The organism is Methylobacterium sp. Leaf100 (assembly GCF_001422845.1).
Taxonomy (GTDB): domain Bacteria; phylum Pseudomonadota; class Alphaproteobacteria; order Rhizobiales; family Beijerinckiaceae; genus Methylobacterium.
The window spans coordinates 57,672-115,342 of sequence record NZ_LMMW01000034.1; the positions used below are offsets into that span (position 1 = coordinate 57,672).

Sequence of the window (57,671 nt, forward strand, 5' to 3'; positions counted from 1 at the left end):
GCATGTGGGGCACCCCGCCCCTGGTGGACTTCCTGGAGCGGCTGGCTGCCAAGGCGCCGCGGGTCGGCTGGCCCGGCCTCCTCGTCGGCGACATGTCGCAGCCGCGCGGCGGCCCGATGCTGACCGGCCACGCCTCGCACCAGCTCGGTCTCGATGCCGACATCTGGCTGACCCCGATGCCGGACCACCGTATGAGCCGGCGCGAGCGCGAAGAGACCTCCGCCACCAACGTCGTCCGGGCCGACCGCCTCGACATCGACCCAGGGGTGTGGGCGCCCGAGCACCTAAAGCTCATCCGCCTCACGGCGCAGCAGCCCGAGGTGGCGCGCCTGTTCGTCAATCCGGCGATCAAGAAGGCCCTGTGCCGCGAGGCCGGCGGCGACCGTTCCTGGCTGTCCAAGGTGCGGCCCATGTACGGGCACAACTACCACTACCACATCCGCCTCGCCTGCCCGGCGGGGCAGGACCAGTGCGGCGACCAGGCCCCACCGCCCGGCGGCGACGGCTGCGGCGAGGAGCTCGCCTACTGGTTCAGCGACGCGGTGCTGAACCCGCCGAAATCGACGAAGCCCGGTAAGCCCCGGCCGCCGATGACCATGGCGGCGCTGCCGGCGGCGTGCCGGGCTGTGCTCAAGGCACGCTGAGGCCTCGGTGTGGCCGTCGAAACGGCGCGCCACCTTCCCAAAGTCACGCCCCGGTCCAGTTAAGGCGCCATGCTCAACGATCGTCGCCTCGCGCAGCGCGCCCTGCGCCGCCCCGACCATCCCAGTCCGATGGTCGATCGGCCCGGCTTGCGTAAGATCCTGAGCTGGAATCTCCTGCGGCGCACGGGGGCCAACGTCGCCGTGCTCGCCACCCTGATCGAGCGCGAGAAACCCGACCTCGTGCTCATGCAGGAGGCTACGAAGGAGATCGCCGGGCTGAAGGACCGGCTGGGGGGGGATTATGCTTGGGCACCCCTGCCGGGCCGAATCCATGGACCGGCTCTTTGGAGCCCGACGCCGTTCCTCGCTCCACCGATCATCGTCGAACTGCCGTCGGGGGCGATGTTCGACCGGGTCTGCCAGATCCTCGACCTCGGCGGGTTCGGCGTCGCCAATGTGCACCTCTCCCACGGACAGATGCTGAACCGGCGTCAGTTGCGCCGGATCGCCGAGAACCTACCGGATTGCGCGGCGGTGATCGGCGACTACAACCTCGTCGGCCCGCCCATGCTGGCCGGGTTCCGGGATGTCGGGCCGCGCCTTCCGACCCATGCGATGGCTCGACTGGTTCCCTTGCGACTCGACCGCTGCCTCGTGCGTGGGCTCACCTGCCACGCCTCGGCGGTCCTGCCGCGCGGCCCCTCGGACCACCGCCCCATCATCGTCCACCTGTCGCCCACCCCCCTGCAGGCGCGGCGGCCGGACCGCGACGCCGCACGGAGCTCGTTCGATCGGTTCGCGATGCGGATCTCGGCGTCCCTCAGGGGCCGCGCGCGCCGGCCCTAGCCAGGCTGGATCACAGGTACGGCAGGGCCAACCGGACGCCCGCATCCCGCAGCCGCACGGGCAAGGCGCGCGCAGCCAGATTCTCGCGCGTCAGGCGGACCTCCATCTTGGCGCGCATGATGGCGTCGAGGGCCTCCGCGAGATCGGGATCGTACAGCTCGACGTTCACCTCGAAGTTGAGGCGAAAGCTGCGCATGTCCCAGTTGGCCGAGCCGATGAAGCACCACGTCCCGTCCACGACGAGGAGCTTCGAATGGTCGAAGGGCGGTGCGTCGAGCCAGATCCGGACCCCGCTGCGCAAGAGCGGATCGACATGCGCCCGCGTCGCCCAATCCACGAAGCGGTGGTCGCTGACCTTCGGGATGACGATGTCGACGCGGATGCCCCGGTTGGCCGCGAGGCAGAGGGCGCTGGTCAGGATCTCGTTCGGTAGGAAGTAGGGTGTCGAGAGGCGGATGCTGCGTGTGGCGCAGGCCACGGCCTGGAGGATCACGAGCTCGATCTTGCGCAGGTCCGCGTCCGGTCCCGAGGTGACGACCCGCGCCGGGATGGTACCGGCCGGTGCGAGGCGTGGGAACCATGCCTCGCCGGTCAGGTCCTCGCCCGCCACGAAGATCCAGTCGCTGGCGAACGCCGCCGCCAGCTGGTCGACCACCGGCCCTTCGAGACGGAAATGCGTGTCGCGGATCGGATGGGGCGGGGCCTGCGAAACCCGGTTGCCGTCGGCGATGTTGAGGCCGCCGGTGAAGGCGGTCCGGCCATCGAGGATGAGGAGCTTCTTGTGGGTCCGCATGTTGAGGAACGGCATGCGCCAGGGCAGGGCCGAGTGCATGAATCGGCCCGCCGGCACGCCGGCCCGTTGCAGGCGCCGGGTGATGCCGGGTGGAAAGTAGCCGCCGCCGATGCCGTCGATGATCACCCGAACGGCGATGCCGCGTCCATGCGCCTCGATGAGGGCGTCGCAGAAGGCCCGGCCCGTCGCGTCGTCGCGGAAGATGTAGCTCGAGAGCGCCACCGAGGCCCGAGCCGCTGCGATCTCCGCCAGCATGACCGGATAGGCGGCGTCGCCGTTGCGCAGCACGGTGACGGAATTGCCAGGCCGCAGGGGCAGGCGGGTGATCAGCCGCACGGCGTGATCGAGGGGCCGGAAGGCTTGGGGCAGAGGCGGCGGTGTCGGATCGTCGTCGGACGAGACGGCGGACCCGGCGGCTTGTGTGGGCCGGATGCGCAGCTTGTGCGCCCGGCGGGTCACCCGGTTGACGCCGAACAGGACGTAGAGCCCGGCCCCGAACATCGGTGAGAGCCAGGCGAGGCCGATCCAGCCGATGGCGCCCCCGACCTCGCGCTTGCGCAGCAGCACATGCATGGTCACGACGACGGACAGGCCGAGCCCGAGGACGGCGAAGACTTCGGACCGGATCGACAGCATGTCGCCGATCCATCTCAGTAGGGCCTGTTCCAACGCCGTTCCTCATCCCACGATCGGAGGTGGGATACGAGAAACGTCCGGCCGCTCCAAACGCCCCGTCAGGGCCGGGCGAGATCGGCGAGCAGGCTCGATGCCACCGTCGCCTTGGACACCGTGAGGCCCGAGGCCGCGATGGCTTCGACGGCGCTGCGGATGCGGGTGAGGGCGGGGCCACGCGCGGCGCTCCAGGCCTCGACGGCCTCCGGCCCCGTTCCGACATCGGCCACCACCTCGGCCGTGAGGCGGCGGTGGGCGGTGGAGAGTCCGGAGATCGCCCGCTCCAGGGCGACCCGGTCGAAGGTGTCGTCCACGGGGACCTTCCGCGCGGCGGCCACGAGATCGTCGAGGCTGAAATGCCGGGCGAGGGCGAAATGCGTCGCCGCGATGCCGGCCACCGGCTGCCCGCCATCCTCCGCCACCCGGACGATGTCCGGGCCGGCGGCCATCGCTGCCAGGGAGGCGAGGCGTCGGGCGGCCTCGGGAGGTAGGCCGTGTCCGACGAGTTCCGCCTGCCGGGCGTCGAGGGCGCCCTTCGCCTCCGGGCCGAGAATCTCGGGAAGCGCGGCCATCACGGCGGCGATGCCTTCACGGTAGCGTGCCACCAGGGGGGCGACGCTGCCCGAGAGGTCGAGGTTGCGGATGAACCAGACGATGCGGCCCGTCAGCAGATCCTGCACATCGGCGTAGAGGTCGAGTTGGGCCTGTCCCGGCACGGCGCCGGCGAGACCGTCGATGGCGAGATTCAGCTCCATCAGGCCGAAGGCGTCGCGGGTCACCGCGTAGGCCTTGGCGATGGTGGCCGCGTCGGCCCCGGTCTCGTCGATGAGGCGGGTGACGAGGGAGGGACCGCCCCGGTTGACGATGATGTTCGACAGCGCCGTGGCGATGATCTCGCGGCGCAGGCGGTGGCCCTTCACCGCGTCGGGGAACTGCCGGCGCAGGGCTTGCGGGAAGTAGCGCTGCAATTCGCGGTCGAAATACGGGTCGTTCGGCACCGGGCTCGCCAGGATCGCGTCGTAGAGCGACAGCTTGGCGTAGGCCAGAATCACGGCGTATTCCGGCCGCGTCAGACCCTCGCCCCGGCGCATGCGCTCGGCGATGGCGGCATCGTCGGGCAGGAACTCCACGGCCCGGTCGAGGCGACCTTCGGCCTCCAGGGACTGGAGGGTGCGAACCGCGAAGCCGGTCTCGCCGACGCCGCGGCGCAGGGCAAGCGACAAGGCCAGGGTCTGGAGCTCGTTGTTGCGTAGGACCAGGGCCGCGACCTCGTCGGTCATGCCGACGAGGAGCGCGTTGCGGGCGGCCGCGTCGAGGCGTCCGTCGCGCTCCGGCATCATCAGGGCGATCTTGATGTTCACCTCGACGTCGGAGGTGTTCACCCCGGCCGAATTGTCGATGGCGTCGGTGTTGAGGCGGATTCCGGCCCGCGCCGCCTCGATCCGCCCGCGCTGGGTCAGGCCGAGATTGGCGCCCTCGCCGACGACCCTGACACGCAGGACCGAACCGGTGATGCGCACGGCGTCGTTGGCCCGGTCGCCGGCCTCCTCGTCGGTCTCGGAGCCGGCGCGGACATAGGTGCCGATGCCGCCGAACCACAGGAGGTCGACGGGGGCCTTGAGGATCGCCTGCATCACCTCGGCCGGCGTCGCCTCGGCGCGTTCGAACCCCAGCACGGCCTGGATCTCGGGCGAGAGGGGGATCGTCTTCAGGCTGCGGGAAAACACGCCGCCGCCGGTCGAGATCAGCCCGGTGTCGTAGTCGCGCCAGCTCGAACGCCCGAGGTCGAACAGACGCTGGCGCTCGGCGAAGCTCGCGGCCGGATCGGGCGCGGGGTCGAGGAAGATGTCGCGGTGGTCGAAGGCCGCGACGAGCCGGAGGCTCCGCGACAGCAGCATGCCATTGCCGAACACGTCGCCCGACATGTCACCGACGCCCACGACGGTGACCGGGTCGGCCTGGACGTCGACATCCATCTCGCGGAAGTGGCGCTTGACCGCTTCCCAGGCGCCCCGCGCGGTGATGCCCATGCGCTTGTGGTCGTAACCCTGGCTGCCGCCCGAGGCGAAGGCGTCGCCGAGCCAGTGGCCGCGCTCCAGGGAGAGGGCGTTGGCGATGTCCGAGAAGGTGGCGGTGCCCTTGTCGGCCGCCACCACGAGGTAGGCGTCGTCGGAATCGTGGCGCACCGTGTCGGCCGGCGGCCGGATCGCATCGTCGACGATGTTGTCGGTGAGCTCCAGCAGGGTGCGGATGAAGACGCGGTAGCTCTCTGTGCCTTCCGCGAGCCAGGCTTCGCGGTCGGAGGCCGGCGGCAGGCGCTTGGGGAAGAAGCCGCCCTTGGCGCCCACCGGCACGATGACGGCGTTCTTGACCTGCTGGGCCTTCACCAAGCCCAGGATCTCGGTCCGAAAATCCTCCGGCCGGTCGGACCAGCGCAGGCCGCCGCGGGCCACGTAGCCGTAGCGCAGGTGCACGCCCTCCAGGCGCGGCGCGTAGACGAAGATCTCGAAGAACGGGCGTGGCAGGGGCATGCCGTTCACCTTGGCGCAGTCGAACTTGAACGCGATGGTTTCGCGCATCCCGCCGTCGTCGTGGCGTTGGAAGAAGTTCGTCCGTACGGCGGCTTCGACCAGATTGACGAAGCGGCGCAGGATTCGGTCTTCGTCCAGACTGGTGACCTCGCCCAGCGCCGTCTCGATCTCCGCCCGGATGGCGGCTTCGCGTGCCGTGCGGTCCTTCCCGGCCTCCTCTTGTCCCGCCGGATCGAACCGGGCGTGGAACAGGGCGACGATCCGGCCGGCGATGGCCGGATGCAGGCTGAGGGTCGCGGCGAGGTAATCCTGCCCGTAGCGGATTCGCAGCTGGCGCAGGTAGCGCCCGAGGCCGCGCAGGAGGGCGACATCGCGCCAGCCGAGGTCGCCCTCCAGCACGAGGCGGTTGTAGCCGTCTGAGTCTGCTTCGCCCGCCGCGATGGCGAGGAGTGCGGCTTCCAGGGGGGCTTCCAGCCGGTCCCGGTCGATGGGCGCCCCGGTGGCCCGCTCCAGCAGCATGTCGTGGAGCCAGACCTGCGCGGCGTCCGGCCCGTCCCCGGTGCGGACGCGGTAGGTGCGCTCGTTGATCACCCGGAAGCCGAGATTCTCCAGAGCCGGCACCCGGTCGGACAGGGAGAGCGATGCCCCCCGCGAAAACACCTTGAGGCGGATCTGGTGAGCCGGGTCGGTGTCGCGCCGGCCGATATCGACGGCGCGCGGGCGCGCTTCGCTCAGGGCTTCGAGGATGGCGATGTCGGCGATGGCGACGGCGGGCGCGAAGTTTTCGCGATACGCGGCCGAGAACGCGTCTGTGTAGCGGGCGGCCAGCGCCCGGGCCTGCCGGCCGGGCATCGCCTCCGCGAGGGCGAGACGCAGGTCGTCGCTCCAGGTTCGCACCAGGGCGCCGATCCCCGCCTCCAGGGTGGCGGGGTCGCGCTCGGCCGCGCCGTCCTCGGGCAGGCCGATGATGTAGTGGGTCCGGGCGAGCGGGCCTTCGGGGAAGTCCGGATAGGCCGCCGAGAGCCGGCCGCCGTATTTCCTGGCGAGGTAGGCGCCGACGCGCAGGCGGACCTGTGAATCGTAGCGGTCCTTCGGCACGTAGACGAGGAGCGAGACGAAGCGGCCGAAGCGGTCGGGCCGGGACAGGACGCGGATGCGCGGCCCTTCCGCGAGGCTGCCGATGGCGAGTGTGAAGCGGTGGAGGCGATCGACGGTGATCTGGAACAGGTCGTCGCGGGGATAGGTCTCCAGCACGTTGAGCAGGCTGCGTCCGGCGTGGCTCGTCGGGTCGAGGCCGGCCTTCGCGACCACGGCGGCGACCTTTTCGCGGAGGTAGGGGACCTCGCGTGCCAGGGCGGTGTAGGCGGCGGCCGTGAACAGGCCGACGAGGCGGACTTCGCCGGACAAGGTCCCGTCCGGGGAAAACAGCTTGACCCCGACATAGTCGAGATGGGCGGCGCGGTGGACCCGCGACTTCACGCTCGCCTTGGTGACGAGGAGCGCCTGCGGTTCTTCGAGGAAGGCGCGGATCTCGGGCGTGTCGTCGGCGAGCGTCCGTCCGCGCCGCAGGACCTCGACGGCGGGGTCGCGCAGGACGCCCCGGTTGGCCTCCGGCACCACCGCATGGGTGCCGCCGGTGAGGTCGTACTCGCGCAGGCCCAGCAGCGTGAAGTGGCCATCGCGCAGCCATTCGAGGAAGGCGTGCGCCTCCCGGACTTCAGCCTCCGGCAGGGATGTCCGTCCCGTCGCGTAATCCTGTGCCAGGGCAGCGAGGCGCGCCAGCATGGCGTCTCCATCGTCCGTCGCGCGGGCGACATCGCGGAACACGGCCGTGAGGCCGGCCTCGAGGCGGTCGCGGGCCTCGCCGGCATCGAGACGGTCGAGGTGGAGATGGATGAAGCTCTCGCGCGTGAAGGCCGCGTGGGCGTCCGCCGTGGTCTCGCCGACCACCCGCACGAGGTCGCCGTCCGCGTCGCGCTCCACGCCGAGGATCGGGTGGGCGACGAGGTGCGGTGTCAGCCCCTGTTCGGTCAACTCGGCGAGCGTCGAGTCGAGGAGGAACGGCCGGTTGTCGTTGACCACTTCGACGACGGTGAGTTCACGTGGCCGGCCGTCCCGGTCGACGGTCAGATCGGACAGGCGCAGGTCCGACGGGGCGCCGGCCCTGCGCGGCGCGGCCAGATGCTGACGGGCGGCCAGCGCCAGATCGGCCAGGGCGTCCGGTGTATAGGGCGCCAGATCCTCCGGCGAGGTGCGCCCGAACAGGTCGCGCACGAAGCCGCCCGGACCGTCGCGGCGATCGACGATATCCGCCGCCGCGTTGAGAAGGTCGTCGCGGATCGAGCGCGCCTGGGCACTGGCCAGGGCCGTGGCTGCTTCGCTGCCCATGATCGTCGATCCTTTCACGCGCTCGAACCATCCTCGCACCTCCGCGTGACAGGCGGACGGGCGTCGAGTTGCGGTCAACCGGGCCGATCTTGGCCGGAGGCGGCGGATCATGCGCAGGGTCGGCAGCCGGTATCAATCGGTCCCGGTGGGCGCCCGCATGACGTTGGGGCTACGGTGTCAGTCCCCCTGCCGGGGCCGGGGGCGGACGGGCCGGCTGACGAAGCGCGATCCCGCGACGAGGAAGCGCCAGGGCGTCTCGACGGCGCGGGTGAGGCCGATGCGGCCGCAGGCCACCACCGTGCCGTCCGGCGCGCCGAAGGCGAGGTGGAACGGCGCACGGTCCAGTGGAACGCCGTCCTGCGCGTCCGTCACGCCGAGCGCCTGGCACAAACGGCCCGGTCCGGCGCAGAGCCGGCGCGGATCGTCGAGGCCGCGCCGTGCCGCCATGGTCGCCGGATCGTACCGCGGCTCGAGGGCGCGCAGGAGCACGGCGCTGCCCGGTTCGCAGACGAGGTTGAGGCACCAGTGCAGGCCGTAGGAGCGGTAGACGTAGGCGTGACCGGCGGGGCCGAACATGCTGGCGTTGCGCCGCGTCGGGCCGGTGAAGCTGTGCGAGGCCGGGTCGGTCCGGTCGTAGGCCTCGGTCTCCACGATGGGCCCGCCGACCCCGTCGACCCGCAACACGCAGCCGACGAGGTCGCGCGCGACCTGCACCGCCGGCCGCGCGAAGAAGGCCGCCGGCAGCGCCGCTGCGGTCACGGGAGCTTCGCGCCCTTGGCCGCTTCGCGGGCGCGGGCGAAGGCCTCGGGGCCGAGATGGAGGGCGACGCGGATCGCTTCCTCGACGAAGGCCGGCGCCGTGAGGCCGGCGGCCTTGGCGGCGCGGGAGACGTCGAGGCCGAGCGCCAGATCGACGGGAATCGGCGTGGTGCGGGGCGGGGCCGCCATGGCGGCGGCCAGCGCCGCCGTCCCGGTGAGGCGGGCCGGGGCGGGCGGGCTCGGGAGCGGCGCGGCCGAAGCCGAGGCCGGAAGCGTGGTCGTGGTCGTCCCGGCGGCCGATCCTGCAGGGGCCGCCAGGGCCTGCCGGCGTCCTTGCGCGGCGAGGCGGTCGGCCCGCTCGTTGCCGGCCTCGCCGGTGTGGCCGCGCACCCAGGTCCAGCGCACGTCGCGCCGGGCCGCCAGGGTGTCGAGGGTCTGCATGAGATCGACGTTCTTGACCGGGCCTGTGCTCGTGCGCCAGCCCTTGGCCTTCCAGCCCTTCATCCATTCCGTCACCGACTTGATGACGTACTGGCTGTCGCAGCGCATCTCGAGGGCGGCCCCCTCGGGGAAGTGTGAGAGCGCGCTGATGGCAGCCGTCAATTCCATGCGGTTGTTGGTGGTGGAACGCTCGCCGCCGCACAGCTCGATGGTGCTGGTCTCGGCCTGGATCACCACGCCCCAGCCGCCGGGGCCGGGATTGGGGTCGCATCCGCCGTCGGCGTAGACGATGGTTCGCATGGGGGCTCGATCCGTTGGGCGGATGGGATTGGGGCGCCGCCCATAGCACGGGCCGCCCCCGCTCCGGCACCCCCGCCGGGCGGTTCGCTCAGCGCGGATTCTGCCAGGTGGTGGCGGGCTGGGTGGTGGTGGGCTGGCGCGGAGCCGTCACCGATCCCGTGGTCGCCGCGGCCGGAATCGGCCGGCGGGCCTCCTCGCCGCGCTCGGCGACGTTCACGGGCCGGGCCTGCGCCGCCTGGCGCCGTGTGCGCACGGCCTTGGCCCGGCGGACGCGGCGGGGCCGAGCCCGCTCGGAATTGGAGCCGACGACGCCGCCCACCACCGCGCCGACCACGGCCCCGATGGGACCGCCGACCACGGCACCCGCGACGGCGCCCGTGCCGACGCCGACTACGGTGTTGCTCGCCGCCTGCACGGTCGCCGGCACCGCCAGCAGGCCGAGGAGCATCCCGCCCAAAACACGTTTCTTCATTGCTCGGACCTCTCCGACGGGGGCTGCCAGCGTCCGCCCCGGGGGGCGAGGCGGCGCGAAGAGGGCGCGTCGCCGGACGTGTCCCGATGTGGGACATCGGGTTCGAAAGGCTCGTGTGGCGCCTCACCGTGACCAAATCGGGGCCGGGTTCGGATGGGCGTCACGCCCGTATCCCTCCCGAAGCGTCGCCGGGTCGCTCAGTCGCCCATGCGCTGGAAGCTACAGGTGCCCAGGCCGGTATCGCGATAGCCCGCCGGGCAGTCCCGGACGCAGGCGCCGGCCGCGAACTTGAGCGGCGGCTCGCACAGATGGGCGAAGCCGTCGTTCCGCCGCGCAGCCGGCGCCGAGTCCCAGGGCGCGCCCTGCACGGGCGTGCCGGCCGGCAACGCCGCCGCCAGTGTCAGGAGGGAAGCGAGGGCGAGGCGACAGGTCAGCGGGCGCTCCCTCCGGTCGGGCAACCGGCCGCGGTGCGTGGGCCGGAGCCCTCCGACCTCGCCCGGCCCATGGTGCCTCAGGCGGCGCAGTCGAGGAAGCCGGCGCGGATCGCCTCCGGGTCGAGCTTTCGCCCGATGAACACCACCCGCGACACGCGGGCCTCGCCGTCCTTCCACGGACCCTGCAGGTCGCCGTCGAGGATCTGGTGGACGCCCTGGAACACGAAGCGCTGCGGCTCCTCCGGGAACGCGACGATGCCCTTGCAGCGCAGGATGTCCGGCCCCTGCACCTGGGTCAGGGTCGAGATCCACGGCATGAACTTTTCGGGGTCCACCGGGCCGTCGATGCGGGCGGAGACCGACTGCATCTCGTCGTCGTGGTGGTGATGGTGGCCCTCCTCGAGGAAGTCGGGCTCGATGTCGAGGATGCGCGACAGGTCGAAGGCGTTGCGGTCGAGCACCTCGCCGAGGGGCACGTCGCAGCGGCTGGTGCGGTGGACTTTCGCGTAGGGGTTGATCGACCGGATCAGGCCCTCGACGCGGTCGAGGTCGGCCGGCTCCACGAGGTCGGCCTTGTTCAACAGGATCACGTCCGCGAAGGCGATCTGGTTCTTGGCCTCGGGGGCGTCCTTGAGCCGGTCGGCGAGCCATTTGGCGTCCGCCACCGTCACCACGGCGTCGAGGCGGGCGGCGCCGCCGACATCCTCGTCGATGAAGAAGGTCTGGGCGACGGGGGCTGGGTCGGCGAGGCCCGTGGTCTCGACGATGATCGCGTCGAACTTGCCGCGCCGCTTCACCAGGCCGTCCATGATGCGGATGAGGTCGCCGCGCACGGTGCAGCAGACGCAGCCGTTGTTCATCTCGAACACTTCCTCGTCGGCGCCGATGACGAGGTCGTTGTCGATGCCGATCTCGCCGAACTCGTTGACGATCACCGCGTAGCGCTTGCCGTGGTTCTCCGTGAGGATGCGGTTGAGGAGCGTGGTCTTGCCGGCCCCGAGATAGCCCGTGAGCACGGTCACGGGGATTTTTTGGGCGCCGGCGTTCGGGCTGTCGGAGTTCGGACTTTCGGACATGGCGGCTCTTTTCGGGTTTCCGGGGACGGCTTTGGCCGGGTGTCGGGCTGTTATATTGTATCATCGCCTTGCGATGGAAGGCCGTCCCGGCTCGGCCGGCGCATTACTCCAGCCTTCGCTTCCTCGCTGCAGGCTGGTGGATCCATACATCGGCGAGAGCGCCGATCGCTCCGAGCGAGGTACGGGCTCCTCCTTCTCCCTTGTGGAGCGGGGGCGATGGGGTTCCGCCCGCCTCCGCAGGGAGACAGGCACACGCGGTCGCTCCCCACCGGCGAGGAGGGCCGCGTCGCGTTAGAATCCAGGAATGCGATCGTCTGCGAGGAGGTGAGGGAGTGCGCGAGGGTGGTATCCCGCCGTGCGAGGTCCATAGCCTGGAGAAGGGACTGGAGGTGGAGCCCGCACTGTCGACGCGCCGTGTGGCGACGTTCGTCGCGGACATCCGAGGCTTGCTACTCCGCTGCCGAGGCCGCATGCGACCCGTGTCAGGCATGCTGAAGTTCGCTAGCATTCCTTCGAAGCCGACATTTGCCGGTCGCTGTTCGACGTTGGCTCGGAGCGGCGAGGGGACCGAAGCACCATGCCCATTCGTGCCGGGAAAGACGCTTTGATTGGGGTCGGGCTCGCGTTCACCGCGGGGTTCGTGGACGCTGCCGCCTTCATCGCCCTGACCGGCCTCTTCACGGCGCATGTGACAGGCAACTTCGTTCTGATCGGTGCGGAATTGGTCTCCACCTCGACGGGCGTCCTCGCCAAGCTGCTCGCCCTACCGATGTTCATCCTCGCCGTGGCTGTGACGCGCCTGATCGCCTTGGCCCTGGAGAGAAGAGGATCGCCGCCGCTGCGCCCCTTGCTGGCGCTCGAAGCCACCGTCCTGATCGCCTTCACGATCGCGGGCGTGGCCATGTCGCCGCTCGGCTCACCGGATGGCGCGAAGGCGATCGGCGTTGGCATGCTCGGTGTTGCCGCGATGGGCATTCAGAACGGTATCGGGCGTCTCGTGATCGGCCACTTGGCGACGACGACGGTGATGACCGTGAACGTCACGCAGGCCGTGATCGACCGCCTGTGCGGGGCGAAGCTCGATGACCAGGTCAGCACCCGCCTGCGGCGTACGCTGTCCGCCGTGGCGGCCTTCGCGGCGGGCGCACTGGCGGGGGCCTTCGGGATCGCCGCCTTGTCCTTCTGGTGCGTGCTCGTGCCGGCCTTCGTCCTCATCGGGCTGCTGATGGTTCCCGACCGAAAATCAGGGTCGTGAGCAGCTGTTTTGGGGCCGGACGTGTCGAACGGCCTTCGGTATGGCGCCCATCCGGGCATTTCAGATGACGTTCCATGCACCGCGGATGGCGGGTCGGCCGCGCGACCGGGGGGCTGGAAAAACCCTTCCCCACCCAGTGACGACCTCGAGGTTTCCACACAGCCCGGATTGGGAAGTACTGGTTCGGCAGACCCATAGGGGTGCATCGGCACGCGGCGAACGTTCGTCTCGGCCATTCGAGCACGGCGATCGCGTGCCGCCCCTTCCCGGAGAGAACGTATGTTCACGCACGTCATGATTGGCAGCAACGATCTGGAGCAGGCCCGTCGCTTCTACGACGCCACATTCGCCGCGCTGGGAGGCAAGCCCGGCGAGATGGATGCCAGGGGCAGGCTGATCTACGCCCATGAGGGGGGTCGACTGATGATCACGAAACCCATCGACGGCAAGCCGGCGACCGCGGCCAATGGCGGGACGATCGGTCTCGCCGCAGCGAGCCGCGAGCATGTTCTCGCGTGGCACCGGGCCGGCACCGAGCATGGCGGTGCCGCGATCGAGAGCCCGCCCGCAGAGCGCCCGAACGGGGCGTTCGTCGCTTACCTTCGCGATCCGGACGGAAACAAGCTCACTGCACGGACCCGGCGGGTGACGTGACGGAAACCGCGATCATCCTTGCCCGTTTCGGCCTAGGGGCGAGGGGCGGGGGCTGACGTTGCGCCTCCGACAAGGGTCGGCAGTCGGTGCGGCGACCTCGGCTGCTGCTTCCCTCCCCTCTCGCTCGGGCCCGGACAGTCACGACCCCACCCGTCTCGAACGCTTCGAGCGCGTGCCATCCGTCAGGTTCGCGCCACTCGACCGGCACGGGGCGGCCGCAAGGCGTCGCACAGGGCGCCGAGGGTTTCCCGGAATCCCGTCGTGCCGGCGAGCACGCGTTCCAGGAGAAGCGCCCCCTCCAGGGTCGCCACCACCAGCCGGGCCGATGAGGCGGGGATCACGTCCGCCCGCACGCCGCCGTCGCGGAGCCCGTCGGCGAGGACAGCCTCCAGCCAAGCGATGTGCTTGTCGAAGAACCGGGTGACGGCGATGCGGACGGGCTCCGGCAGGGTGTCGCGCTCCACCGCCAGCACGGCGCACAGGCAGCCGAGGTCGTCTTCGACGCCCCCGAGATAGAGCCGGCCATAGGCCTCGATCCGCGCGACCCCGTCGGTCGTCTGGGCCAGGATCGCCGCGAGGGCCGTATCGTAGCGGGCGTCGTAGGCCCCCACCAGGGCGAGGGCGAGATCGGCCTTCGTCGGGAAATGGTGGTGGATGCTCGCTTTGCGGATACCCACCACCGCGGCCAGGTCGGCGTAGCTGAAGCCAGAATACCCCCGGCCCCGGATCAGGGGCTCGGCCTGGAGCAGCAGTTCCGCACGCGTGTCTCTCATGGACGGGGCAAATCTCCTGGGCGAGCCGAATTTCCTGAGCGAGCCAAGTTCCAGCGCGGCTCGAATTCCAGCGCGGCAATGGGACGAGGAATAATTCCGGTTTCGGGGGTGCGTGAGGAACGTATCCGCAGGCAGGAAAGGAAAGGTCGCGAAAATGTGCCATTGACGGCAGAATAAATCTACCTACTAAATGGTAGTCAAGAAAACAAGCGGAGGACGTCTCGTATGCCGGCCCAGGATGGCCTCGTGGATCCGCGCTCCGTTGCGCGAAGCCTTCGGTCGAACCGGCGCCAGGCCCTGCGCGGCGGGCTGGCCCTGTTCGGCGGCCTGTGCCTGTGCTGCCTGCCGACCCTCGGGCGCTCGGCGGAGGGGTTCGCCCTGGACGAGGTCGGTCCCGGCATCTTCATCCGGCGCGGGCCCGACGCCGAGGCCTCGCCCGACAACGACGACGCCATCGCCAATATCGGTTTCATCGTCGGCGAGACCTCCGTGCTGGTCACCGAATCCGGCGGGAGTCTCGCCGACGGGCAGTGGCTGCGCGGGCAGATCAGGGCCCGCACGGACAAGCCCATCAGCCACGTCGTGCTCACCCACGTCCATCCCGACCACTGCTTCGGGGCCGAGGCGTTCGCGGCGGACAAGCCGGTCTTCATCGGCCATCATGCCCTGCGCGCGGCCCTGGATGCGCGCGGCGACTATTACCGCACCCGCCTCGTCGAGATTCTGGGGCCCGAGAAGGCCGGGCGAGTGGTGTATCCGACCCTCGAAGTCGCGGATCGCGCCGAGATCGATCTCGGCGGGCGCCGGCTCACCTTCCACGCCCACGGGGTGGCGCACACCAATTGCGACCTCTCCATGCGGGATTCGGCCTCCGGCATCCTGTTTCCCGCCGACCTCCTGTTCGTCACCCGCATTCCGTCCCTCGACGGCAGCCTCGTCGGCTGGCTGAAGGAGGCGGAGGTGCTCAAAGCCATGGGGGCGACGAAGGCGGTGCCGGGTCACGGCCCGACCCTGGTGGAGTTCGCGCCCGCCCTGGCCGACCTGACCCGCTACCTCGCCACCCTGCGCGACGAGACCCGCAAGGCGCTGGCCGGCGACATGCCCATCGAGAAGGCGGTGGCCACCATCGGCCGGTCGGAGGCCGACAAGTGGGCGCTGTTCGACCTCTACAACGGCCGCAACGTGACCCAGGCCTTCAAGGAACTCGAATGGGAGTGATCCCGCCCCATGTTACCCTCAAGAGGAGACACGCCATGAAGCCGTTCACCGCCGCCCTCGCCCTGTCGCTCGCCGCGTCGCTCCCGGCCGCCGCCCTGTTGACCGGTCCCGTTCTCGCCGCCGGCGCCTCGGACACGGACGCCGAGCGTCAAGCGCGCTGGAACGAGATCCGCACCTCGATCTTCGGCGACAAGGCCGTGCAGCACACCGACACCCTGGTGAAAGTCGACGCCCCGGTCCGGGCGTTGGACGCCGCCCTGGTGCCCATCACCCTGACCATGCCGGAGAAGGACAAGGTCGCGGGCGTGTCCCTGGTGATCGACGACAACCCGTCGCCCTACGCGGCCAACATCACCTTCGGCCCCGCCGCCGATCCGGGCGAGATCAAGCTCCGGGTGCGGGTGAACAACTACACCAACGTCCACGCCGTGGTGCGGACCAAGGATGGCGGGCTGTTCGAGACGACGAAGTTCGTCAAAGCCTCCGGCGGCTGCTCGGCCCCCATGGGGATGAGCGACGAGGAGGCGATGAAGGGCATGGGCGACATGCGGATGAGGTTCGCCGAAGGGGCTCCCGGGGCCAAATCAACGGAGGCGACGCTGATGATCCGCCATCCGAACTTTTCCGGCATGCAGATGAACCAGGTGACCCGCGACTACACTCCGGCGCGCTACATCCAGAAGGTCGTGGTCTCGCAGGGCGGGCGCAACATCCTGACCCTGGACGGCGACATCTCCATCGCGTCGAACCCGGTGATCAACTTCGCGTTCCTGCCCGAGGGCCAAGCGCCCGTGACGGTGGTCGCCTCCGACAACCAGGACGGTCGCTGGGAGCACAGCTTCCCCGTGCCGGCCCCGAGCAACTGAGCGGGAGGTCCGGCATGATGTTCCTTCCTCGCCTCGCCGCCGCTGCCTTCCTCGCCCTCGGGACCATGGCGGCGGCCCCGGCCGATTCGCCCGTCGACGTGCCCGAGCCCGAGGGCTTCCACACCGGGCCGCAGCAGGGCTACACGCCGCCGACCCTGAAGGGCGCGGTGGTGCTCGACATCGACGGCCTCGACCGGGTGGTGGCCGAGGCCAAGCCCGTGCTGATCGACGTGGCCCTGGCGGACCGGCGCCCCGCCGGCATGGCCGCCGACAAGCCGTGGCTCCCGGCCCATCGCAGCATCCCCGGCGCCGTATGGATGCCCAGCGCCGGGGCCGCCCCCCTCGACCCCGCGCACGAAGCCCTGTTTCTCGCCCGCGTCGCGGAACTGACTGGCGGCGACAAGGCAAAGGCCATCGTCACCTTCTGCCGCCCCGATTGCTGGGGCAGCTGGAACGCCGGCAAGCGCCTCGTCCAGGCCGGCTACACCGGCGTGCACTGGTTCCCCACGGGGATCGAGGGCTGGCAGGAGACGCACGAGACGACCGTGGTGAGGGAGGACCCGGCCTGGGCGGCGCGGGGCCGCGGCGAGGCCCAGCGCTAGGGCCTCGGCCCGTTCGACGGTGGGGGATCGTTCAGGCCGCTCGTGCGATGCCGCCGGCTGGCGTATGCTGCGCGCCAGGCACACGGGAGACCGGATTTGTACAAGGTCAAGGCGAACGATCACCTCGGACGGAGCGCGACCTTCGCGTGCGGCACCGCCGATCAGGCCCTCGAGAAGACCTGGGAACTGGCCCGGCGCGGCTTCAAGGACATCCTCGTCATCGATCCCAAGGGACAGGAATCGAGCGCCAGCGCCTTCGAGCGGACCATGGACCTCGATTGAGGGCCCACCGTCTCGAAGCGGTCCAGGGCTTCCGGACGTGGGTCATGGCTTCGAACGGACGGATTTCAAGCCGGGACCCTGTTCGCAGTTGACACCGGCCGGGTTGTGGCGGAAGAAAGGCGCGCACACGGCGCCCCAAGTCTAGGGAGGGAACGCCCACCGAAGAGTGCGGGACGGCGACGCCATCGCCCGTCACCGCAGCGGGTGAGGCTCAGTGTTGTCCAAGTAACTTACATCACAAAGACCTTTCAAACTCTGCGCTTCGTTCGCGCGGGAGCGCGCGTTTCGTGCCGCGCGGGTGTATGACTCGTTCCACCTGTGCCCGCTTCCTTCTGGCGGGTGCCCTGCACCCGCGAGGGGTGCCCTGCGCCCGCCCTGCGGGGGCCGTGAGCCCGGTGGAGTCCGATGTCCCAAGTTGTCCAGTCGCGCCGCATCCGTGCCGTCGATCTCGCCAAGCGCAAGGCGGCGGGCGTCAAGATCATCGCGCTCACGGCCTATCACGCCCACACCGCCGGCATCCTCGATCCGCATTGCGACTTCATCCTGGTCGGCGATTCCCTCGGCATGGTGATGCACGGCATGGAATCGACCCTGCCGGTGACCCTGGAGATGATGATCGTCCAGGCCCAGGCCGTGATCCGGGGGACGTCGCGCGCCCTCGTGGTGGTGGACATGCCGTTCGGCTCCTACGAGGCGAGCCGCGAGCAGGCCTTCCTCAACGCCGCCCGCGTGCTGAAGGAGACGGGCGCCGGCGCCATCAAGATGGAAGGCGGCGCCAAGTTCGCCGACACGGTGGCCTTCCTGGTCGAGCGCGGCATTCCGGTCATGGGCCATATCGGCCTCACCCCCCAATCGGTGAACACCATGGGGGGCTTCAGGGTGCAGGGTCGCGAGGCCGACGGCGAGCAGCGCCTCCTGGCGGATGCCCGGGCCATCAGCGAGGCCGGCGCCTTCGCCATCGTTCTCGAAGGCATCGTCGAGCCCGTGGCCCGCGCCATCGCCACGGCGCCCGGCATCACGGCGGCCACCATCGGCATCGGCGCCAGCACGGCCTGCGACGGTCAGATACTGGTGCTGGAGGACATGCTGGGCCTGAGCGACCGCGTCCCGAAATTCGTCAAGCAGTTCGGCTCCCTGCGCGCCCAGATCGAGGGCGCCGTGGAGGCCTATGCCGAGGAGGTCCGCGCCGGACGCTTCCCCGCCGACGAGCACACCTACCCGCCAGCGTGACTGTACCCGCTTGCATGCCTCCGCCCGCGTGTCCCCGGTGCGACACCGCACGGGATCACCCCCGGGCGGACGCCGCGCGCTTACCATTCATCAACCGTTCGGTGTCCAGATTTCACCCTGACGCCCGATGCTTGAGAATCACGAAGGACACGACGTCATGAAGCGGACCCTCCTCGGCGTGGCCATGGCCGGCACGCTCCTCGTCACGATGACGCCCGGGGCGCAGGCCCGCGACGGCATCGGCCCCGGCGGCGCCGCGGCCCTCGGCGTGCTCGGCGGTCTCGCCATCGGGGGCGCCATCGCCTCCTCGCAGAACAACGGCTACTACCCCGGCCGCCCGGTCTACCGCGAGCCGCGCCCGGTCTATGTCGAGGAAGAGGTCTGCCACACGGAACGCCGTGGCTACATCGACGCCTACGGCGACGAGCACATCCGCCGCGTCCGCGTCTGCGAATGATTTTTGCGGGGCGGCGGGACCGGGGGTGAGCCCGGTCCACGCCCAGAACGGCTCATGCGACAGCCGGGAAGGTGGGCTCGGGATTGCCCGGTGGGGCACTCGAGCCCACCTTCGCGGCTGTGCTCGTTCGAGGGGGACGTGCGACGCCCCTTACCAGCGGTAGCCTAGGCTCGCGGTGATGCGCCGCTGGGTGCCGTAGAAGCAGGCGTTCGCGCTGGAGCATGACGAGACGAAGCGCTTATCGCCGGCATTCTGGAGGTTGACCGCCGCACGCCAGCCGTCGCGCTCGTAATGCACCACCGCGTCGAAAGTGACGTATTCGGGTACCGTGAGGGTGTTGGCGACATCGGCGTAGGAGCGCCCGACATAGTTCACGCCGCCGCCGAAGCCGAAGCCTTTCCAGTCGCCGACCGGGATCGTGTAGTCGGCCCAGAGCGAGGCGAAATTCTCCGGGATGCCCACCGGGACTCGGCCGAGGTCGAGATTCGTCCCCTCGATCGTCCGTAGGCCGTAGATCGTGTAGGACGCGATGAGGTTGACCCCCTCGGCGAGGTTCGCCGTCGCCGAGGCCTCGAAGCCGCGCGAGCGCACCGCGCCGATTTGCAGATTGGTGAACACGTTGGCCGGGTTCGGCGTCAGCACGTTGGAGCGCACCAAGTCGAACGCCGCCACGGTGAAGAAGGTATTCCAGCCGACCGGCTGCAGCTTGGCGCCGACCTCGATCTGCTCGCCCCGGTCTGCCTTGAACGGCCGGTTGTTCGCATCGACGCCCGCCGTCGGGTTGAACGAGGTTCCGTAGGTCACGTAGGGCGCGAGCCCGTTGTCGAAGTTGTAGATGAGCCCGAGGCGCCCGGTGAAGGCGGTCTCGTCCCGCACCGTGGAGTTCGCCAGCACCAGCCGGTCCTGCACGACGTTGCTGACGAAATCCTGGCGGCCGCCGACGAGGAAGGTCAGGCGGTCGGTGAGCGCGACCTGATCCTGGAGGTAGAGGCCGGTCTGCTGGAGCTGCTGATTGACCACGCGGTAGGGGGTCGGCGTGGAGCTGAACTGGAAGTAGCGCGGCGACAGGATGTTGAGCGACGGCACCGGGAATTCCGGTGGGAACGGCGTCGATCCCTGATTGTCCGACAGGCTATAGCGTTTGTAGTCGACGCCCATCAGCACGGTGTGGCCGAAGAACCCGTCGCTGAAGCGCGCCTGCGCCTGGTTGTCGACGGTGAACAGGCCGGCGCGCGGCGTGGTCAGGAAGCCGTAGCGGGCGAGCTCGGTCTCGCTGGCATTGGCGTAGCCGTTGCCGACGTAGCGGGAATCGCGCACCTCCGTGAACGAGAAGCGGAAGTTCTGGCGCACGGTCCAGACGTCGTCGACATGGTGCTCGAACTCGTAGCCGAGATTGGCCTGGTTGCGGGTGTAGCTGTCCACCAACGGATCGCTGGCGTTGAGGGTGCGGGCGATGCGCAGGCCGGACGCGTTGGGGCGCACCGTGCCGGAATACGGCAGGAACTGGCCTGCGCCGCCGGTCTCGTCGCGCTGGAAGCTCGTCAGCACCGTGAAGGTGGTGGCCCCGTCCGGCTTATAAGTGAAGCTCGGCGCGATGTAGTAGCGATCCTCGGGCGCGAACCGGACCTGGGCGTCGCTGTTCTGCAGCTTGCCCGTCAGGCGGTAGAACCAGTGGCCGGAACTGTCGGCCGGGCCGCCGACGTCGAAGGCGGCGTAGCGCTGGTTGAACGAGCCGCCGCCGAGTTCGACGTAGCGGAACGGCTCCGTCGTGGGGCGCTTCGACACGATGTTGACGAGGCCGCCGACGGGCGAGCCGCCGAACAGGGTCGCGGCCGGTCCGCGCAGGACCTCGATGCGCTCGGCACCGAACGGATCGATGCGGTAATTCGCGAACGCGGTCTGGAACAGCTGCAACCCATCGCGGAACAGGCCGGTCTCCGTGGCCGAGAAGCCGCGAATGAGGAACCAGTCGAGGCGCGTGTCGGGACCGAACTGGTTGGCGTAGATGCCCGGCGTGTAGCGCACGGCCTCCGAGATCGTCTGCGAGCGCTGCGCCTCGATCTGTTGCGCGCCGATGACGCTGATGGATTGCGGCGTGCGGATGAGGGGCGTGTCGGTCTTCGTCGCCGTGGCACTGCGGCTGGCGACGTAGCCGGGCACGGGGCCCCGCGCGGTCTCGGGCTGGCTCCGCCCGGGCGCGCCGCCGCCACCGGGGCCGGCGCCGCTGCCCTCGACGCTCAGGGTCTCGAGGGTGACGGCGCTCTGTTGGGCCTCGGCCACGCCAGCGAGGGCGAGGAGCGAGACACCCGCGAGGGCAAGGCGGGCGATGGCGGAGGCCGCAGGGACAAAGGCTATAGGGGCAGGTGTCACGAGGGCGGACATGGCGAACTCTCCGTCGCGCAGGCACGCGTCATCGCGTGCGCCTGAGGGCGCGCGGGAGGGCACAGCGTGTTGTTTAGAATTATGATAAACTGTTGTTTTTCAACGGCTTATCGAGCACCGCTAAGCCCCGGCCCGCCGCCATGCAAGACCTCCCCCATCGTCTTTCGACAACCGTGGCGGTGGGATCACAGGCAATCGCCCGGCTGACGCAACCGTTGGGTATTCAACCGCGCTGACGCGTCTCTCCAAGGCGTTCGAGGAAGCCGATGGCGAGGCGACCGCGCTCGGCTGCGCATTCGCTCCCGCGACGCAGCAGAACCCGGCGATCCTTGCGCATCAAGTCTTCGGCCACGGGCACGAGCAGGGCTGGGGCATCCGCATGGAGGTCGACCGCCAGTCCCTGGGGACCGCCGCTGAGCCGCGCGATCCCGAGGGCGCAGCAGCCGACCCGCAGCCGGGCGAGGGTGAAGAGATCGTCCACCGCCGCGGGCAGGGGCCCGAACCGGTCCTCGACCTCGCCGCGCAGGGCCTCCACTTCCTCCAGGGACCGCAGGCGCAACAGCCGGGTGTAGAGGCTCAGGCGCAGCTCGGGTTCCGGTACGTAGTCGGCCGGCACGCTGCCGGTGAGTCCGAGGCGGATCTCGGGCGTCCAATCCTCGGCGGTTTCGCCCTTGGCGGCCCGCAGGGCGAGCTGGAGCAGATGCTGGTAGAGGCCGAGTCCGATGAGCTTCACGTGCCCAGCCTGGTTCTCGCCGACGAGGTCGCCGGCCCCGCGCAGATCGAGGTCGCGGGCGCTGATGGCGAAGCCCGCTCCCAGGCGGTCGAGGGCCTCCAGGGTGCGCAGGCGCTTCTCCGTCGCCGGGGTCAGGGGCTTCTCGGGCCGGCTCAGAAGGTAGGCCACCCCGCGCCGCTGCCCGCGCCCGACCCGGCCGCGGAGCTGATGGAGCTGGGCCAGCCCGAAGCGTTCGGCCTCCCACACCAGCATCGTGTTGGCGCGCGGAACGTCGAGGCCGCTCTCGATGATGCTGGTGGCGAGCAGCACGTCGCCTTCGCCGTCGGCGAAACGGACCATGACGTCGTCCATCTCAGCGGCCTTGAGGTCGCCGTGGGCGACCAGGGTCTCGAGTTCGGGCACCAGGGCGGCGAGACGCTTGGCCATGGGGGCAATGTCCTCGACGCGCGGGCACACGACGAAGCTCTGGCCGCCGCGCCGGTGCTCGCGCATCAGCGCGGCCCGCACGGCGCCGTCGTCGAACGGCATAAGCACGGTGCGGATGGGCTGGCGCACGCTCGGCGGGGTCGCGATGACGCTCAGCGATTGCAGGCCGACGAGGGCCGATTGCAGGGTGCGGGGGATCGGGGTCGCCGTGAGGGTCATCACGTGGCCGTCGCCGGCCGCCTGGCGGAGGCTCTGCTTGAGCTTGGCCCCGAAGCGCTGCTCCTCGTCGATGACCATGAGGCCGAGATCGGCGAAGGCGACGCCCTTGGCGGCCAGACCCTGCGTGCCGACGACGAGGCGGATGGCGCCGGAGGCGAGCCCCGCCTTCACCCGCTTGGCCTCCGTCGGGGAGACGAGCCGCGACAGATGGGCGACCTCGATGCCGAACCGACTGAAGCGGCGCTGGAAGGTCTGGACGTGCTGGCGCACCAACACGGTCGTGGGGGCCACGACGGCGACCTGCTTGCCGGAAAACAGAGCGGCCGCCACGGCGCGCAGGGCCACCTCGGTCTTGCCGAAGCCGACATCGCCGCAAACGAGCCGGTCCATGGGGCGGCCCGAGGCGAGGTCGGCGAGCGCGCTCTCGACGGCGCTGGCCTGATCGGCCGTGAGGTTGAAGCCGAAGCCGGCGGCGAAGCGCTCCATCTCGCGCTCGGGTGGGGCCAGCACCGGAGCCATGACGGCGCTGCGCGCCTCGGCATCCTTCAGCATCTGGCGCGCGGCCTTGGCGAGGGTCGCCTCGGTTTCCAGGCGCCGGCGCCTCCACGAGCCGCCGTCGAGGCGGTCGAGGGTCACGGCGTCGGGCTCGGAGCCATAGCGCCAGATGCGGTCGGCCTGGCTCACCGGCACCATCAGGACGGTGTCGCCCGCGAACCGCAGGCGCAGGGCGTCCTCCGTGCCCTCGCCCGTGCCGACGGATTCCAGACCCTCGAACACGCACAGGCCATTGTCCCGGTCGACGGCCACGTCGCCCACCCGCAGATCGACCTCGCCCATGGGGAGGATCGCGGCCTGCCCGCCGCTGGCCGCGGCCACCCGGCTGCCGAAGAGATCGGCCGCCGCGATCACGGCGATGCCCTGGTCGGGCACGCGGAACCCGGCCTCGATGGGGGCGGCCAGGACGAGCAGGTCGCCGGCCGGGGCGTCACTCACATCGGACCAGCTCGCCGCCTTGCGAGCCTTGCGGGACAGCGCCTTCTCGGCGGCACGCACGAGGCGGGGCAGGGCCTCGGCCGGGCCCGTGAGCAGCACCCGCTCCCCCGCCGCGACGTGGCCGCGCAACGCTTCGGCGAAGGCCGGGCCGGGCCGGACCTTCGTGACGAAGGTCGGCAGGGCGATGGACTCGGCATCCGCCGCGGAGGCGGTCGCGACGGGGCGCGCACTCTGGAGGGCGGTCCATTCATCGGGGGTGAGATAGAGGTCGTAGGGCAGGGGGGCGGCGCGGCCCGCACCCTCGCGCCCTTCCGCGATCTGCTCGAAGAACGCGGCGGCGCGGTCCTGCGCTCCGGCCTCGATCACCAGGCGGGCGCCGGGCACGTAATCGAGGGGCGTGACGAGGTGCGGGTACAGGCGGGGCAGCCCATGCTCCTGGCCGGTGAACGGGCGCAGGGCCGTGCCGGTGTCGCGGGGCAGGACGATCTCGGTGGCCGGATCGATGACCAGGACAGCCGCATCCGCGAGCGACCGTTGCGACACGGGATCGTAGGAGCGGATGGCGGTGACGCGGGCGTCGTCGTGCTCGATCCGGCACGGGCGCTCGGCGGCGGCCGGAAACACGTCGACGGTGCGTCCCCGCACGGCCACCTCGCCGGGCTCGTCGACCCGGTCGTCGAGGATGTAGCCGAGGCGCTGGAGGTCCGTCGTCAAGGCTTGCGGATCGAGGCGGTCGCCGACGCGGATCTCCAGATGGGCGTCGGCCCAGGTCTCCGGCGGCGGCACCCGTTGGATCAGCGCCGGCGCGGTGGTGAGCACGATGTCGGGCAGGTTCGTCGCGTCGGTGAGCCAGCGTAGGACGCCCGTGCGGGCCCCCATGGTGCCGCGGGAGGGCGAGGCGCGGTCGAATGGCAGGCAATCCCATTCGGGGTAGATCGCGACGCTGCGCTCGGGCGCCAGCGCGCGCAGAATGTCGGCCAGCGCGCCTAGGCGATGGCGTTCCCGGGCGATGTGCACGAGGGGACGGGCATCGGCCTCGCGGTCGAGGAGCGATACCGCCAGGGCGCCCGTGGGGACGAGGGGGGCGACGTCGGAATCATGGTGGGCGGGGGCCGTCTTGGTCCTGCGCTTAGCCATCGAGGATGCGTCCGCCCTGTTCTTTTTGCCTTGGGCTGGAGAAACGCGCCGGTCCGCGCCGGGCTCCCGATCGAATCGGGTTGTCCCCTGTTTGCCGCAGGCCGGGGACGGGCCCGCGCGATGGTGCCGCAGGGCCTTTGAACTCGGGAACGGTTCGGCTTTAAGCTCCTCTCCGATCCGGCCCCGCGGCCGGCGCGGAGAGATGAGCACGATGACGCCGAACACCGTGGCGACGACCCCGTTCCTCGACCAGAAGCCGGGCACCTCCGGCCTGCGCAAGAAGGTCGTGGTGTTCCGTCAGCCCCGCTACGTCGAGAACTTCGTCCAGGCGATCTTCGACGCCATCCCCGAGCGCGCCGGTGCCACCCTGGTGATCGGCGGCGACGGCCGCTTCTTCAATCGCGAGGTGGTGCAGACCGCCCTGAAGATGGCGGCGGCCAACGGCTTTAGCCGGGTGCTCGTGGGGCAGGGCGGCCTGCTCTCGACGCCCGCCGCCTCCTGCGTCATCCGGAAATACGGCGCCATTGGCGGCCTCGTCCTGTCGGCGAGCCACAATCCCGGCGGGCCGGACGGCGATTTCGGCATCAAGTTCAACACCGCCAACGGCGGGCCGGCGCCGGAGGACGTCACGGCGGCGATCTTCGCCCGGACCCTCACGATCGACACGTACCGCATCGTCGAGGTGCCGGACCTCGACCTCGACGCCGTCGGCGAGGCCCGCATCGGCGACATGGTCGTGTCCATCCTCGATCCCGTGGCCGACTACGCCGAGCTCATGCGGACGCTGGTTGATTTCGATGCAATCCGCGCCCTGTTCGCCGGCGGCTTCCGCATGCGCTTCGACGCCATGAGCGCGGTGACGGGCCCCTACGCCCACGCCATCCTCGAAGGCGAACTCGGCGCGTCGCCCGGCACCGTGGTCAACGGCACGCCGCAGCCGGATTTCGGCGGGCATCATCCCGATCCGAACCCGGTGCATTGCGACGACCTCTACGACCTCATGCTCGGCCCCGATGCGCCGGATTTCGGCGCGGCCTCAGACGGCGACGGCGACCGCAACATGATCGTGGCGCAGGGCCTGTTCGTGACCCCGAGCGACAGCCTCGCGATCCTGGCCGCCCACGCCCACCGGGCGCCGGGCTACGCATCGGGCCTTGCCGGCGTCGCCCGCTCCATGCCGACGAGCCGGGCCGTGGACCGGGTGGCAGCGTCGCTCGGCATCCCCGCCTACGAGACGCCGACCGGCTGGAAGTTCTTCGGCACCCTGCTGGATGCCGGCCGCATCACCCTATGCGGCGAGGAGAGCGCCGGCACCGGCTCCGACCACGTACGGGAGAAGGACGGGCTCTGGGCGGTGCTCCTGTGGCTCAACGTACTCGCCGCCACGGGCCGGCCGGCCCACGAACTCGTGCACGCGCACTGGGCCCGCTTCGGGCGGGACTACTACACCCGACACGATTATGAGGAGATCGACGCAGAGGCCGCCAAGACCCTGATGGAGGGTTTGCGGGGCAAGCTCAGTACCCTGCCGGGGCAAACGTTCGGTGACCTGACCGTCGCGACGGCGGACGACTTCCGCTACGTCGATCCCGTCGACGGCTCGGTAACGGCCCAGCAGGGCGTGCGCATCGGTTTCGCCGAGGACGCGCGCGTGGTCTACCGCCTGTCGGGCACCGGCACTGCGGGGGCGACCCTTCGGGTCTATGTCGAGCGATTCGAGGCCGCCCCCGACCGTCTCGACCGCCCCGTTGCCGAGGTGCTGGCCTCGGCGGTGGCCGCCGCCGGGGCCATCGCGGACATCGCCCGGCTCACCGGCCGGGACGCCCCCAGCGTCGTGACCTGATCGTGTCCTCGGGCATGGCATGCCAGCCGTGCCCGAAGGCCCCTATCCCGAGCCGATGGGTGGCGTACGGGAGGGCGCAGGCAGGGACGGGGCAGACGCGGGTGACGGATCAGGAAGCGGCGCGCCGGCGCGTCGGCATCGCGCTGATGTGCGGGACCCTGGCGTTCTTCGCCTGCCTCGACGCATCGGCGAAAAGCCTCGCCCGCCTCGGCGTCGATCCCCTGCTCACCACCTTCATGCGCTACGCCGTCAGCGTCGTGGCGATCTCCCTCGTCATCAACCCCGTGACCTCGCCGGGGGTGATGCGCACCAGCCGGCTCCGGCTGCAGATCCTGCGCTCGCTGCTGTTGTTCGGCTCCACCGCCCTGAATTTCCTGGCCCTGCGCCATCTGCAACTCGCCGAGACCCTGTCGATCCAGTTCGCCGCGCCCCTGGCGGTGGCCCTGCTCGCCGGGCCGGTGCTGGGGGAATGGACCTCGCCCCGGCGCCTCGTCGCCATCGGCATCGGCTTTCTCGGCGTGCTCGTCATCGTTCGGCCGGGTGTCGGGCCGGTGCAGCCGGCGGTGCTGCTGAGCCTCGGCAACATGCTGTGCTACGCCCTCTACATCCTCACCACCCGCAAGCTCGCCGCCCACGATTCGACGGCGACCACCATGGTGTATTCGGGGCTCGCCGGCCTCGCCCTGATGACGCCACTGCTGCCGTGGATCTGGACCGCACCGGCGACGTGGCTCGCCTGGGCGCTCCTCGTCGGGGTCGGCCTGTTCGGCACCCTCGGGCACTGGCTCCTCGTGCTGGCCCATGCGCGGGCACCGGCCAACGTGCTGGCGCCCTTCATCTACACCCAGCTCCTGTGGTCGGTGATCCTCGGCTACCTCGTCTTCGGCGACGTGCCGAACCGATGGACGCTCGTTGGTGCGTCCATCGTCGTGGGCTCCGGGCTCTATCTGCTCATGCAGGACCGCCGCAGGACGCAGCCTCAGCGGTGATGGCGGTGGTGCCGGCGCGACTTCAGCCGCGTGCGGTAGGCGCGCCGGCCAGGATCGATGCCGAGTGCCCCGTTCACGGTGCCGACGGCGCCGCCGACCGCACCGCCGACGATGCCGCCCACGGGTCCGGCGACCCGGTCGCCCTCGGCCGCACCGCGGCGGACGCCGCCCGGAAGTCCCTGGGCCTCGGCGGCGCCGGAGACGGCAAAGGCGGACAGGACGAGGGTGGCGGCGAGCAGGGCTTGTCTCATGGCGGGTCTCTCCGTTGATGCGATCGCCTTTCGGCGGGTGTTGTCAACGGCCGAGCTTGGAAAAGGTCCCCGGCACGATCCCCCGCGAAAGCTCGCTGGTCTCGCGCATCTGGCGCTGCTAGAAGCCGGCGCATGTGCGCTGAGGCCGATCCGCGCGGCCCGGACTCCGTGCGAGTCTCCGGCCGCCTGCGAATTACAGGCCCGGCCTCCGTCTGAGGGCCGCCGCGGCGCGCGCCTCGGCGGAGGCCGGGAGGGCTATCGATCGCCCCTTCCGCCACCGGTCCCCACGGACCGCCCCGCTTGAAGCGCCCAGACCGACAGAGACCCATGAGCGATCCCACAGAGTCCGCCGGCGCCCCCGTCCGCGACTATTCCAAGACCCTGTTCCTGCCGCAGACCGACTTTCCCATGCGGGCCGGCCTGCCCGTGCGCGAGCCCGTATTGCTGGAGCGCTGGGCGGCGACGGACCTCTACGGGCAGATCCGGGCCCAGGCCGCCGGCCGGCCGAAATTCGTGCTGCACGACGGCCCCCCCTACGCCAACGGCAACATCCACATCGGCACGGCCCTCAACAAGATCCTCAAGGATTGCATCGTCCGGGCGCAGGGCGCGCTGGGCTTCGACGCCAACTACGTGCCGGGCTGGGACTGCCACGGCCTGCCCATCGAGTGGAAGATCGAGGAAGCCTACCGCGCCAAGGGCCGGAACAAGGACGACGTGCCCGTCCTGGAGTTCCGCCAAGAATGCCGCGCCTTCGCGGGGCAGTGGCTCGACACCCAGCGCGGCGAGTTCAAGCGCCTCGGCGTCACCGGCGACTGGGACCATCCCTACGCCACCATGACGTTCCCGGCCGAAGCCACCATCGCCCGCGAACTGATGACCTTCGCCACCACCGGCCAGCTCTATCGCGGCTCGAAGCCGGTGATGTGGTCCGTGGTCGAGAAGACGGCTTTGGCCGAGGCCGAGGTCGAGTACGAGGATGTGGTCAGCGACACCATTTTCGCGGCGTTCCGGCCCATTGCCGGGGCGGCGGAGGATCTCGCCTCGGCCCGCGTGGTGATCTGGACCACCACGCCCTGGACCATGCCGGGCAACCGCGCCGTGGCCTACTCGAAGCGCGTCGCCTACGGCCTCTACCGCGTCACCGCGGCGGCGGCCGAGAACTGGGCCAAGGTCGGCGATACCTATCTCCTGGCCGACACCCTCGCGGGTTCGGTGCTCGCCGCCGCGCGCGTCGAGAGCTTCGAGCGCCTCCGCGACGTGACCCCGGCGGAGCTTGCCGGCCTCACCCTGGCGCATCCCCTCGCCGGCCATATCCCCGGCTACGAGTTCGCCGTCCCGCTCCTCGACGGCGATCATGTCACCGACGAGGCCGGCACCGGCTTCGTCCACACGGCGCCGGGCCATGGCCGCGAGGACTTCGAGGTCTGGATGGCCAATGGCCGTGCGCTCGCCGAGCGCGGCATCGACACCCGCATCCCCTACACCGTGGATGCCGACGGGTCCCTCACCGGGGACGCGCCCGGTTTCACGGGAAAACTCGTTCTTAACCACAAGGGCGAAAAGGGCGACGCCAACAAGGCGGTCATCGCGGCTCTGACGGAGGCCGGCGCCCTGGTGGCGCGCGGCACCCTCAAGCACAGCTATCCGCATTCCTGGCGCTCGAAGAAGCCGGTCATCTTCCGCAACACGCCGCAATGGTTCATCGCCATGGACCGGCCGGTGGAGTCGCTGGGCAACCGCACCCTGCGCGAGACGGCCCTCCAGGCCATCGACGACACCCAGTGGGTGCCGCCACAAGGAAAGAACCGCATCAACGGCATGGTCGGCAACCGCCCCGATTGGGTGGTGTCGCGCCAGCGCGCCTGGGGCGTGCCCATCACGGTGTTCGTGAAGAAGGGCACCCATGAGGTCCTGCGCGACGAGCGCGTGAACGCCCGCATCGTCGCGGCCTTCGAGGCGGAAGGCGCGGATGCCTGGTTCACCGATGCGGACGGCGCCCGCTTCCTCGCGCCCGACCACGATCCGGCGAACTACGAAAAAGTCACGGACGTTCTCGACGTGTGGTTCGATTCCGGCTCGACCCACGCCTTCGTGCTCGACGATCCCGAGCAGTTTCCGGGCTTGGCCGGCGTGGTGCGCAAGCGCGACGGCGGCGCCGACACGGTGATGTATCTCGAAGGCTCCGATCAGCATCGCGGCTGGTTCCAGTCCTCCCTGCTCGAATCCTCGGGCACGCGCGGCCGTGCGCCCTACGACATCGTTCTCACCCACGGGTTCGTCCTCGACCCCAAGGGGTTGAAGATGTCGAAGTCGAAGGGCAACGTCGTCGCGCCCCAGAACATCATCAAGGATTCCGGCGCCGACATCCTGCGCCTGTGGGTGGCGGCGTCCGACTATACGGACGATCTCCGCATCGGCCCCGAGATCATCAAGACCTTCGCCGAGACCTACCGCAAGCTGCGCAACTCGCTTCGCTGGATGCTCGGCTCCCTCGCCCATTTCGAGCCCGGCCCCGAGATCCCGCACGCCGAGCTGCCCGAACTCGAGCGTCTGATCCGGCACCGCCTGTCGGAACTCGACGGCGAGATCCGCGAGGCCTACGCGAGCTTCGACCTCAAGCGCGTCGTGGCCCTGCTCAACGGCTTCATGACCGGCGACCTCTCGGCGTTCTACTTCGACGTGCGGAAGGACGCGCTCTACTGCGACCCGATCTCGTCGCCCGTCCGGCGCGCCGCCCTGCAGGTCATCGACGAGACGCTCCGGCGCTGCACCATCTGGCTCAGCCCCGTCCTCGCCTTCACGGCGGAGGAGGCGTGGCTCGACCGGTATCCCTCGGAGGCCGGCTCCGTGCATCTTCAGACCCTGCCGGAAACACCGTCCGCGTGGCGCGACGAAGCCCTGGCCGCGCGCTGGCACAAGGTGCGCCGCGTGCGCCGGGTCGTCACCGGCGCCCTGGAGATCGAGCGCGCCGCCAAGCGCATCGGGGCGAGCCTGGAAGCCGCGCCGACGGTGTACGTGGCCGACGCGGACCTGCTGGCCGCCCTCGACGGGGTCGATTTTGCGCAGGTGTGCATCACCTCCGACATCCGCATCGCGTCGGGCGAGGGCCCGTCCGACGCCTTCCGCCTCGACGACGTGCGCGGCGTCGCCGTGGTCCCGGCCCTGGCGGAGGGGCGCAAATGCGCCCGGTCCTGGCGGGTCGCCCCGGATGTCGGCACCGATGCGGCCTATCCCGACGTGACGCCGCGCGACGCCCAGGCCCTGCGCGAATGGGATGCCGCCCACGGCACCGCCGCGTGAGGCCACGACGATCATCGACCCTCACGTCCCCACAACGGGGGCGAACGCCGCGGCGGAGCCGATCATGACCCCGTTCCGCCTCGGCCTCCTCGGGCTCCTCGTCACCCTGGGCCTCGATCAGGCGTCGAAGCTCTGGCTCTATCTCGGCACCGATCTGGTGCTGACGCAGCCCTGGCGGGTGGCGCCGTTCGCCGAGTTCCTCGTGGTGTGGAACCGGGGCGTGTCCTACGGGCTGTTCCAGCAGGACGGCGGGATCGGCCGCTGGCTCCTCGTCGCCGTCTCGGTCGTGGCGGCTGCGGGTCTCGTGGTGTGGATGTCCCGGACCCAGACCCGGCTGCTGGCCCTGTCCCTCGGCCTCGTCGCCGGGGGCGCCATCGGCAACGCCATCGACCGTGCCATGTACGGGGCGGTGTTCGACTTCGTACACCTGCACTGGCGCACCTGGTCCTGGTACGTCTTCAACGTGGCCGACGCGGCCATCGTCGCGGGCGTCGTCGGCCTCGTCCTCGACAGCCTGCTGCCGGACCTGCGCGGCGAGGCCCCCAGCAACACCAAAGCCTCCGACAAGACCACGATCGCCAACGAGACCACGCCCCCCAACGGGACCACCACGCCGCACCCTTAAGGCCGACGTTCCACCACCCGGCAACATCTCCGACCGTGTGATGTGTAAACCACATCGGGGATCGTTGGGGGATGGTCAAGGGCCCGAGACTGGCGCCCTGCGGTCAAGGCGCCATACGATCGCCCGAAACCGGGATCAGGCGTTCGAGGCCGGATCAGGATCGCTCCTTGAACGCGACCATTCGAGCCCGGACACGGGGCGCGAAGACCGGGCAGGCATCGGGGGCGGCATGATCGGACAGCGCGGGTTCCTCTACTCCGTGACGGGCATCCTGGTAGGCGTCAGCGCGAGCGTCAGCGGCGCGCAGGCGCAGCAGGGCGTGTTCATGCGGGATGCGCTCAGCAACATCGGCCTGATCGAGCCCGAGAAGCCGGCCATCACCTATCGCGAGCGCGCACCCCTGGTGATGCCGCCGAAGCTCGACGGCAAGGCCCTGCCGCAGCCGCGCAAGGCGGAAGCCTCGCCGCAATGGCCCAAGGACCCCGAGATCGCCCAGCGCGAGCGTGAGCGCGTCGAGGCGCGCAAGCCCATCGTGCGCGGTGCGCAGGGGCGCACGGACGACAACAACATGACCCTGTCCATCGACGAGATGCGCGGTGGACGCCGCGCCGACGCGCAGGTGCGGACGGAGACGGGCCGGCCCGAGGGCGAGAATGCCGACCGCAACTCGTTCTGGTCGAACCCCTTCGGCCTGCGGTCCGACGCGGTGGCCGAGCCGTCCCTGGCGGAGCCGGACCGCGACGTGCTGACCGATCCGCCCACTGGCTACCGCAAGCCCCCCCGCAAGGTCGCCAAGACGAACGGCGACCCCATCAACAATCCCTCGCGCGAGCGTGAGGAATCCGATCCGGGTGCCTATATCCGTAGCCGGAACTGATTTCCGCGCCGGCGACGGGCCGGTCCACGGGCGTGGCCCGGCTGTTGCGGCGGGTGCCAGAGCCCGGTGTGACGCTCAACGAGACGGACGGTCCCGTGCGGACCGAACGCTGAAGGAAAGCTCTTCGATGCATCTGTTCCGGAAGGACGTGCCCCTCCTCGGTCCCACCCGCCGCCATGCCAGCGCGGGCCGGGCCGAAGCCGCCCCGTTCGGGCGCTCGGAGGCCGGCGGTCCCGATGTCGGCGCCTTCACCCTCGACAACGGCCTCGACGTCGTCGTGGTGCCCGATCACCGCGCCCCCGTGGTCACCCACATGGTGTGGTACCGCAACGGCTCGGCCGATGATCCGTTGGGCCAGTCCGGCATCGCCCACTTCCTCGAACACCTGATGTTCAAGGGCACCGAGCGGCACCCCGTGGGTGCGTTCTCGAAAGCAGTCTCCGGCCTCGGCGGCCAGGAGAACGCCTTCACCAGCTACGACTACACCGCCTATTTCCAGCGCGTGGCCCGCGATCACCTCGAGACCATGATGGCGTTCGAGGCCGACCGCATGACCGGCCTCGTCCTCGACGACGCCGTAGTCGCGCCGGAGCGCGACGTGGTGTTGGAGGAGCGCCGCATGCGGGTCGAGACCGACCCCTCCGCCCAGCTCTCCGAGGCCATGGCCGCCTCCCTGTTCGTGCACCACCCCTACGGCACGCCGATCATCGGCTGGATGCACGAGATCGAGGACCTGAACCGCACCCACGCGCTCGATTACTACAAGCGCTTCTACACCCCCGAGAACGCCATCCTGGTGGTGGCCGGCGACGTGACGTCCGACGACGTCCGCCGCATGGCCGACAAGACCTATGGCCGCGTCACGCCCCAGGGCGCCCGGCCCGTGCGGGTGCGGGCCCGGGAGCCCGAGCCAAAGGCGCTCCGCCGCCTCGCCGTGGCCGATCCGAAGGTCGAGCAGCCGACCCTGCAGCGGCTCTACCTCACGCCTTCCTGCATCACCGCGAAGGACGGCGAGTGCCACGCCCTCGAACTGCTCGCCGAGGTGATGGGCGGCGGCTCGACGTCCTACCTCTACCGCAAGCTCGTCATGGAGCTCGGCGTCGCCGTGAATGCCGGCGCCTGGTACATGGGCTCGGCCATCGACGACACCCGCTTCTCCGTCTACGCCATCCCCGCCGAGGGGATCAGCCTTGAGAAGCTCGAGGAGGAGGTCGACCGCGTCCTGCGGCGCGCGCCGTCCGAGGCCCTCACCCCCGAGGCCATCGAGCGGGCCAAGACCCGCCTCGTGGCCGAGACGGTCTATTCGTCGGACAGCCAGTCGTCGCTCGCTCGCATCTACGGCTCGGCGCTCGCCATCGGCGAGACCATCGAGGAGGTGCGCCGCTGGCCGTCCGACATCGAGGGCGTGACCCAGGCCCGCCTCGCGGCCGTGGCCGAGCGCTACCTCGTCCCGCAGCGTTCCGTCACCGGCTATCTCACCAAGTCCCGCGATACCGAGTCCCGCGACGCCGACGCCTGAACAAGGCGTCCCGCCCGGATTTCAGGGCCGTGGCGCGACGCGCGCGCCGGGCCCGACCCAGCACAACGAGGTTTCCATGACCATGGCTCCCCAACTGGTCGACACCGCCATCCGCTCGGCCAACTCGCCGACGCAGGCCGTGCCCGTCGCCACCGCCGCCGGCATCGAGGCCTGGCACGTCGAATCCCAGGTGGTGCCGCTCATCGCCATCGCCTTCACCTTCGAGGGCGGCGCGGCCCAGGACCCGGAGGGCAAGGCCGGCGTCGCCCAGATGCTGGCCCGCCTCCTCGACGAGGGCGCCGGGGACCTCGTCTCCGATGCGTTCCAGGAGCGCCTCGCGGCGCGTGCCATCGAGCTGTCGTTCCATGCTGGGGCCGATGCGCTGGGCGGCTCCCTCAAGATGCTGGTCAAGCACGCCGACGAGGCCATCGACCTCCTGGCCCTGGCGCTGGCGAAGCCCCGCCTCGACCCCGACGCCATCGAGCGCGTGCGGGCCCAGACCCTCGCCGGCCTGCGCTACCAGCAGAACGACCCCGGCGTGATGGCCTCGCGCCGCTTCTTCGCCGAGGCTTATCGCGGCCATCCCTACGCCCGGCCGTCCTCCGGCACGGCCGAGAGCATCGCCGCCATTACCCGCGACGACCTCGTGGCCATGCACCGCAAGCTCGTCGGCCGCGGCGCCGTGAAGGTCGCGGCAGTGGGCGCCATCGACGCCGCGCGCCTCGCCGATGCCCTGGAGCGTGCCTTCGGCCGTCTCGATCTCGCCGAGCCCCTCACGGCGGTGCCGCAGACCGAGGTGCAGAACCTCGGCCAGCGCCACGTCGTCGATATCGACGTGCCGCAATCGGTCCTGCGCTTCGGCATGGGCGGCGTACCGTGGCGCGACCCCGACTTCATCCCGGCCTACGTGCTGAACCATATCCTCGGCGGCGGCTCCTTCACCTCCCGCCTGTTCCAGGAAGTGCGCGAGAAGCGCGGCCTCGCCTATTCGGTGGGCACCTCCCTCGTCAGCCACCGCGCTTCCGCCATGACCTGGGGCTACACCGCCACCAAGAACGAGCGCGTGGCCGAGGCCCTGTCGGTGATCGGCGACGAGATCGGCCGGCTCATCGCCGAGGGGCCGTCCGACGAGGAATTGCAGAAGGCCAAGGACTACCTCACCGGCTCCTACGCGCTGGGCTTCGACACCTCGACGAAGATCGCCCACCAGCTCGCCCAGATCGCCTTCGAGGGCTTGGGCATGGACTATATCGCCCGCCGCAACGACCTCGTCGCCAACGTGACCCAGGCGGACATCCGCCGCGCCGGCGCACGCACCTTCGCCGACGGAAAGATGCTGGTCGTGGCCGCCGGCCGGCCTACAGACTTCTAGGATGGCGCCGGAGGCATGGCGGTTGCTACACTGCGCTCGCCTGCCACTGCTCCCCGGATCCGCGATGCTCTTTGCCCTGCCGACGCTCTTCGCCCGCGCGGCGATCCTACCCCTGGCCCTGGTGATCGCCACACCCGCCCTGGCTCATCCGGGGCACGAGGCGACGACCCTGCAGCAGGGCTTCCTCCATCCCCTCGGCGGCCTCGACCATGTCCTCGCCATGGTGGCCGTAGGGCTCATCGCGGCGCGGATCGGCGGGCGGGCATGCCTCCTCGTGCCGGCGGCGTTCCTCGCCATGATGGCGGTCGGCGGCGCGGCCGGTGCCGCCGGCCTGAGCCTTCCCTACGTGGAGACCGGCATCGCCCTCTCGGTCGTCGTCCTTGGGGCGGTCCTGGCCCTGGGCGCCGTGCCGCCCGTCGCTGGCGCCATGGCGCTGGTTGGGACGTTCGCGGTGTTTCACGGTTTCGCGCACGGGGCCGAGATGCCCGGCGCCGCCTCGGGGCTGGCCTACGGCCTCGGCTTCCTCATCGCCACCGCGCTTCTCCATGCCGCCGGGCTCGGCCTTGGCTTTACGGTCACGCACCATAAGACTCGCCCGGCGCTTCGGGTTGCCGGGGCAGGCCTTGCCGCCGCTGGCCTGGGTCTCCTCGTCGGGGCGTTCTGAGGGCGCTACACCACGGAATCACGGCCAGGGAATCCGCTTCGGCGCGCCCCCTGAACGGGTCTTGCCGGGCGCCGCCGCCAGCCTCCCGCGGAACAGCAGGCTTCCCGGCGATATGGGAGCGAGCCGGTGGTCGCGCCTGTGCGGGGTCGTAGATGTGAGATGCTGTGCCTGTGCGGGTTCTGCCTGTGCGAAGTCGTGCCGTTCCGTGGGTTCGCGCCGGATCCCGCGGGATCCGCCGCCAGCACAGGCGTGGCGCGGATTACAGGGGATGGGATCGCCCACCCGCCGAGATAAGGGGATCGCCGTCCAGGCCACCCCGCGGCTTTGTCATTCGCGGCGGCCGTCCCCATCTGATCCCCAACTCTCCTCGCGCCACAGGCCGGACCCGCCCGATGCAACTCACCGGAATCCACCACCTCACCGCCGTCACGGCGCGGGCCGCCGACAACGCGGCGTTCTACACCCGGACGCTGGGCCTGCGGCTGGTGAAGAAGACGGTGAACCAGGACGACGTCTCGGCCTACCACCTGTTCTACGCCGACGGCCTCGCGTCGCCCGGCACGGACCTGACCTTCTTCGATTGGCCGGCGGCGCCCGAGCGGCGCGGCACCAACAGCATCACCCGCACGGGCCTGCGCGTGGCAGGGACGGCATCGGTCGAATGGTGGCGTGCGCACCTCGCCCGGCAGGGCGTCGCCCATGCGGTGCCGGTGGAGCGCGACGGGCGCCTTAGCCTCGATTTCGAGGACGCGGAGGGGCAGCGCTTCCTGCTCGTCGACGATGGCGGCGAGGGCCCGGCCCACCCCTGGGAGCACAGCCCCGTGCCGGCCGAGCACCAGATCCGCGGCCTCGGCCCGATCCGCCTCACCGTGGCACAGGGCGAGCGCACGGAAGCGGTGCTGGCCGACGTTCTGGGGATGAGTCACGACCGCACCTACGAACTGCCGGAGGGCGCCGTCCGTGTCTGGCGCATGGGGGAGGGGGGACCGGCCGCCGAACTCCATCTCCTGTCGCAGCCGGACCTGCCGCCCGCGCGCCAGGGGGCGGGCAGCGTCCACCACGTCGCCTTCCGAATCCCGGATGCGGATTACGCAGCCTGGGCCGACCGCCTGAAGGTGAAGCGCATGCCGACGAGCGGCCCCATCGACCGGTTCTATTTCCAGAGCCTGTATTTCCGCGAGCCCAACGGCATCCTGTTCGAGATCGCCACGGACGGCCCCGGCTTCACCGCCGACGAGCCCCTGGAGACCCTGGGGCAGCATCTGGCACTGCCGCCCTTCCTCGAAGGGCGCCGCGCCGAGATCGAGGCGGGGCTGAAGCCGCTCTGACCCGGCACCCGGGCGCATCCGGAGCCTTTGGATTAATTCAGAGCGATTCCAAACGGTTGCAGCCAAACTGTCCGCACTCGGGTGGTGCGGGGCACCTGCGCGCCCGGACCGTCTTGACGCGGGCGCCGCAGGTGCGAGAAGACCCCGCAAAGCTTCGAGATTCGAGACGGACCCGGCGATGAGTAAGTTCAACGAGGAGCGCGTGCTCTCCGTCCACCACTGGACGGACACCCTGTTCTCCTTCCGCACCACCCGTGATCCCGCCTTCCGCTTCCGCAACGGCGAGTTCGTGATGATGGGCCTCGAGGTCGAGGGCCGTCCGCTGCTGCGCGCCTACAGCGTCGTGTCGGCCAATTACGAGGAGGAGCTGGAGTTCTTCTCCATCAAGGTGCCGAACGGCCCGCTCACCTCGAAGCTGCAGCACCTCAAGGTCGGCGACCCGATCATCGTCGGCAAGAAGCCCACCGGCACCCTGGTGCTCGACAACCTGATGCCGGGCAAGAATCTCTACCTGCTCGGCACCGGCACCGGGCTCGCCCCGTTCATGTCGATCATCAAGGACCCGGAGACCTACGAGCGCTTCGAGAAGGTCGTCCTCGTTCACGGCTGTCGGCAGGTCCAGGAACTCGCCTACGGCGAGACCATCACGCAGGATCTGCCGAACCACGAGTTCCTCGGCGAGGTGATCAGCGCCGGTCTGATCTACTATCCGACGGTGACGCGCGAGCCTTTCCGCAACCGCGGCCGCATCACCGACCTGATGACCTCCGGCAAGCTGTTCGAGGATATCGGCCTGCCGCCGATGTCGGTGGAGAACGACCGCTTCATGCTCTGCGGCTCGCCCGACATGATCCGCGACACCCGCCAGCTCCTCACCGATGGGGGCTACGAGGAGGGCAATCACGGCGAGGCCGGCCACTACGTCATCGAGAAGGCGTTCGTGGAGAAGTGAGCGGCCGCGCCGTCTTCGTCGCCGGCGCCGGGACCGAGATCGGCAAGACCTACGTCACCGCGGCCCTGACCCGGTGCCTGCGGGCGCAGGGGCACGGAATCCGCACCCTCAAGCCCGTGGCGAGCGGGGTGCCGCCCGTCGATGATCCGGCGTTTCGGCAAAGCGACACGGCGATCCTCCTGGAGGCGCAGGGGCTCGGCCTCACGCCCGGCAGCGTCGCCGCCTGCTCGCCCTGGCGCTTCACCGCGCCCCTCGCCCCCGATCTCGCCGCCGCGCGCGAAGGCCGGACCCTGGCCCTGGCCGATCTCGTCGCCTGGTGCCGGACCGAGATGAGCGCGGCGCCGCCGGGCACGACACTGCTGATCGAGGGCGTCGGCGGCCTCATGAGTCCGGTGACGGACGACCACACCGGCCTCGACTGGCTCAAGGCCCTGTCCGTGCCCGCCCTCCTCGTCTCCGGCTCCTATCTCGGCGCCATCAGTCATGCGCTGACGGCCGCCGAGACCCTGCGCGGCCATGGGGTGGCCTTGCGCGGGGTCGTCGTGTGCGAGAGTCCGGACGCCCCGACGGGTCTGGAGACGGTGGCGTCGGCCATCCGCCGGCACGTCGCCGTTCCGGTCCACGGGATCGCGCGCGGTGGCATCTGTTCCGACGATCTCGCCGCGCTGATCCGGACGGACGCGTAAGAGGCTCAGCCGGACCTGCGTGACACGTCCGGATGCTCGCTCTCATCCCTGGACGCAGGCCCTCGATCCTCCTACCTCGGCGGAGAAGAGGCGTCGCCGAGGCGCCCTGCCGGAGATCCGAACTTGTCCCAAGATCAGACCCGGTCGCGAGATCGGACCCGGACGGGGCAGGCGGGGCTCGCGCGCCCGGCCGCGCTCGTCGGCGCCCTCGGCATCGTCTACGGCGATATCGGCACGAGCCCGCTCTACGCCTTCAAGGAGGCGGTGCGGGCGGCGAGCGCCGGCGCCCCGCCGACCCCCATCGCCGTCACGGGCGCGGTGTCGCTGATCCTGTGGGCGCTGATCCTCATCGTCTCCATCAAGTACGCGGTGTTGATCCTGCGGGCCGACAACCGGGGCGAGGGCGGCATCGTCGCCATGCTGGCGCTCCTCGGGGCGCGCCACGCGAAACCGGGCTCGTGGGCCGGCGTGCTCCTCGTCGTCGGCCTCGTCGGCGCGGCGCTTCTGTATGGCGATGGGGCGATCACGCCGGCCATCTCGGTGCTGAGCGCCGTCGAGGGCCTGAAGGTCGATGCGCCCGGCCTGTCGCGCTTCGTCGTCCCCATCACCCTGGCGATCCTGGTCGGGCTGTTCCTCGTCCAGAGCAAGGGGGTGGCCTTCATCGGACGCATCTTCGGGCCCGTCATGCTGGTCTGGTTCCTCGTCCTCGCGCTGATGGGGGTCGGCGGCATCGTGCACGCGCCGCAGATCCTCGGCGCGGTGAACCCCCTGCGCGCCGTCGATTTCCTGCTGCATGCCGGCTGGCACGTCAGCTTCGCCATGCTGGGCGCGGCGTTCCTGGCGGTGACCGGCGGCGAGGCGATGTACGCCGATCTCGGGCATTTCGGCGCCGGCCCCATCCGGGTCTCGTGGTTCGGCCTCGTGCTGCCGGCCCTCGTCATCCACTATTTCGGGCAGGGCGCGCTCCTGCTCGCCGAGCCCGACGCCCTCGAGAACCCGTTCTACCGGCTTGCCCCCGACTGGGCGCATTATCCGCTCATCGGGCTCGCGACGCTCGCCACCGTCATCGCCTCGCAGGCGATCATCTCGGGCGCGTTCTCACTGACCCAGCAATCGATCCAGCTCGGATTCCTGCCGCCCATGCGGGTGGTGCACACCGCCCGGCACGAGCGCGGGCAGATCTACGTGCCGGTGGTGAACTGGCTGCTCGCAGCCGCCACCATCAGCGCCGTGCTGATCTTCGGCTCGTCCGATGCCCTGGCGGGGGCCTACGGCATCGCCGTGTCCTCGCTCATGGCCATCACCACCCTGCTGGCCGCCCTCGTGGCGTTGAAGTGGGGCTACAACCCCGTGGCGGTCTTCGCCGTCAACGGGTTCTTCCTCGCCATCGATCTCGTGTTCCTCAGCGCCAACAGCGTGAAGCTGTTCGAGGGCGGCTGGTTTCCGCTCCTACTGGCCGGCCTCGTCGCGTTCCTGATGCTGACCTGGCGCAAGGGCACCCAACTGGTGGAGGCGGCGCGGGTCCATCTGCGCCAGCCCGAGGCCGAGTTCCTTGAGCAGCTGCGCCGCGATCCCCCGCTCATCCTGCCGGGCCGCGCCGCCTTCCTGTCCTCGGCGACGAGCGGCATCCCGCTCCACATGTCCCGCTTCGTCGAGCGGTCCCACGCCCTGCACAAGCGCATCCTCATCGTCACCGCCCTCTACGAGGAGGCGCCGGTGGTGCCACGCGACGGGCGGGCCCAGGTCTCGGCAGTGACGCCGGACATCACCCGGCTGACCCTGCGGTACGGCTTCATGGAGGATGCGTCGATCCCCGAGGGGCTGGCCTGCGCCGTCGAGGCCGGCAAGCTGCCGGCCGAATGGGTGGAGGATCTCACGATCTTCATCGGCCACGAGACCATCATCCCGAAGAGCGACCATCGCGGCATGGCCGATTGGCGCGAGGGCCTGTTCGCGTTCCTCCTGCGCAACGCCGAGCGCACGGGCGCGCATTTCTGCGTGCCGACCCGCCAGCTCGTAGAAGTCGGGACCGAGATCGAGATCTGATGCGGCGCCCGGTCGAGGGGCGATGAGAATCGAAGCTGCGCGCCCGGGATTTGCGCCGAAGCAGGGGTACCGCCGCGGCGGGCACGGGTTCGTGCCCTTGCGAGGCGCCGCCAAGGGCCGCAAGAAGAAGCCTGAACGCCCCATCTCAAGTCCGGACCCGTGATCGTATGCCCGAACTCGCCCCCAAGGCCCTGGCGATCCGCCTGCGCCAGCAGGCGATCCTGTCCGATTTCGGCGTCGAGGCCCTGCGGGCCACGGAGTTGCTGCCCCTGCTCCAGCGGGCCACGGAACTCTGCGCCGAAGGCATGGAGGCCCAGTTCTGCAAGGCGCTGGAATACAAGCCGTATCAGGATTGCCTCCTCGTCTGCGCCGGCGTCGGCTGGGCGGCGGATGCCGTCGGCACGGCCATCATCGGGGCGGACCTCGCCTCGCCGGCCGGCTACGCCCTCAAGACCGGCCGGCCGGTGATCTCGAATCACCTCCAGGACGAGACGCGGTTCCGTACGCCGAAGCTCATGGCCGACCACGGCATCCGCCGGGCCATCAACGTGCTCATCGCCAACCGCGACGGCAATTACGGCGTCCTGGAAGTCGACGACACCCGCGAGGGCCAGTTCGAGGAGGCGGACATCGCCTTCATGCAGGGCTTCGCCAACCTCGTCGGCGGCGCCATCGAGCGCCAGCGCGCCGAGGCCCGGCTCAAGGCCGCCGTGGAGCGTCAGGAACTCCTGTCCCGGGAGATGAGCCACCGGGTGAAGAACAGCCTCGCGGTGGTGGCGGGCTTCCTCGGGCTCCAGGCGCGGGGCTCCGACAACGAGGACGTGAAGGCGGCGCTCGCCGACGCCCGCACCCGGGTCGAGGCGGTGGCCCAGGTTCACGACCAGCTCTGGCGCCAGCCGAGCCTGGAGGCCATCGACGTCGCGGGGTTCCTCGAGGCGCTCTGCGCCCGCCTGCAGGAGAGCGCACCGCACCACACCCTGGTCTGCCGGGCGCAGACGGTGAACATCCCGGCGGACCTCGCGATCCCGCTCGGCCTGTTCGTCAACGAGCTCGTGACCAACGCCATCAAGTACGCCTACCCGGAGGGTGCCGGCGAGATCCGCATCACGGTCCGCGACGTCGGCGCGGACGACGGTGCTGCGGGCGGCCTCCACCTCTCCGTCTGCGACGACGGCGTCGGCCTGCCGGATGGGTTCGACCCGACGGCGCCGCGCCGCGCCAGCCTCGGCATGCGGATCGTCAACAGCCTCGCGCGCCAACTCGGCGGCCCCCTCGAAATCGCCACCGATCGCCCGGGCGCGCATTTCTCCCTACGGATCGCTCCCACCATGGCCGACTGACGGCCCGGCGAGTCGCCTTCGCCGCCTGGTTCCGGGCGGCGAAGGTCAGGTCTCGGTTCAGGTCCGATCAGTCCTCCGACGCCGCCGAGGCCGCCGTCAGGGCCGTCATGTTGACGATGCCCCGCACGGTGGTGGTAGGCGTGAGGATGTGCACGGGTTTCGCCGCGCCGAGCAGGATCGGGCCGATGGAGACGCCCTGGCCGGACACAACCTTGAGGGCGTTGAAGGTGATGTTGGCGGCCCCGAGATTGGGCATGATCAGCAGGTTGGCCTCGGCGCTCAAGGTGGTCTCCGGCTTGAGCCGGGTGAGGATCGTCCGGCTCAGGGCCGCGTCGGCCGGCATCTCTCCGTCGATCTCGAGGTCGGGCGCGCGGGCGCGGATGAGCGCGAGGGCGTCCCGCATCTTGCGGGCTTCCGCGTCGTCGGCGCTGCCGAAGCTCGAATGCGACACCAGGGCGACGCGCGGGGTCTGGCCGAAGCGGCGCATCTCGGCCGCCGCCAGCACCGTCATCCCGGCGATTTCCTCCGCGCTCGGATCGGCGTGAATGTAGGGATCGCAGATGAAGACCGTGTGGCGCGGCAGCTGCAGCAGGCCCATGGCGGCCAGGTGTTCGGCACCCGCTGCCCGGCCGATCACCTCGGAGACCTGGGTCAGGTGTCCCGCATAGGGGCCGAGGGTGCCGCAGAGCAGGCCATCCACCCGGCCCTCGCGGAGCATAGTCGCGGCGGCGCGGGTGGCGTTCCCCTCCGCTCCCACCACCTCGACGGTCTCGCCGACCTTGAGGCGCAGGCTCAGGGACTTGATCCGGGCCGCGATGACATCGGAGCGGCCGACGAGCACAGGGAACGCCAGGCGCTCGTCGACCACCACCTGCGCGGCGCGCAGCACCCGGTCGTCCTCGCCCTCGGCGAAGGCGACCCGCTTGAGGCCGGATTCGGAGGCCGCCGCGAAGACCGGCTGCATCACCGTGCCGGAGGTGTAGACGAAGCGCTGGAGCGAGCGGCGGTAGGCGTCGAGATCGGCGATGGGCCGGGCAGCGACGCCGCTGTCCATGGCGGCCTTGGCGACGGCGGGCGCCACGGAGGTGATGAGGCGCGGATCGAACGGGCGCGGGATGAGGTAGTCCGGGCCGAAGCTCAGGTCCTGCGCGCCGTAGGCGGCGCTGACCACGTCGGAGGATTCGGCGTGGACGAGGTCCGCGATGGCGCGCACGGCGGCGAGCTTCATCGCCTCGTTGATCTCGGTGGCGCCGACATCGAGGGCGCCGCGGAAGATGAACGGGAAGCACAGGACGTTGTTGACCTGGTTCGGGTAGTCCGAGCGGCCCGTGGCCATGAGGCAGTCCGGCCGCACGGAGCGGGCGAGATCGGGCAGGATCTCCGGATCGGGGTTGGCGAGCGCCAGGATGATGGGCCTCTCCGCCATGCCGGCGACCATCTCGGGCTTCAGCACGCCGCCCTGCGACACGCCGAGGAAGATGTCCGCCCCCACGATGGCGTCACCCAGGGTGCGGGCCTGGGTGTCCCGCGCGTAGGCCGCCTTCTGCTCGTCGAGGGCGCCGAGGCGGTCCGTGGAGATCACCCCGCGGCTGTCGCAGACGAGGATGTTCTCACGGGCCAGTCCGAGGCCGACGAGGATGTTGAGGCAGGCGATGGCCGCCGCACCGGCGCCCGAACAGACGAGGCGGACTTGCTCGATGGGTTTGCCCACCACCTGCAGGGCGTTGAGCAGGGCGGCGGCCGCCACGATGGCGGTGCCGTGCTGGTCGTCGTGGAACACCGGGATCTTCATCCGCTCGCGCAGGCGGGTCTCGATGGTGAAGCACTCGGGGGCCTTGATGTCCTCGAGGTTGATGCCGCCGAAGGTCGGCTCCAGCTTGGCGATGATCTCGATGAGCTTCTCGGGATCGGTCTCGTCGATCTCGATGTCGAACACGTCGATGCCGGCGAACTTCTTGAACAGGCAGCCCTTGCCCTCCATCACGGGCTTGCCGGCGAGCGCACCGATGTTGCCCAGGCCCAGCACGGCGGTGCCGTTGGTGATCACGGCGACGAGGTTGCCGCGCGAGGTCAGGCTGTAGGCCTCCTCCGGGTCGTGCTTGATCGCCATGCAGGCGGCCGCGACGCCGGGCGAGTAGGCGAGCGCGAGGTCGCGCTGGGTCGACATGTCCTTGGTCGGCTGGACCGAGATCTTACCGGGCGTGGGAAAGCGGTGGTAGTCGAGGGCGGCGCGCTCCAGGGCGGCCTCGGTGCCCGCATCGGCATTGGCGACGGCGCCGGGCGCCCGCAGGTCTGCTTCGTTGCTCATGATCTCGTACGGTCCACGCGTCGGTTGCTGATGGGGGACGCGAGGGGGCCGGTCGCGGGCCGCACCCCCTGTCCGTGCTCGGCACGGCCGTCCCCGTCCCCCGTGCCGCATGGCACGGAGGCTGGGTCGTCCTGTCGGCGCGGCCCCCAAATGGGTCGCCGCGCCGGTTCGATAAGGTCAGTGGGCCTTCTTGGGCCCGTCCTTCCTGGGCATGTAGAGGTCGGTGATGGTGCCCTCGAAGGCTTCGGCCGCCAGCCCGATCGTCTCCGACAGGGTCGGGTGCGGGTGGATGGTCAGGCCGATATCCTCGGCATCCGCCCCCATCTCGATGGCGAGGGCCGCCTCCGCGATGAGGTCGCCGGCCGACGGGCCGACGATGCCGCAGCCGAGGATGCGGTCGGTCTCGGGGTCGAACAGCACCTTGGTCAGGCCCTCTTCGCGGCCGAGCGCCAAGGAGCGCCCGGAGGCCGCCCACGGGAACACGCCCTTGCCGACCTTGATGCCCTTCGCCTTGGCCTCGTTCTCGGTCATGCCGACCCAGGCCACCTCCGGGTCGGTGTAGGCCACCGAGGGGATCACCTTGGCGTCGAAGACGCTGCTCTTGCCCGCCGCCACCTCGGCCGCGACCTTGCCCTCGTGCGTCGCCTTGTGGGCTAGCATCGGCTGGCCGACCACGTCGCCGATGGCGAAGATGTGGGGCACGTTGGTGCGCATCTGCTTGTCGACGGCGATGAAGCCGCGCTCGTCCACGGCGACGCCCGCCGCCTCCGCGCCGATGCGCTTGCCGTTCGGGCGCCGCCCCACCGAGACCAGCACCTTGTCGAAGATGTCGGTCGCCGGCGCGGTACCGCCCTCGAACGACACCTTCAGGCCCTCCGGCGTCGCCGCGACGGCCGTGACCTTGGCCTTGAGGTGGATGGCCTCGTACTGCTTCTGGATCCGCTTCATCAGCGGCGTGACCATATCCTTGTCGGCACCGGGGATGATCTGGTCCATCAGCTCGACGATGGTAACCTTGGAGCCGAGTGCGTGGTAGACGGTCGCCATCTCCAGCCCGATGATGCCGCCGCCGATCACGAGCAGGCGGGCCGGCACGCCGTCGAGTTCGAGCGCCCCCGTCGAGTCGATGACGCGCGGGTCGTCGTGCGGGATGAACGGCATCTGCACCGGCTCGGAGCCGGCGGCGATGATGGCGTGGTCGAAGCCGATCACGCGGGTCCGGCCCTCGTGCTCCACCGCGACCTGGTTCGGACTGACGAAGCGGGCCTCGCCCGTCACCACCGTGACCTTGCGCTGCTTGGCGAGACCCGAGAGGCCGCCGGTGAGGCGCTTGACCACGCCGTCCTTCCATTCGCGCAGCTTGTCGATGTCGATCTGCGGCGCGGTGAAGGAGATGCCGTGCGCCGCCATGGCGTGGCTCTCGTCGATGACCTTCGCGGCGTGCAGCAGGGCCTTCGACGGAATGCAGCCGACGTTGAGGCAGACGCCGCCGAGACTGGGCCAGCGCTCGACGAGCACCACCGACTGGCCGAGATCGGCCGCCCGGAACGCGGCGGTGTAGCCGCCGGGCCCGGCGCCGATGACGAGCACCTGCGCCCGCATCTCCTCGCCGGAGACCGCCGCCGCGCCCTTCGGTGCGGCGGCCTCGGCGGCACCCTGGCCGCCCTGGGTCGCGGCCGAGCCGTAGCCGGCTTGGCCTTCGCCTGGTGCGTGGGCTGCGGCGGCGCCCGTGCCGGCCGGGCTCGGCTTCGGCGTGCCTGTCGCGGCGGCGGCCTCGGCCATCACCAGGATCAGGTCGCCCTGGCTGACCGTGTCGCCCGCCTTGATCCGCACCTCGGCCACCGTGCCGGCAACCGGGGACGGGATGTCCATGGTGGCCTTGTCGGATTCCAGCACGACGATGACGTCGTCGACGGAAATCACGTCGCCGGGGCTGACGCTGACCTCGATGACGGGCACGTTCTTGAAGTCGCCGATATCTGGCAGATGGATGCTGTTGCTGCTCATCGTGTCACCTCACTTGAGTTCGCGCTGGCCGGGTCTCGTCAGACGACGAGGCGCCGGACGTCCTCGAGGACGTGGGCGAGGTGGCGGGCGAAGCGCGCGGCGAGCGCGCCGTCGATGACGCGGTGGTCGTAGGAGAGGGAGAGCGGCACGATCAGGCGCGGCTTGAACTCCGTGCCGTTCCAGACCGGCGTCATCTTGGAGCGGGCGACGCCCAGGATGGCGACCTCGGGCGCGTTGACGAGCGGCGTGAAGGACGTGCCGCCGATGCCGCCGAGGCTGGAGATCGAGAAGGTCGCGCCCTGCATGTCGGCGGCGCTGAGCTTGCCGTCGCGGGCTTTCGCCGAGATCGCGCCGAGATCGCGGCTGATCTCGACGATGCCCTTGCGGTCGGCATCCTTGATCACCGGGACCACGAGGCCGTCCGGCGTGTCCACCGCCACGCCGATGTTGTAGTATTGCTTGAGGATCAGCGCGTCCTTCTCGGGCGAGAGCGAGGCGTTGAACTCGGGGTGCTTGCGTAAGCCAGAGACCGCCGCCTTGATCAGGAAGGCCAGCAGGGTGACGCGGTAGCCCTTGTCCTTGAGTTCCTTGCCCGCGTTATCGAGTTCCTTGCGGTAGGCGTCGGTCTCGGTGATGTCCGATTCGTCCTGGTGGGTGACGAGCGGCACGTTGAGCCAGGACCGGTGCAGGTGCGCGCCGGAGATCTTCTTGATCCGCGACAGGGGCCGGGTCTCGGTGGGGCCGAACTTCGAGAAGTCCACGGCCGGGATCTCGGGGATGCCCATCCCGCCGCCCGAGAACGCGGCCGTGCCTGAGGCGCCGGGCGCCTGCGCGGCGGAGCGCGTGAGGTGACCCTTCACGTCCTCCTTGGTCACCCGGCCCTTCTCGCCGGTGCCCTTGATGGTGGTGAGGTCGATCCCGAGTTCGCGCGCCAGGCGGCGGACGCCCGGGCTGGCATGGACCTGGGAGAAGTCCGGAATGTTGCCGGCGGGGGCTGCAGGGGCGGGGCTCGGAGCGGCGTTCGGGGCCGGCTCCTGCTTGGCGAGCAGTGCGGCGCTGTCGGCGCCTGCGGGCGCGTCGGCGGCCTTCTCGGCCGCGGCGGTGTCGCCCTTGGCGCCCTCGCCCTTGAACACGAGGAGCGGCGAACCCTCGCTCACCTTGTCGCCGAGCTTGACCAGGATCCGCTCCACCACGCCCGCGCTCGGCGAGGGCACGTCCATGGTCGCCTTGTCGGATTCGAGCGAGACCAGCGGATCGTCGGGCCCGATCGTGTCGCCCTCCTTCACGTGGATCTCGATGATCGGGATGTCCTTGAAGTCGCCGATGTCCGGAATCTGGATCTCGATACCCACTGCGCAATCTCCCTGGTTGAGTCGGAGCCTCTCGCGGGCTCCCTCGTGCGGTCCGTCGATGGAAAGGGTCGGGAAGTCTCAGGGCGTCGGCCGCCGGGATGCGGCGGCCGACGGGGCGCGGATCAGACGGTCCAGGGTGCCGGCCGGTCCGTGTCGATGCCGTACTTGGCGATGGCGTCGGCCACCGTCTGGGCCGGGATCACACCCTCCTCGGCGAGGCTGTGCAGGGCCGCCACCACGACCCAGTGCCGGTTGACCTCGAAGAAGTCGCGCAGGCGGGCCCGGTAATCCGAACGGCCGAAGCCGTCGGTGCCGAGCACACGGTAGCGTCCCGGAACCCAGGTGCGGATCTGGTCGGCGAACAGGCGCATGTAGTCGGTGGCGGCGACCACCGGGCCGGTGCGACCCGAGAGGCAGGTCTCGACGTGCGAGAGGCGCTTGCCCTCCAGGGGGTGGAGCAGGTTCCAGCGCTCCGCCGCCATGGCGTCGCGGCGCAGCTCCGTGAAGCTCGGGCAGCTCCAGATGTCGGACGCGATCCCGAAATCCTGCTCCAGCAGGTCTGCCGCCGCGATGACCTCGCGCAGGATGGTGCCCGAGCCCAGCAGCTGCACCCGGTGGCCCTTGGTCTTTTCCGCAGGGCCTTCCTTGAACAGGTACATCCCCTTGATGATGCCGGCCTCCGCGCCCTCGGGCATGCCCGGGTGCTCGTAGTTCTCGTTCATCACGGTGATGTAGTAGAACACGTCCTCCTGCTCGGCATACATCCGGCGCAGGCCGTCCTGCACGATCACCGCCACCTCATACGAGAAAGTTGGGTCGTACGAGACGCAGTTCGGGATGGTCGACGAGATGAGGTGGCTGTGGCCGTCCTCGTGCTGCAGGCCCTCGCCGTTGAGTGTGGTGCGGCCGGCGGTGCCACCGATGAGGAAGCCGCGCGCGCGCATGTCGCCCGCCGCCCAGGCCAGATCGCCGACCCGCTGGAAGCCGAACATCGAGTAGTAGACGTAGAACGGGATCGTCGGCGCGTCGGAGTGCGAGTAGGAGGTCGCGGCCGCGATCCAGGACGACATCGCGCCCGGCTCGTTGATGCCCTCCTGGAGCATCTGACCGTTCTTGTCCTCCTTGTAGTACATCAGCTGGTTGGCATCTTCCGGCCGGTAGAGTTGGCCGACCTGGGAGAAGATGCCGAACTGGCGGAACATGCCCTCCATGCCGAAGGTGCGGCTCTCGTCGGGCACGATCGGCACGATGCGCTTGCCGATGTTCTTGTCGCGCAGCAGCGTGTTGAGGATACGCACGAACGCCATGGTGGTGGAGATCTCGCGGCCCGCGGTCTCCTTGAGCTGGGCCGAGAACGCCGAGAGTGGCGGGATCTCCAGGGCATGCGACTTCCGACGCCGCAGGGGGAGGGGACCACCCAGTGCCTCGCGCCGGGCCATGAGGTAGCGGTGCTCGGGGCTGCCTTCGGGGAACCGGATGAAGGGGATCTCCTTCAGCTGGTCGTCGGTGAGGTCGATCTGGAAGCGGTCGCGGAACTGGCGGAGCACCGCCTCGCCCATCTTCTTCTGCTGGTGGGTGATGTTCTGAGCCTCGCCCGACTCGCCCATGCCGTAGCCCTTGACGGTCTTGGCGAGGATCAGGGTCGGCTGGCCCTTGTGCTTGGAGGCGGCGCTGTAGGCCGCGAACACCTTGCGCGGGTCGTGGCCGCCGCGGGTCAGGCGCCAGATGTCGTCGTCGGTCCAGTCGGCCACCAGGGCCGCCGTCTCCGGATACTTGCCGAAGAAGTGCTCGCGCACGTAGGCGCCGCTCTTCGACTTGAAGTCCTGATACTGGCCGTCGACGCATTCCTCCATGAGGCGCGCCAGCATGCCGGTGCTGTCCTTCTGGATCAGGGCGTCCCAGCCCGAACCCCACAGCACCTTGATGACGTTCCAGCCGGCCCCCCGGAAATCGGCCTCGAGTTCCTGGACGATCTTGCCGTTGCCGCGCACCGGCCCGTCGAGGCGCTGCAGGTTGCAGTTGATGACGAAGACGAGGTTGTCGAGTTTTTCACGCGCGGCCAGGGCAATCGCACCCAGGCTCTCGGGCTCGTCCATCTCGCCGTCGCCCATGAAGGCCCAGACCTTGCGGCCGTCGGTCTTGGCGAGGTCGCGGTGATGCAGGTAGCGCAGGAAGCGGGCCTGGTAGATTGCCATCAGGGGGCCGAGACCCATGGAGACCGTGGGGAACTGCCAGAAATCCGGCATCAGCCAGGGATGCGGATAGGAGGAGAGGCCCTTGCCGCCGACTTCCTGGCGGAACCCGAGGAGCTGCTCCTCGGTCAGGCGCCCTTCGAGGAAGGCGCGGGCGTAGACGCCGGGCGAGGAATGACCCTGCACGTAGATGAGGTCGCCGCCGTGGTCGGCGTTGGCCCCGCGCCAGAAATGCATGAAGCCGGTGTCGTAGAGGGTGGCGGCCGACTGGAAGCTGGCGATATGGCCGCCGAGTTCCGAGGAATCCTTGTTGGCCCGCAGGATGATCGCGATGGCGTTCCAGCGGATCGCCGAGCGGATGCGGTGCTCGATGGCCCGGTCGCCCGGATGCGGATCCTGGTTCTGGGGCAGAATCGTGTTCAGATACGCAGTGTTGGCCGAGTACGGGACCGGGGCGCCCTTCTTGCGGGCTCCGTCGATGACTTGCTCGATCAGGTAATGCGCCCGCTCCGGCCCGTCGACGTCGAGGACGCCATCGAGTGAGTCGAGCCATTCCTGCGTCTCGACGGGATCGAGGTCGCGGCTACGCTCCATGGTATCCTCCCTAGTGTTTCTTGAGCGGATCAGACGCGTTTGCCCGCTCTTTGTCAGTATGATTTTGCAGGAAGTGGACCAAGTCCAGTCCATTTAAATTAAATCACTGAAACAATGACTTGAATGATTTTTGGGTTTTGCGGCAGTGCGGCATCCCGCACGTATTGTCCGGCCCCTGTCCGAAACTTCGGACAGGGGCGTGCGTCACGCAGAATGGAGGGCGCGCAATCGCGGAGCCGCGGAACTCGGCTGTTTCGATCGAATCGGGCACGTGCGAGCCCAGCCGGAGGTGGGTGCTCCCGAAAGACCGGCGCGTGGTCGGCGCCTCAGCGCCGCATGGTCAGGCGGCGAGGGCCAGGGCCCGGGTCACGGTGGAGCGCAGATCCGCGAGGGAGAAAGGCTTGGTGAGCACATCGGTGACGATGGCGTCGAGGCCGCGCGCGCGCTCGCGCTGATCGGCGAAGCCCGTCATCAGCAGGATGGTGAGGTTGGGAAAATCGCGCTTGGCCGCCAGTGCCAGGGCGATCCCGTCCATCAGCGGCATGCGGATGTCCGTGAGCATCAGATCGAAGGCGCCGTCGGCTTCGATGAGACGGTCGAGCCCGTCGCTGCCATCGGTGGCGGTGACCACGGCATGGCCATCGATCTCCAGGCCCCGCTTGAGGAATCCCCGGACCGTCTCTTCGTCATCCACGAGCAGGATGCGCGCCATCGTTCGTCAGGTTCTCTCGCAAGGGAAGGGATTTCAGTCACGCAAGCGAGCGGGCGCCCTGTCAAGGGACAGAGCGCCACACGGATGCGCCTGCGGACTTTTTTTCGTGCCGGGACCGTAGTCTTCGCCGGGTGGTCCGCTCCGGCGACCGTCCCTCGATCAGGTGCCGCCGAACAGGTCCGCTTCGGGGCTGTCGTAATCCACGAGGCCGACGAAGGGCAATTGCCGGTAGGCGTGCGCCACGTCCATGCCGTAGCCGACCACGAAGACGTCGGGGCAGGTGAAACCGACGAAGTCGGCGTCGATGGTGACGGCGCGCTTGCCCGGCTTCTCGAGGAGCACGGCCGTGAGCACCCGCTTGGCCCCGCGCGCCATCAGCAGATCCTTGGCGAACACGATGGTCCGGCCGGATTCGAGGATGTCGTCGATGAGCAGCACGTCGCGCCCGCGCACCTCGCTCTCGACGTCGCGCAGGATCTCGACCTGTCCCGACGAGACCGTGGCGGTGCGGTAGCTCGACAGATGGACGAACTCCGCCTGCGGCTCCAGACCGGCCCGGTGCAGGGCGCGCAGGAGATCGGCGGCGAACATGAAGCTGCCCTTGAGCACCGCCACCACCAGGAGGTTCTGGGGCTTGGCCGCCGCGATGGCGGCGGCGAGTTCCTCGGTGCGCCGGGCGATGGCGGCTTCGTCGAACAGGACGCGGACGCGTCGGGAAGGTGTCGTCATGGACACCTCATATCACGGGTGGCCGCGGGTGCCATCGGTTTTGGCGACCGCGTCGGCCCGTTGCACCGAAGGGGCTTGCGAGAAACGCACGTGGATCGCGCGCGCCTCGGCGGGCGGCGCCGACAGGCTGGCCCGGAACCGCGCGGTCTCGCGGTTCTCGAGGCTGCGGCGCGGCGGGACCACGCTCCAGCGATACAGGGGCTGGTCGCGCCCGTCCCGCACCTCGATCTCGATGGGGGGGACCGCCGCGCCGTCCGCCGCCACCCCGACCACGTCGCCCTCGACCACGAGCTGGGCGCCGTCGCCTTGCGTCTGAAAAGCGACCACGTCGCGCAGGTCGAGGCCGCGGAGATTCACCGGCAGGCCGATGCGGGCGTAGAGCCCGGCGGTCTGGGGCATCGCCCGCACCACGGTCGTGCGTCCGAGAACCGCGAGGCCGAGCCCGGCCACAACGGACAGGCCGATGGCGGCGGTGGGCGAGAAGCGTGGCCGCCCGACGAACTTGACCGGGGCCTTCGGTCTCGGGCGAGCGCGTGGCTCGGAGGGGAGCGCCTCCGCCGTGGCCGATGCGGGCCCGGAATCGGATGCCCCTGTCTCTTCCGCCATCGCCGCCTCCCAGGCGTCGAGGGAGGCCTGGGCCTCGGCCCGCGCCTTGGCGTCCTCCGGGCCGGCCTGGACCGCCTCCATCATGGCGGCCGTCATCTCGGCCTCGAGGGCGGCCGCGACATCGTCCGGGGAGATGAACCAGGTCTCGCGGCAGGCCGCGCAACGCACGGAGCGTCCCTCCGCGCCGACGCGATCGGTGTCGATCACATATTCGCTTGCACAGGATGGGCAGACGATCAGCATGGCGAATCGGCGCCCCGGGGTCTCGATCGGCAGTTGCCGGCTCGGTCAAAAAGACTCACACGGTTCTGCGCGAACGCGGTTAACCATCCGTGAAGCGGTGGCGCCGGACGCGTGCGCCGCGTTCCCGAGGGGATGCGCGACCGCAATCGGGCAAGCGTGATGAGGCAAGAGCGCGTGATGGGGCAAGAGTGATGGGGTGCGCGTGGCGGATCGGGTGAACACGGGCAGCCTGCTGTCCGGGGCGGAAGAGCCGGTGGTCCAGTTCGAGAATGTCGGGATGCGCTACGGCCTCGGTCCGGAGGTGCTCAGCGACGTGAGCTTCCAGATCGCGCCGCGCTCGTTCCAGTTCCTCACGGGACCGTCGGGGGCGGGCAAGACCACGCTCCTGCGCCTCATCCTCCTGTCGGTGCGCCCGACGCGGGGACTGGTCTCGGTGTTCGGCGAGGAGGTCAGCGGCATCTCCAGCGAGGCACTGACGGGCCTGCGCCGGCGCATGGGCGTGGTGTTCCAGGATTTCCGCCTCCTCGACCATCTCACCACCTACGAGAACGTCGCGCTCCCCCTGCGCGTCCAGGGCCGGGCCGAGACGAGCTACCGGGCCGAGGTGGTCGAATTGCTGCGCTGGGTCGGCCTCGGCGAGCGCATGCACGTGTTGCCGCCGCTCCTGTCGGGCGGCGAGAAGCAGCGCGCCGCCATCGCGCGCGCCCTCATCGCGCGACCCGAACTGCTCCTCGCCGACGAGCCCACGGGCAACGTCGATCCGGGGCTGGGACGGCGCCTCTTGCGCCTGTTCATCGAGCTCAACCGCCTCGGGACCTCCGTGCTCATCGCCACCCACGATTTCGCCCTGATGGATCTCGTCGATGCCCGCCGGCTGGTGCTCGGCGACGGCCGCCTCGCCGTGGAGCGTCCATGAGCCGATCCGTCGCCCCCGCCGCCAGCCGACCCGTTTCCCCGCCGCGCACGGCGTCGCCTCCGCCGAGCCCGCTGCCCGCGACCCTGCGGCGCAACGCCCCCCTGGTCCCGACGGATTCCTCGGCGAGCCGGGCGCTCGCCGCCGTCATCGCCATCCTCACCTTCCTCGCCGCCCTGTGCGCGGGGGCCGCCGAGATCGTGGCCTCCAGCGCCGACCAGTGGCAGGGCGCGGTCGCCCAGGAAGTGACGATCCAGGTCCGCCCGAGCCCCGGGCGCGACCTCGACGCCGACGTCGCCCGGGCGGAAAGCCTGGCCAAGGCAACGCCCGGTATCGCCACCGCCCGGGTGTTCTCGAAGGCCGAGGCCGAGCGGCTGCTCGAGCCCTGGCTCGGCAGCGGCCTCGATCTGTCCGACCTGCCGGTGCCGCGCCTCGTCACCCTGCGCCTCGCCGAATCCGCCCGGCCCGACCTGAAGCCCCTGCGCGCGTCGCTCGCGGAGGCGCTCCCCGGCGTCGCGAGCCTCGACGACCACGCCCTGTGGCTGCGCCGGCTCTCGACCATGGCCAACACCTTCGTGGGCGTCGGCGTCGGCCTCGTCGCCCTCGTCCTCGTCGCCACGGGTCTCGCCGTGGTCTTCGCGACGCGCGGCGCCATGGCGGGTAACCGCGAGGTGGTTGAGGTGCTGCACTTCGTCGGCGCCGACGACGATTTCATCGCCCGCGCGTTTCAGCGGCGGTTCTTCCGCCTCGGCTTGCGCGGCGGCATCATCGGCTCCGTGGCGGCCCTGATCGCCTTCACGATCGCCGGCTTCGCCGCCGGCGCCTGGCGCTCCGGACCGGCCGGCGAGGAGATCGAGGCCCTGTTCGGCGCCTTCCACATCGGCTGGCGCGGCTATGCCAGCGTGCTCCTCATCGGTGTGATCGCCTCCGTGGTCACCGGCATCGTCTCGCGCCTCACCGTGCGGCGCTTCCTGGCCTGACCATGTCCGGGGCGCACCTCACGGGATCGCGTTAACCCTCCGTGAACCTTTCCGGGAGGAGATACTTGCCTCGTCACGGCCTCAATCGGGGCTATCTTCACGGAGAATGACGACGCGGATGTCAGGCAGCCACACCATGAGGCCCTCCGAGGCTTTCGGCTGGGCCTGGACCGATGCACCCCGGCGTGCGGAGCCCGCCCTTCGCCTATCGGTGCGATCCCCCGGGCGCACGATGAAGGCGGTCCTGGGGCTCGCCGGTCTCGGCGGAGCGGTCCTGTTCGGTGGTTTCCTCACCTTCGTCGCCTGCGTCGAGCGCGACCAGCGTGCGCCGGAAGGCCGGGCCGACGGCATCGTGGCCCTGACGGGAGGCGCCCAGCGCATCGGCGATGCCATCGATCTCCTGGCCAACGGTTACGGTCGGCGCCTGCTCATCACCGGCGTCAACGAGCGCACCAGCCGCGACGAGATCGCCCGCCTCAATCCCAATCAGCGCCACTGGATCGATTGCTGCGTCGATCTCGACTACCGGGCGCGCAACACCATCGGCAACGCCATCGAGACCCGGCGCTGGATGCGCCTGCACCGCTTCAGCACCGTGGCGGTGGTGACGTCGAACTACCACATGCCCCGCACCCTGGTGGAGCTCGATCATGCCCTGCCGGGCATCGACCGCGTGGTGCCGTATCCGGTCGTGACCGAGGGGTTCGATGCCGGTCGCTGGTGGCAGCAACCGTCCGCGGCCCGGCTCCTCGCCTCCGAATACCTGAAGTTCCTGGTGGCCTGGGTCCGCACTCGCTTCGAGGACGACCCCGAGCGGTCCCGCGCGGCGATCCTCATCGGGCGCGGCAAACCGATCAAGGTCGTGGCTGAACCGCTTCTCCTGCGCGGCCAGCACTGAATCGTCCGGGGCCCCTGGGCAATCGGTTCGTCCCGCGGCCGCGCCAGAGCGTGGCGCGTCGGCTCACACGCCTTTGCAGCGGCTCTTGATCAGCCCCGAGAACTCCTTCTCGGAGCCCACCACCTGGGCCAGCCGCTCGCTGCGCTCGGCCCCGGACAGGCAGCGGCCGTAGACGCTGGCCACCCGGCGCATGGTCTCGACGTGGCGACGCCAGATTCGGCACAGTTCGGCCTCGTCGCTGCCCGTCTGTTCGAGCTGGTCGATGGCTTGGCGCTGCATCGAACTCGCCACGAGGACGTCGCGCGCGCAGGCGGTGTCCGTCGGACCGGCCGCGGCCGGGACGCCCAGGGCCAGGAGACAGCCAGCGGCGGCGGCCGACTGGAATCGCGAAAGGAACGGCATCGGGATCACGCCGCCTGGGACGCCGACGTGTGGGTCAGGAGGGCATAGAGGGCGCTGGCGTCGCGGGCGGCGCGGATGCGCTCGAGGATGCCGGGTTCGCGCAGGAGCCGGGCCACCTGGGCCAGGGCCTTGAGGTGATCGGCGCCCGCTCCCTCGGGGGCGAGGAGCAGGAAAGCGATGTCCACGGGCTGGCCGTCCAGGGAATCGAAATCCACCGGCCGCTCCAGGCGGGCCACGAGGCCGAACAGGCGGTCCAGGCCCGGCAGCTTGCCGTGCGGGATCGCCACCCCGTCGCCGATGCCCGTCGAGCCGAGTCGTTCCCGCTGCAGCAGGGTCTCGAACACTTCGCGCTCGTCCAAAGCCGGCAGGTGCCGCACGGCGTGGGCGCTCAACTCCTGCAGGATCTGCTTCTTGGCGCGGGCGCGCAGCGAAGGCACCACGGAATCCGGATTGAGGAATTCCAGCACTGGCATGAAGGACCGCCGCCCCTTCGGCGGTGACCGGAACGGCCACCGCGGAGTAAAAGGTCGGACCGCGCACGGTCCAAGATCACCTGAGGATCAATCGCTGGGTTCCGATGTCAGTTCCGGTCAGGCGCTCAAGCGTTGGCGTCCGCCGGATCGACCCAGCCGATCGCTCCGTCACTGCGGCGGTATACGACGTTGATGCGCCCGGTGCCAGCATGAACGAACACGATCACCGGCGCCCCCGTCAGATCGAGGGCGGTGACCGCCTCGCTCACCGAATGGCGCTTGAGCGTCTTGGTGCTCTCGGCCACCACGGGGGGATGATCCGTTCCATCGTCGGGCTGATCGCCGTCGAGATCCTCCGCGTCGCGGTCGTCGTCGTCCGCCGACTCGGCCTCGCTCGGGGACGCGAACACGGCGTAGGCGGCCTGCACGGTGGCGCCCTCGTGGGCGGCCGCACCGTGGTCCTTGAGCCGGTGCTTGTAGCGGCGCAGGCGCTTCTCGAGGCGGTCGGCCGTCTGCTCGAAGCTCGCATGGGCATCGTGTGCGGCCCCCGAGGCTTCCAGGGTCAGGCCGGAGACGAGGTGCAGCACGCAATCCGTCCGGTAGGCCGTCCCGTCCCGCCGCAGGGTGACGTGGCCCGAGCAGGTCCCGTTCATGTGGCTGTCGAGGTATTTCGAGAGGGTCGCCGCCATCCGCTCTTCGACCCGGCCCCGCAGGGCTTCGCCGAGGTCCAGGCCATGGCCCGTGACGCGTAGTGACCCCATGTTCCCTCCGGTTTTTGTCGCCGTTGCGGGTCGAGTTAAGGAGCCTGCGCGAGAGAAGTCAACGAAGTCGGTCGCGTTGGCGAGCCGGGCCGGTCCGGCGTTCGGGAGCCAGGGCGGGCCCGAT

General features: G+C 70.1%; 47 protein-coding genes (1 of these 47 only partly in view). 26 read left to right on the top strand and 21 right to left on the bottom strand.

Annotated elements, in window-relative coordinates; genetic code table 11:
• Both mepA and ASF25_RS14985 read left to right on the top strand, forming a co-directional pair.
• Positions 1-644, top strand: the 3' portion of a protein-coding gene (gene mepA, locus ASF25_RS14980; protein WP_156369016.1) for a penicillin-insensitive murein endopeptidase. The gene continues 265 nt to the left of window position 1, outside the view; the window shows 644 of its 909 coding nt (coding positions 266-909); the start codon falls outside the window, past its left edge; the stop codon is at positions 642-644.
• Between the two features lie 129 nt (positions 645-773).
• Positions 774-1,490, top strand: a complete 717-nt coding sequence (locus ASF25_RS14985) for an endonuclease/exonuclease/phosphatase family protein (protein ID WP_056305705.1) — start codon at positions 774-776, stop codon at positions 1,488-1,490.
• Positions 1,491-1,500: 10 nt separating this feature from the next.
• Here ASF25_RS14985 and ASF25_RS14990 read toward each other — a convergent pair whose 3' ends face one another.
• The 7 genes from ASF25_RS14990 to ASF25_RS15020 all read right to left on the bottom strand — a co-directional run bounded on the left by ASF25_RS14990 (position 1,501) and on the right by ASF25_RS15020 (position 11,355).
• Complete coding sequence (locus ASF25_RS14990) at positions 1,501-2,952, bottom strand: phospholipase D-like domain-containing protein (RefSeq protein ID WP_056305558.1); 1,452 nt, start codon at positions 2,950-2,952, stop codon at positions 1,501-1,503.
• 65 nt (positions 2,953-3,017) lie between these two features.
• Positions 3,018-7,874, bottom strand: a complete 4,857-nt coding sequence (locus tag ASF25_RS14995) for an NAD-glutamate dehydrogenase (RefSeq protein ID WP_056305560.1) — start codon at positions 7,872-7,874, stop codon at positions 3,018-3,020.
• Between the two features lie 177 nt (positions 7,875-8,051).
• On the bottom strand, positions 8,052-8,618 hold the full coding sequence (locus ASF25_RS15000; RefSeq protein WP_056305706.1) for a DNA-3-methyladenine glycosylase: 567 nt from the start codon (positions 8,616-8,618) through the stop codon (positions 8,052-8,054).
• Positions 8,619-8,629: 11 nt separating this feature from the next.
• Positions 8,630-9,373, bottom strand: coding sequence for a ribonuclease HI (gene rnhA / locus ASF25_RS15005; protein WP_056305563.1), 744 nt, complete (start codon positions 9,371-9,373; stop codon positions 8,630-8,632).
• An 88-nt stretch (positions 9,374-9,461) separates the two neighbouring features.
• Positions 9,462-9,845, bottom strand: a complete 384-nt coding sequence (locus ASF25_RS22825) for a hypothetical protein (RefSeq protein WP_156369001.1) — start codon at positions 9,843-9,845, stop codon at positions 9,462-9,464.
• 197 nt (positions 9,846-10,042) lie between these two features.
• Positions 10,043-10,303, bottom strand: a complete 261-nt coding sequence (locus ASF25_RS15015) for a hypothetical protein (RefSeq protein ID WP_244473040.1) — start codon at positions 10,301-10,303, stop codon at positions 10,043-10,045.
• Positions 10,304-10,356: 53 nt separating this feature from the next.
• Positions 10,357-11,355, bottom strand: a complete 999-nt coding sequence (locus tag ASF25_RS15020; RefSeq protein WP_056305565.1) for a GTP-binding protein — start codon at positions 11,353-11,355, stop codon at positions 10,357-10,359.
• A 577-nt stretch (positions 11,356-11,932) separates the two neighbouring features.
• Here ASF25_RS15020 and ASF25_RS15025 point away from each other — a divergent pair.
• Together ASF25_RS15025 and ASF25_RS15030 are read left to right on the top strand one after the other, a co-directional pair.
• The gene (locus ASF25_RS15025) at positions 11,933-12,610 is read left to right on the top strand and encodes a YoaK family protein (protein WP_056305567.1); all 678 of its coding nucleotides are present in this window, start codon (positions 11,933-11,935) and stop codon (positions 12,608-12,610) included.
• A gap of 279 nt (positions 12,611-12,889) precedes the next feature.
• Positions 12,890-13,264 carry a VOC family protein gene (locus tag ASF25_RS15030; RefSeq protein ID WP_056176662.1) on the top strand — a complete coding sequence of 125 codons (375 nt, stop codon included), beginning with the start codon at positions 12,890-12,892 and terminating at the stop codon, positions 13,262-13,264.
• Between the two features lie 182 nt (positions 13,265-13,446).
• Here the strand turns inward: ASF25_RS15030 and ASF25_RS15035 are convergent, their stop codons facing one another.
• On the bottom strand, positions 13,447-14,037 hold the full coding sequence (locus tag ASF25_RS15035; protein WP_056305569.1) for a TetR/AcrR family transcriptional regulator: 591 nt from the start codon (positions 14,035-14,037) through the stop codon (positions 13,447-13,449).
• 225 nt (positions 14,038-14,262) lie between these two features.
• Here ASF25_RS15035 and ASF25_RS15040 point away from each other — a divergent pair, with 225 nt between their 5' ends.
• The 6 genes from ASF25_RS15040 to ASF25_RS15065 all read left to right on the top strand — a co-directional run bounded on the left by ASF25_RS15040 (position 14,263) and on the right by ASF25_RS15065 (position 18,692).
• Positions 14,263-15,255 (top strand): quinoprotein relay system zinc metallohydrolase 2, encoded by a 993-nt coding sequence (locus ASF25_RS15040; RefSeq protein ID WP_082502772.1) that lies wholly within the window; start codon positions 14,263-14,265, stop codon positions 15,253-15,255.
• A gap of 35 nt (positions 15,256-15,290) precedes the next feature.
• The gene (locus tag ASF25_RS15045; protein ID WP_056305571.1) at positions 15,291-16,121 is read left to right on the top strand and encodes a quinoprotein dehydrogenase-associated SoxYZ-like carrier; all 831 of its coding nucleotides are present in this window, start codon (positions 15,291-15,293) and stop codon (positions 16,119-16,121) included.
• A gap of 14 nt (positions 16,122-16,135) precedes the next feature.
• Positions 16,136-16,723 (top strand): rhodanese-like domain-containing protein, encoded by a 588-nt coding sequence (locus ASF25_RS15050; RefSeq protein WP_056305573.1) that lies wholly within the window; start codon positions 16,136-16,138, stop codon positions 16,721-16,723.
• A gap of 96 nt (positions 16,724-16,819) precedes the next feature.
• Positions 16,820-17,005 (top strand): hypothetical protein, encoded by a 186-nt coding sequence (locus ASF25_RS15055; RefSeq protein ID WP_056176674.1) that lies wholly within the window; start codon positions 16,820-16,822, stop codon positions 17,003-17,005.
• Between the two features lie 405 nt (positions 17,006-17,410).
• Positions 17,411-18,235 (top strand): 3-methyl-2-oxobutanoate hydroxymethyltransferase, encoded by an 825-nt coding sequence (gene panB, locus ASF25_RS15060; RefSeq protein ID WP_056305575.1) that lies wholly within the window; start codon positions 17,411-17,413, stop codon positions 18,233-18,235.
• 157 nt (positions 18,236-18,392) lie between these two features.
• Positions 18,393-18,692, top strand: a complete 300-nt coding sequence (locus tag ASF25_RS15065; RefSeq protein ID WP_056176681.1) for a hypothetical protein — start codon at positions 18,393-18,395, stop codon at positions 18,690-18,692.
• Positions 18,693-18,842: 150 nt separating this feature from the next.
• On the opposite strand, the gene ASF25_RS15070 is transcribed toward ASF25_RS15065, so the two are convergent.
• Together ASF25_RS15070 and ASF25_RS15075 are read right to left on the bottom strand one after the other, a co-directional pair.
• A complete protein-coding gene (locus ASF25_RS15070) occupies positions 18,843-21,074 on the bottom strand; it encodes a TonB-dependent siderophore receptor (RefSeq protein ID WP_056305577.1) in 2,232 nt (743 codons plus the stop codon).
• 223 nt (positions 21,075-21,297) lie between these two features.
• The gene (locus ASF25_RS15075) at positions 21,298-24,582 is read right to left on the bottom strand and encodes a DEAD/DEAH box helicase (protein WP_056305580.1); all 3,285 of its coding nucleotides are present in this window, start codon (positions 24,580-24,582) and stop codon (positions 21,298-21,300) included.
• A gap of 211 nt (positions 24,583-24,793) precedes the next feature.
• Here ASF25_RS15075 and ASF25_RS15080 point away from each other — a divergent pair, with 211 nt between their 5' ends.
• Together ASF25_RS15080 and ASF25_RS15085 are read left to right on the top strand one after the other, a co-directional pair.
• The gene (locus ASF25_RS15080; protein WP_056305716.1) at positions 24,794-26,425 is read left to right on the top strand and encodes an alpha-D-glucose phosphate-specific phosphoglucomutase; all 1,632 of its coding nucleotides are present in this window, start codon (positions 24,794-24,796) and stop codon (positions 26,423-26,425) included.
• 101 nt (positions 26,426-26,526) lie between these two features.
• Complete coding sequence (locus tag ASF25_RS15085; RefSeq protein WP_056176690.1) at positions 26,527-27,414, top strand: DMT family transporter; 888 nt, start codon at positions 26,527-26,529, stop codon at positions 27,412-27,414.
• On the opposite strand, the gene ASF25_RS15090 is transcribed toward ASF25_RS15085, so the two are convergent.
• On the bottom strand, positions 27,405-27,665 hold the full coding sequence (locus tag ASF25_RS15090; RefSeq protein ID WP_056176693.1) for a hypothetical protein: 261 nt from the start codon (positions 27,663-27,665) through the stop codon (positions 27,405-27,407). The two genes, ASF25_RS15085 and ASF25_RS15090, sit on opposite strands and share 10 nt — an antisense overlap.
• A 327-nt stretch (positions 27,666-27,992) precedes the next feature.
• On the opposite strand from ASF25_RS15090, the gene ileS reads away from it, so the two are divergent.
• The 11 genes from ileS to ASF25_RS15145 all read left to right on the top strand — a co-directional run bounded on the left by ileS (position 27,993) and on the right by ASF25_RS15145 (position 42,377).
• Positions 27,993-30,968 (top strand): isoleucine--tRNA ligase, encoded by a 2,976-nt coding sequence (ileS, locus tag ASF25_RS15095; protein WP_056305582.1) that lies wholly within the window; start codon positions 27,993-27,995, stop codon positions 30,966-30,968.
• Positions 30,969-31,032: 64 nt separating this feature from the next.
• Positions 31,033-31,593, top strand: a complete 561-nt coding sequence (gene lspA / locus ASF25_RS15100) for a signal peptidase II (protein ID WP_082502796.1) — start codon at positions 31,033-31,035, stop codon at positions 31,591-31,593.
• 229 nt (positions 31,594-31,822) lie between these two features.
• Complete coding sequence (locus tag ASF25_RS15105) at positions 31,823-32,470, top strand: hypothetical protein (RefSeq protein WP_056176699.1); 648 nt, start codon at positions 31,823-31,825, stop codon at positions 32,468-32,470.
• 127 nt (positions 32,471-32,597) lie between these two features.
• On the top strand, positions 32,598-33,989 hold the full coding sequence (locus ASF25_RS15110; protein WP_056176702.1) for a pitrilysin family protein: 1,392 nt from the start codon (positions 32,598-32,600) through the stop codon (positions 33,987-33,989).
• Between the two features lie 76 nt (positions 33,990-34,065).
• Positions 34,066-35,361 (top strand): pitrilysin family protein, encoded by a 1,296-nt coding sequence (locus tag ASF25_RS15115; RefSeq protein ID WP_082483910.1) that lies wholly within the window; start codon positions 34,066-34,068, stop codon positions 35,359-35,361.
• A 64-nt stretch (positions 35,362-35,425) separates the two neighbouring features.
• Entirely contained in the window at positions 35,426-36,025 is a 600-nt protein-coding gene (locus tag ASF25_RS15120) for a HupE/UreJ family protein (protein ID WP_056305584.1), read from the top strand.
• A gap of 392 nt (positions 36,026-36,417) precedes the next feature.
• Positions 36,418-37,353, top strand: a complete 936-nt coding sequence (locus ASF25_RS15125; RefSeq protein WP_056176709.1) for a ring-cleaving dioxygenase — start codon at positions 36,418-36,420, stop codon at positions 37,351-37,353.
• 178 nt (positions 37,354-37,531) lie between these two features.
• Entirely contained in the window at positions 37,532-38,305 is a 774-nt protein-coding gene (locus ASF25_RS15130) for a ferredoxin--NADP reductase (RefSeq protein WP_056176712.1), read from the top strand.
• The gene (gene bioD, locus ASF25_RS15135; RefSeq protein ID WP_056268085.1) at positions 38,302-38,991 is read left to right on the top strand and encodes a dethiobiotin synthase; all 690 of its coding nucleotides are present in this window, start codon (positions 38,302-38,304) and stop codon (positions 38,989-38,991) included. Before ASF25_RS15130 ends, bioD begins: the two co-directional genes overlap by 4 nt.
• A 123-nt stretch (positions 38,992-39,114) precedes the next feature.
• Positions 39,115-41,037: a KUP/HAK/KT family potassium transporter gene (locus ASF25_RS15140; protein ID WP_056305586.1), complete on the top strand. Its 1,923-nt coding sequence runs from the start codon at positions 39,115-39,117 to the stop codon at positions 41,035-41,037.
• 167 nt (positions 41,038-41,204) lie between these two features.
• Entirely contained in the window at positions 41,205-42,377 is a 1,173-nt protein-coding gene (locus ASF25_RS15145) for a histidine kinase dimerization/phosphoacceptor domain -containing protein (RefSeq protein ID WP_056268091.1), read from the top strand.
• Positions 42,378-42,444: 67 nt separating this feature from the next.
• Here the strand turns inward: ASF25_RS15145 and ASF25_RS15150 are convergent, their stop codons facing one another.
• From ASF25_RS15150 to ASF25_RS15180, 7 genes are all read right to left on the bottom strand, one after another.
• Positions 42,445-44,685 carry an NADP-dependent malic enzyme gene (locus ASF25_RS15150; RefSeq protein ID WP_082502776.1) on the bottom strand — a complete coding sequence of 747 codons (2,241 nt, stop codon included), beginning with the start codon at positions 44,683-44,685 and terminating at the stop codon, positions 42,445-42,447.
• A gap of 177 nt (positions 44,686-44,862) precedes the next feature.
• Positions 44,863-46,692, bottom strand: a complete 1,830-nt coding sequence (gene lpdA / locus ASF25_RS15155; RefSeq protein ID WP_056305587.1) for a dihydrolipoyl dehydrogenase — start codon at positions 46,690-46,692, stop codon at positions 44,863-44,865.
• A gap of 38 nt (positions 46,693-46,730) precedes the next feature.
• Complete coding sequence (gene aceF, locus ASF25_RS15160) at positions 46,731-48,104, bottom strand: dihydrolipoyllysine-residue acetyltransferase (RefSeq protein WP_082502778.1); 1,374 nt, start codon at positions 48,102-48,104, stop codon at positions 46,731-46,733.
• Between the two features lie 62 nt (positions 48,105-48,166).
• Positions 48,167-50,830, bottom strand: a complete 2,664-nt coding sequence (gene aceE / locus ASF25_RS15165; RefSeq protein ID WP_056176730.1) for a pyruvate dehydrogenase (acetyl-transferring), homodimeric type — start codon at positions 50,828-50,830, stop codon at positions 48,167-48,169.
• A gap of 340 nt (positions 50,831-51,170) precedes the next feature.
• A complete protein-coding gene (locus ASF25_RS15170; RefSeq protein WP_056176733.1) occupies positions 51,171-51,542 on the bottom strand; it encodes a response regulator in 372 nt (123 codons plus the stop codon).
• Positions 51,543-51,701: 159 nt separating this feature from the next.
• Positions 51,702-52,271: a hypoxanthine phosphoribosyltransferase gene (gene hpt / locus ASF25_RS15175; protein ID WP_056176735.1), complete on the bottom strand. Its 570-nt coding sequence runs from the start codon at positions 52,269-52,271 to the stop codon at positions 51,702-51,704.
• A gap of 12 nt (positions 52,272-52,283) precedes the next feature.
• Positions 52,284-53,120 (bottom strand): zinc-ribbon domain-containing protein, encoded by an 837-nt coding sequence (locus tag ASF25_RS15180; protein WP_056305592.1) that lies wholly within the window; start codon positions 53,118-53,120, stop codon positions 52,284-52,286.
• 214 nt (positions 53,121-53,334) lie between these two features.
• Here ASF25_RS15180 and ftsE point away from each other — a divergent pair, with 214 nt between their 5' ends.
• From ftsE to ASF25_RS15195, 3 genes are all read left to right on the top strand, one after another.
• On the top strand, positions 53,335-54,036 hold the full coding sequence (gene ftsE / locus ASF25_RS15185) for a cell division ATP-binding protein FtsE (RefSeq protein ID WP_200918837.1): 702 nt from the start codon (positions 53,335-53,337) through the stop codon (positions 54,034-54,036).
• Positions 54,033-55,013 carry an ABC transporter permease gene (locus ASF25_RS15190; protein WP_056305594.1) on the top strand — a complete coding sequence of 327 codons (981 nt, stop codon included), beginning with the start codon at positions 54,033-54,035 and terminating at the stop codon, positions 55,011-55,013. Before ftsE ends, ASF25_RS15190 begins: the two co-directional genes overlap by 4 nt.
• A gap of 232 nt (positions 55,014-55,245) precedes the next feature.
• On the top strand, positions 55,246-55,911 hold the full coding sequence (locus ASF25_RS15195; protein WP_244473041.1) for a YdcF family protein: 666 nt from the start codon (positions 55,246-55,248) through the stop codon (positions 55,909-55,911).
• A 63-nt stretch (positions 55,912-55,974) separates the two neighbouring features.
• Here ASF25_RS15195 and ASF25_RS15200 read toward each other — a convergent pair whose 3' ends face one another.
• From ASF25_RS15200 to raiA, 3 genes are all read right to left on the bottom strand, one after another.
• Complete coding sequence (locus ASF25_RS15200) at positions 55,975-56,313, bottom strand: hypothetical protein (protein ID WP_056305596.1); 339 nt, start codon at positions 56,311-56,313, stop codon at positions 55,975-55,977.
• A 5-nt stretch (positions 56,314-56,318) separates the two neighbouring features.
• Positions 56,319-56,786, bottom strand: a complete 468-nt coding sequence (ptsN, locus tag ASF25_RS15205; protein ID WP_056176756.1) for a PTS IIA-like nitrogen regulatory protein PtsN — start codon at positions 56,784-56,786, stop codon at positions 56,319-56,321.
• A gap of 125 nt (positions 56,787-56,911) precedes the next feature.
• The gene (gene raiA / locus ASF25_RS15210) at positions 56,912-57,547 is read right to left on the bottom strand and encodes a ribosome-associated translation inhibitor RaiA (RefSeq protein ID WP_056176758.1); all 636 of its coding nucleotides are present in this window, start codon (positions 57,545-57,547) and stop codon (positions 56,912-56,914) included.
• Positions 57,548-57,671: the final 124 nt, after the last annotated feature.

Bases quoted from the DNA above. Each gene is read 5' to 3' on its own strand.
- ASF25_RS15045 (WP_056305571.1), top strand. From the start codon at position 15,291: ATGAAGCCGTTCACCGCCGCCCTCGCCCTGTCGCTCGCCGCGTCGCTC.
- ASF25_RS15025 (WP_056305567.1), top strand. From the start codon at position 11,933: ATGCCCATTCGTGCCGGGAAAGACGCTTTGATTGGGGTCGGGCTCGCG.
- ASF25_RS15110 (WP_056176702.1), top strand. From the start codon at position 32,598: ATGCATCTGTTCCGGAAGGACGTGCCCCTCCTCGGTCCCACCCGCCGC.
- ASF25_RS15120 (WP_056305584.1), top strand. From the start codon at position 35,426: ATGCTCTTTGCCCTGCCGACGCTCTTCGCCCGCGCGGCGATCCTACCC.
- ASF25_RS15070 (WP_056305577.1), bottom strand. From the start codon at position 21,074: ATGTCCGCCCTCGTGACACCTGCCCCTATAGCCTTTGTCCCTGCGGCC.
- ASF25_RS15145 (WP_056268091.1), top strand. From the start codon at position 41,205: ATGCCCGAACTCGCCCCCAAGGCCCTGGCGATCCGCCTGCGCCAGCAG.
- ASF25_RS15130 (WP_056176712.1), top strand. From the start codon at position 37,532: ATGAGTAAGTTCAACGAGGAGCGCGTGCTCTCCGTCCACCACTGGACG.
- ASF25_RS15080 (WP_056305716.1), top strand. From the start codon at position 24,794: ATGACGCCGAACACCGTGGCGACGACCCCGTTCCTCGACCAGAAGCCG.
- ASF25_RS15190 (WP_056305594.1), top strand. From the start codon at position 54,033: ATGAGCCGATCCGTCGCCCCCGCCGCCAGCCGACCCGTTTCCCCGCCG.
- ASF25_RS15030 (WP_056176662.1), top strand. From the start codon at position 12,890: ATGTTCACGCACGTCATGATTGGCAGCAACGATCTGGAGCAGGCCCGT.
- ASF25_RS14985 (WP_056305705.1), top strand. From the start codon at position 774: ATGGTCGATCGGCCCGGCTTGCGTAAGATCCTGAGCTGGAATCTCCTG.
- ptsN (WP_056176756.1), bottom strand. From the start codon at position 56,786: ATGCCAGTGCTGGAATTCCTCAATCCGGATTCCGTGGTGCCTTCGCTG.
- panB (WP_056305575.1), top strand. From the start codon at position 17,411: ATGTCCCAAGTTGTCCAGTCGCGCCGCATCCGTGCCGTCGATCTCGCC.
- ASF25_RS15090 (WP_056176693.1), bottom strand. From the start codon at position 27,665: ATGAGACAAGCCCTGCTCGCCGCCACCCTCGTCCTGTCCGCCTTTGCC.
- aceE (WP_056176730.1), bottom strand. From the start codon at position 50,830: ATGGAGCGTAGCCGCGACCTCGATCCCGTCGAGACGCAGGAATGGCTC.
- ASF25_RS15065 (WP_056176681.1), top strand. From the start codon at position 18,393: ATGAAGCGGACCCTCCTCGGCGTGGCCATGGCCGGCACGCTCCTCGTC.
- raiA (WP_056176758.1), bottom strand. From the start codon at position 57,547: ATGGGGTCACTACGCGTCACGGGCCATGGCCTGGACCTCGGCGAAGCC.
- ASF25_RS22825 (WP_156369001.1), bottom strand. From the start codon at position 9,845: ATGAAGAAACGTGTTTTGGGCGGGATGCTCCTCGGCCTGCTGGCGGTG.
- rnhA (WP_056305563.1), bottom strand. From the start codon at position 9,373: ATGCGAACCATCGTCTACGCCGACGGCGGATGCGACCCCAATCCCGGC.
- ASF25_RS15050 (WP_056305573.1), top strand. From the start codon at position 16,136: ATGATGTTCCTTCCTCGCCTCGCCGCCGCTGCCTTCCTCGCCCTCGGG.
- ASF25_RS15170 (WP_056176733.1), bottom strand. From the start codon at position 51,542: ATGGCGCGCATCCTGCTCGTGGATGACGAAGAGACGGTCCGGGGATTC.
- ASF25_RS14995 (WP_056305560.1), bottom strand. From the start codon at position 7,874: ATGGGCAGCGAAGCAGCCACGGCCCTGGCCAGTGCCCAGGCGCGCTCG.
- ASF25_RS15150 (WP_082502776.1), bottom strand. From the start codon at position 44,685: ATGAGCAACGAAGCAGACCTGCGGGCGCCCGGCGCCGTCGCCAATGCC.
- lpdA (WP_056305587.1), bottom strand. From the start codon at position 46,692: ATGAGCAGCAACAGCATCCATCTGCCAGATATCGGCGACTTCAAGAAC.
- ileS (WP_056305582.1), top strand. From the start codon at position 27,993: ATGAGCGATCCCACAGAGTCCGCCGGCGCCCCCGTCCGCGACTATTCC.
- ASF25_RS15115 (WP_082483910.1), top strand. From the start codon at position 34,066: ATGACCATGGCTCCCCAACTGGTCGACACCGCCATCCGCTCGGCCAAC.
- ASF25_RS15040 (WP_082502772.1), top strand. From the start codon at position 14,263: ATGCCGGCCCAGGATGGCCTCGTGGATCCGCGCTCCGTTGCGCGAAGC.
- ASF25_RS15035 (WP_056305569.1), bottom strand. From the start codon at position 14,037: ATGAGAGACACGCGTGCGGAACTGCTGCTCCAGGCCGAGCCCCTGATC.
- ASF25_RS15200 (WP_056305596.1), bottom strand. From the start codon at position 56,313: ATGCCGTTCCTTTCGCGATTCCAGTCGGCCGCCGCCGCTGGCTGTCTC.
- ASF25_RS15125 (WP_056176709.1), top strand. From the start codon at position 36,418: ATGCAACTCACCGGAATCCACCACCTCACCGCCGTCACGGCGCGGGCC.
- hpt (WP_056176735.1), bottom strand. From the start codon at position 52,271: ATGACGACACCTTCCCGACGCGTCCGCGTCCTGTTCGACGAAGCCGCC.
- lspA (WP_082502796.1), top strand. From the start codon at position 31,033: ATGACCCCGTTCCGCCTCGGCCTCCTCGGGCTCCTCGTCACCCTGGGC.
- ASF25_RS15075 (WP_056305580.1), bottom strand. From the start codon at position 24,582: ATGGCTAAGCGCAGGACCAAGACGGCCCCCGCCCACCATGATTCCGAC.
- ASF25_RS15020 (WP_056305565.1), bottom strand. From the start codon at position 11,355: ATGTCCGAAAGTCCGAACTCCGACAGCCCGAACGCCGGCGCCCAAAAA.
- ASF25_RS15180 (WP_056305592.1), bottom strand. From the start codon at position 53,120: ATGCTGATCGTCTGCCCATCCTGTGCAAGCGAATATGTGATCGACACC.
- ASF25_RS15195 (WP_244473041.1), top strand. From the start codon at position 55,246: ATGAAGGCGGTCCTGGGGCTCGCCGGTCTCGGCGGAGCGGTCCTGTTC.
- ASF25_RS15105 (WP_056176699.1), top strand. From the start codon at position 31,823: ATGATCGGACAGCGCGGGTTCCTCTACTCCGTGACGGGCATCCTGGTA.